Origin of the sequence: Peptoniphilus phoceensis (assembly GCF_001517665.2) — a bacterium.
Classification (GTDB): domain Bacteria; phylum Bacillota; class Clostridia; order Tissierellales; family Peptoniphilaceae; genus Peptoniphilus_A; species Peptoniphilus_A timonensis.
In genome coordinates, this window is the sequence record NZ_LN999806.1 from 1 (window position 1) to 55,450 (window position 55,450).

At 32.1% G+C, this 55,450-nt stretch carries 68 protein-coding genes (1 of these 68 cut by a window edge); 7 read left to right on the forward strand and 61 right to left on the reverse strand.

Features of this window, described 5'->3' with window-relative positions; all coding sequences use genetic code 11:
* Positions 1 to 245: 245 nt before the first annotated feature.
* The 15 genes from BN3657_RS00100 to BN3657_RS00180 all read right to left on the reverse strand — a co-directional run bounded on the left by BN3657_RS00100 (position 246) and on the right by BN3657_RS00180 (position 18,883).
* Positions 246 to 521 carry a hypothetical protein gene (locus BN3657_RS00100; protein WP_062551286.1) on the reverse strand — a complete coding sequence of 92 codons (276 nt, stop codon included), beginning with the start codon at positions 519 to 521 and terminating at the stop codon, positions 246 to 248.
* Positions 522 to 539: 18 nt separating this feature from the next.
* The gene (locus BN3657_RS00105; protein WP_062551287.1) at positions 540 to 2,336 is read right to left on the reverse strand and encodes a VirD4-like conjugal transfer protein, CD1115 family; all 1,797 of its coding nucleotides are present in this window, start codon (positions 2,334 to 2,336) and stop codon (positions 540 to 542) included.
* Positions 2,329 to 3,063: a BRO family protein gene (locus BN3657_RS00110; RefSeq protein WP_062551288.1), complete on the reverse strand. Its 735-nt coding sequence runs from the start codon at positions 3,061 to 3,063 to the stop codon at positions 2,329 to 2,331. Before BN3657_RS00110 ends, BN3657_RS00105 begins: the two co-directional genes overlap by 8 nt.
* On the reverse strand, positions 3,060 to 3,545 hold the full coding sequence (locus BN3657_RS00115) for a PcfB family protein (RefSeq protein ID WP_062551289.1): 486 nt from the start codon (positions 3,543 to 3,545) through the stop codon (positions 3,060 to 3,062). Before BN3657_RS00115 ends, BN3657_RS00110 begins: the two co-directional genes overlap by 4 nt.
* Positions 3,538 to 4,365: an ATP-binding protein gene (locus BN3657_RS00120; RefSeq protein ID WP_062551290.1), complete on the reverse strand. Its 828-nt coding sequence runs from the start codon at positions 4,363 to 4,365 to the stop codon at positions 3,538 to 3,540. The genes BN3657_RS00115 and BN3657_RS00120 overlap by 8 nt, the downstream gene beginning before the upstream one ends.
* The gene (locus tag BN3657_RS00125) at positions 4,362 to 5,135 is read right to left on the reverse strand and encodes a replication initiator protein A (RefSeq protein WP_062551291.1); all 774 of its coding nucleotides are present in this window, start codon (positions 5,133 to 5,135) and stop codon (positions 4,362 to 4,364) included. Before BN3657_RS00125 ends, BN3657_RS00120 begins: the two co-directional genes overlap by 4 nt.
* A gap of 76 nt (positions 5,136 to 5,211) precedes the next feature.
* The gene (locus tag BN3657_RS00130) at positions 5,212 to 6,927 is read right to left on the reverse strand and encodes a DUF2326 domain-containing protein (RefSeq protein WP_062551292.1); all 1,716 of its coding nucleotides are present in this window, start codon (positions 6,925 to 6,927) and stop codon (positions 5,212 to 5,214) included.
* Entirely contained in the window at positions 6,918 to 7,145 is a 228-nt protein-coding gene (locus BN3657_RS00135; protein ID WP_017645359.1) for an ABC-three component system middle component 6, read from the reverse strand. The genes BN3657_RS00130 and BN3657_RS00135 overlap by 10 nt, the downstream gene beginning before the upstream one ends.
* Positions 7,132 to 8,106, reverse strand: a complete 975-nt coding sequence (locus BN3657_RS00140) for an ABC-three component system protein (protein ID WP_017645358.1) — start codon at positions 8,104 to 8,106, stop codon at positions 7,132 to 7,134. The genes BN3657_RS00135 and BN3657_RS00140 overlap by 14 nt, the downstream gene beginning before the upstream one ends.
* An 894-nt stretch (positions 8,107 to 9,000) precedes the next feature.
* A complete protein-coding gene (locus tag BN3657_RS00150) occupies positions 9,001 to 10,098 on the reverse strand; it encodes a hypothetical protein (protein ID WP_062551293.1) in 1,098 nt (365 codons plus the stop codon).
* Positions 10,073 to 11,548: a DUF5677 domain-containing protein gene (locus tag BN3657_RS00155; protein ID WP_062551294.1), complete on the reverse strand. Its 1,476-nt coding sequence runs from the start codon at positions 11,546 to 11,548 to the stop codon at positions 10,073 to 10,075. Before BN3657_RS00155 ends, BN3657_RS00150 begins: the two co-directional genes overlap by 26 nt.
* Before the next feature lie 235 nt (positions 11,549 to 11,783).
* Positions 11,784 to 12,629 (reverse strand): KilA-N domain-containing protein, encoded by an 846-nt coding sequence (locus BN3657_RS00160; protein ID WP_062551295.1) that lies wholly within the window; start codon positions 12,627 to 12,629, stop codon positions 11,784 to 11,786.
* 285 nt (positions 12,630 to 12,914) lie between these two features.
* Complete coding sequence (locus tag BN3657_RS00170; RefSeq protein ID WP_062551297.1) at positions 12,915 to 13,775, reverse strand: hypothetical protein; 861 nt, start codon at positions 13,773 to 13,775, stop codon at positions 12,915 to 12,917.
* Positions 13,776 to 14,172: 397 nt separating this feature from the next.
* Positions 14,173 to 18,174 (reverse strand): FtsX-like permease family protein, encoded by a 4,002-nt coding sequence (locus tag BN3657_RS00175; RefSeq protein WP_062551298.1) that lies wholly within the window; start codon positions 18,172 to 18,174, stop codon positions 14,173 to 14,175.
* A 7-nt stretch (positions 18,175 to 18,181) separates the two neighbouring features.
* Complete coding sequence (locus BN3657_RS00180) at positions 18,182 to 18,883, reverse strand: ABC transporter ATP-binding protein (RefSeq protein WP_019138750.1); 702 nt, start codon at positions 18,881 to 18,883, stop codon at positions 18,182 to 18,184.
* 201 nt (positions 18,884 to 19,084) lie between these two features.
* Here BN3657_RS00180 and BN3657_RS00185 point away from each other — a divergent pair, with 201 nt between their 5' ends.
* Positions 19,085 to 19,459, forward strand: coding sequence for a hypothetical protein (locus BN3657_RS00185; RefSeq protein ID WP_062551299.1), 375 nt, complete (start codon positions 19,085 to 19,087; stop codon positions 19,457 to 19,459).
* A 21-nt stretch (positions 19,460 to 19,480) separates the two neighbouring features.
* Here the strand turns inward: BN3657_RS00185 and smpB are convergent, their stop codons facing one another.
* Genes smpB through BN3657_RS00215 form a run of 6 tightly spaced genes read right to left on the reverse strand, consistent with a single transcriptional unit; the run spans position 19,481 to position 25,968 of the window.
* Complete coding sequence (gene smpB / locus BN3657_RS00190) at positions 19,481 to 19,936, reverse strand: SsrA-binding protein SmpB (RefSeq protein WP_062551300.1); 456 nt, start codon at positions 19,934 to 19,936, stop codon at positions 19,481 to 19,483.
* Entirely contained in the window at positions 19,929 to 22,031 is a 2,103-nt protein-coding gene (rnr, locus tag BN3657_RS00195) for a ribonuclease R (protein WP_062551301.1), read from the reverse strand. The genes smpB and rnr overlap by 8 nt, the downstream gene beginning before the upstream one ends.
* Positions 22,031 to 23,203 (reverse strand): D-alanine--D-alanine ligase family protein, encoded by a 1,173-nt coding sequence (locus BN3657_RS00200; RefSeq protein WP_062551302.1) that lies wholly within the window; start codon positions 23,201 to 23,203, stop codon positions 22,031 to 22,033. The genes rnr and BN3657_RS00200 overlap by 1 nt, the downstream gene beginning before the upstream one ends.
* 4 nt (positions 23,204 to 23,207) lie before the next feature.
* Positions 23,208 to 24,761 carry a UDP-N-acetylmuramoyl-tripeptide--D-alanyl-D-alanine ligase gene (locus tag BN3657_RS00205; protein ID WP_062551303.1) on the reverse strand — a complete coding sequence of 518 codons (1,554 nt, stop codon included), beginning with the start codon at positions 24,759 to 24,761 and terminating at the stop codon, positions 23,208 to 23,210.
* Between the two features lie 9 nt (positions 24,762 to 24,770).
* Positions 24,771 to 25,541, reverse strand: coding sequence for an alpha/beta fold hydrolase (locus tag BN3657_RS00210; RefSeq protein WP_062551304.1), 771 nt, complete (start codon positions 25,539 to 25,541; stop codon positions 24,771 to 24,773).
* Entirely contained in the window at positions 25,531 to 25,968 is a 438-nt protein-coding gene (locus BN3657_RS00215) for a hypothetical protein (protein ID WP_019138756.1), read from the reverse strand. The genes BN3657_RS00210 and BN3657_RS00215 overlap by 11 nt, the downstream gene beginning before the upstream one ends.
* A gap of 106 nt (positions 25,969 to 26,074) precedes the next feature.
* Between BN3657_RS00215 and BN3657_RS00220 the strand changes: the two genes are divergently transcribed.
* Complete coding sequence (locus BN3657_RS00220) at positions 26,075 to 26,314, forward strand: glutaredoxin family protein (RefSeq protein WP_062551305.1); 240 nt, start codon at positions 26,075 to 26,077, stop codon at positions 26,312 to 26,314.
* A gap of 37 nt (positions 26,315 to 26,351) precedes the next feature.
* On the opposite strand, the gene BN3657_RS00225 is transcribed toward BN3657_RS00220, so the two are convergent.
* The 7 genes from BN3657_RS00225 to BN3657_RS00255 form a co-directional block, all read right to left on the reverse strand.
* Positions 26,352 to 27,245, reverse strand: a complete 894-nt coding sequence (locus tag BN3657_RS00225; RefSeq protein ID WP_062551306.1) for a hypothetical protein — start codon at positions 27,243 to 27,245, stop codon at positions 26,352 to 26,354.
* Between the two features lie 192 nt (positions 27,246 to 27,437).
* Positions 27,438 to 28,424 carry a 3D domain-containing protein gene (locus tag BN3657_RS00230; RefSeq protein ID WP_062551307.1) on the reverse strand — a complete coding sequence of 329 codons (987 nt, stop codon included), beginning with the start codon at positions 28,422 to 28,424 and terminating at the stop codon, positions 27,438 to 27,440.
* 319 nt (positions 28,425 to 28,743) lie between these two features.
* Positions 28,744 to 29,373 carry an NUDIX hydrolase gene (locus tag BN3657_RS00235; protein WP_062551308.1) on the reverse strand — a complete coding sequence of 210 codons (630 nt, stop codon included), beginning with the start codon at positions 29,371 to 29,373 and terminating at the stop codon, positions 28,744 to 28,746.
* Positions 29,363 to 30,397 carry a patatin-like phospholipase family protein gene (locus BN3657_RS00240; RefSeq protein WP_062551309.1) on the reverse strand — a complete coding sequence of 345 codons (1,035 nt, stop codon included), beginning with the start codon at positions 30,395 to 30,397 and terminating at the stop codon, positions 29,363 to 29,365. The genes BN3657_RS00235 and BN3657_RS00240 overlap by 11 nt, the downstream gene beginning before the upstream one ends.
* A complete protein-coding gene (gene mscL / locus BN3657_RS00245; protein ID WP_062551310.1) occupies positions 30,394 to 30,813 on the reverse strand; it encodes a large conductance mechanosensitive channel protein MscL in 420 nt (139 codons plus the stop codon). The genes BN3657_RS00240 and mscL overlap by 4 nt, the downstream gene beginning before the upstream one ends.
* A 242-nt stretch (positions 30,814 to 31,055) precedes the next feature.
* Positions 31,056 to 31,475 (reverse strand): deoxycytidylate deaminase, encoded by a 420-nt coding sequence (locus BN3657_RS00250; RefSeq protein WP_062551311.1) that lies wholly within the window; start codon positions 31,473 to 31,475, stop codon positions 31,056 to 31,058.
* On the reverse strand, positions 31,472 to 32,050 hold the full coding sequence (locus tag BN3657_RS00255; RefSeq protein WP_062551312.1) for a ribonuclease H1 domain-containing protein: 579 nt from the start codon (positions 32,048 to 32,050) through the stop codon (positions 31,472 to 31,474). Before BN3657_RS00255 ends, BN3657_RS00250 begins: the two co-directional genes overlap by 4 nt.
* Positions 32,051 to 32,138: 88 nt before the next feature.
* Between BN3657_RS00255 and BN3657_RS00260 the strand changes: the two genes are divergently transcribed.
* The 4 genes from BN3657_RS00260 to BN3657_RS00275 all read left to right on the forward strand — a co-directional run bounded on the left by BN3657_RS00260 (position 32,139) and on the right by BN3657_RS00275 (position 37,135).
* On the forward strand, positions 32,139 to 33,029 hold the full coding sequence (locus BN3657_RS00260) for a fructose bisphosphate aldolase (RefSeq protein WP_062551313.1): 891 nt from the start codon (positions 32,139 to 32,141) through the stop codon (positions 33,027 to 33,029).
* Positions 33,030 to 33,331: 302 nt separating this feature from the next.
* Positions 33,332 to 34,975 (forward strand): tryptophanase, encoded by a 1,644-nt coding sequence (locus tag BN3657_RS00265; protein ID WP_062551314.1) that lies wholly within the window; start codon positions 33,332 to 33,334, stop codon positions 34,973 to 34,975.
* Between the two features lie 77 nt (positions 34,976 to 35,052).
* The gene (locus BN3657_RS00270) at positions 35,053 to 36,393 is read left to right on the forward strand and encodes a sodium-dependent transporter (RefSeq protein WP_062551315.1); all 1,341 of its coding nucleotides are present in this window, start codon (positions 35,053 to 35,055) and stop codon (positions 36,391 to 36,393) included.
* 181 nt (positions 36,394 to 36,574) lie between these two features.
* Entirely contained in the window at positions 36,575 to 37,135 is a 561-nt protein-coding gene (locus BN3657_RS00275; protein WP_062551316.1) for a hypothetical protein, read from the forward strand.
* Between the two features lie 42 nt (positions 37,136 to 37,177).
* On the opposite strand, the gene gloB is transcribed toward BN3657_RS00275, so the two are convergent.
* Positions 37,178 to 37,867, reverse strand: coding sequence for a hydroxyacylglutathione hydrolase (gene gloB / locus BN3657_RS00280; RefSeq protein ID WP_062551317.1), 690 nt, complete (start codon positions 37,865 to 37,867; stop codon positions 37,178 to 37,180).
* Between the two features lie 121 nt (positions 37,868 to 37,988).
* On the opposite strand from gloB, the gene BN3657_RS00285 reads away from it, so the two are divergent.
* Positions 37,989 to 38,522: a hypothetical protein gene (locus BN3657_RS00285; RefSeq protein WP_062551318.1), complete on the forward strand. Its 534-nt coding sequence runs from the start codon at positions 37,989 to 37,991 to the stop codon at positions 38,520 to 38,522.
* Positions 38,523 to 39,096: 574 nt separating this feature from the next.
* On the opposite strand, the gene groL is transcribed toward BN3657_RS00285, so the two are convergent.
* From groL to rplC, 32 genes are all read right to left on the reverse strand, one after another.
* On the reverse strand, positions 39,097 to 40,719 hold the full coding sequence (gene groL, locus BN3657_RS00290) for a chaperonin GroEL (RefSeq protein ID WP_062551319.1): 1,623 nt from the start codon (positions 40,717 to 40,719) through the stop codon (positions 39,097 to 39,099).
* 26 nt (positions 40,720 to 40,745) lie between these two features.
* The gene (locus tag BN3657_RS00295; protein WP_019138771.1) at positions 40,746 to 41,027 is read right to left on the reverse strand and encodes a co-chaperone GroES; all 282 of its coding nucleotides are present in this window, start codon (positions 41,025 to 41,027) and stop codon (positions 40,746 to 40,748) included.
* Positions 41,028 to 42,035: 1,008 nt separating this feature from the next.
* Positions 42,036 to 42,563, reverse strand: a complete 528-nt coding sequence (locus BN3657_RS00300) for a methylated-DNA--[protein]-cysteine S-methyltransferase (protein WP_062551320.1) — start codon at positions 42,561 to 42,563, stop codon at positions 42,036 to 42,038.
* 48 nt (positions 42,564 to 42,611) lie between these two features.
* On the reverse strand, positions 42,612 to 42,953 hold the full coding sequence (rplQ, locus tag BN3657_RS00305; RefSeq protein ID WP_019138773.1) for a 50S ribosomal protein L17: 342 nt from the start codon (positions 42,951 to 42,953) through the stop codon (positions 42,612 to 42,614).
* Positions 42,954 to 42,963: 10 nt separating this feature from the next.
* Positions 42,964 to 43,911 carry a DNA-directed RNA polymerase subunit alpha gene (locus BN3657_RS00310; RefSeq protein ID WP_062551321.1) on the reverse strand — a complete coding sequence of 316 codons (948 nt, stop codon included), beginning with the start codon at positions 43,909 to 43,911 and terminating at the stop codon, positions 42,964 to 42,966.
* Between the two features lie 26 nt (positions 43,912 to 43,937).
* Positions 43,938 to 44,333: a 30S ribosomal protein S11 gene (gene rpsK, locus BN3657_RS00315; protein ID WP_005957371.1), complete on the reverse strand. Its 396-nt coding sequence runs from the start codon at positions 44,331 to 44,333 to the stop codon at positions 43,938 to 43,940.
* Between the two features lie 12 nt (positions 44,334 to 44,345).
* Positions 44,346 to 44,708, reverse strand: coding sequence for a 30S ribosomal protein S13 (rpsM, locus tag BN3657_RS00320; RefSeq protein WP_019138775.1), 363 nt, complete (start codon positions 44,706 to 44,708; stop codon positions 44,346 to 44,348).
* An 11-nt stretch (positions 44,709 to 44,719) separates the two neighbouring features.
* Positions 44,720 to 44,833 (reverse strand): 50S ribosomal protein L36, encoded by a 114-nt coding sequence (gene rpmJ / locus BN3657_RS00325; protein WP_010244353.1) that lies wholly within the window; start codon positions 44,831 to 44,833, stop codon positions 44,720 to 44,722.
* A 23-nt stretch (positions 44,834 to 44,856) separates the two neighbouring features.
* On the reverse strand, positions 44,857 to 45,075 hold the full coding sequence (infA, locus tag BN3657_RS00330; RefSeq protein WP_005957367.1) for a translation initiation factor IF-1: 219 nt from the start codon (positions 45,073 to 45,075) through the stop codon (positions 44,857 to 44,859).
* Between the two features lie 18 nt (positions 45,076 to 45,093).
* The gene (locus BN3657_RS00335) at positions 45,094 to 45,348 is read right to left on the reverse strand and encodes a KOW domain-containing RNA-binding protein (protein WP_062551322.1); all 255 of its coding nucleotides are present in this window, start codon (positions 45,346 to 45,348) and stop codon (positions 45,094 to 45,096) included.
* Positions 45,349 to 45,351: 3 nt separating this feature from the next.
* The gene (locus tag BN3657_RS00340; RefSeq protein ID WP_019138777.1) at positions 45,352 to 45,993 is read right to left on the reverse strand and encodes an adenylate kinase; all 642 of its coding nucleotides are present in this window, start codon (positions 45,991 to 45,993) and stop codon (positions 45,352 to 45,354) included.
* 9 nt (positions 45,994 to 46,002) lie between these two features.
* Entirely contained in the window at positions 46,003 to 47,283 is a 1,281-nt protein-coding gene (gene secY / locus BN3657_RS00345; RefSeq protein ID WP_062551323.1) for a preprotein translocase subunit SecY, read from the reverse strand.
* Positions 47,283 to 47,732, reverse strand: coding sequence for a 50S ribosomal protein L15 (gene rplO, locus BN3657_RS00350; RefSeq protein ID WP_019138779.1), 450 nt, complete (start codon positions 47,730 to 47,732; stop codon positions 47,283 to 47,285). The genes secY and rplO overlap by 1 nt, the downstream gene beginning before the upstream one ends.
* A 13-nt stretch (positions 47,733 to 47,745) precedes the next feature.
* A complete protein-coding gene (gene rpmD / locus BN3657_RS00355) occupies positions 47,746 to 47,922 on the reverse strand; it encodes a 50S ribosomal protein L30 (RefSeq protein ID WP_019138780.1) in 177 nt (58 codons plus the stop codon).
* 10 nt (positions 47,923 to 47,932) lie between these two features.
* Entirely contained in the window at positions 47,933 to 48,439 is a 507-nt protein-coding gene (gene rpsE, locus BN3657_RS00360; RefSeq protein ID WP_019138781.1) for a 30S ribosomal protein S5, read from the reverse strand.
* 13 nt (positions 48,440 to 48,452) lie between these two features.
* Positions 48,453 to 48,815, reverse strand: a complete 363-nt coding sequence (rplR, locus tag BN3657_RS00365) for a 50S ribosomal protein L18 (protein WP_062551324.1) — start codon at positions 48,813 to 48,815, stop codon at positions 48,453 to 48,455.
* A gap of 15 nt (positions 48,816 to 48,830) precedes the next feature.
* Positions 48,831 to 49,367, reverse strand: a complete 537-nt coding sequence (gene rplF, locus BN3657_RS00370; protein WP_019138783.1) for a 50S ribosomal protein L6 — start codon at positions 49,365 to 49,367, stop codon at positions 48,831 to 48,833.
* Between the two features lie 14 nt (positions 49,368 to 49,381).
* Complete coding sequence (gene rpsH / locus BN3657_RS00375; protein ID WP_019138784.1) at positions 49,382 to 49,777, reverse strand: 30S ribosomal protein S8; 396 nt, start codon at positions 49,775 to 49,777, stop codon at positions 49,382 to 49,384.
* 30 nt (positions 49,778 to 49,807) lie between these two features.
* A complete protein-coding gene (locus tag BN3657_RS00380; protein ID WP_005957510.1) occupies positions 49,808 to 49,993 on the reverse strand; it encodes a type Z 30S ribosomal protein S14 in 186 nt (61 codons plus the stop codon).
* A gap of 11 nt (positions 49,994 to 50,004) precedes the next feature.
* A complete protein-coding gene (gene rplE, locus BN3657_RS00385; protein WP_019138785.1) occupies positions 50,005 to 50,550 on the reverse strand; it encodes a 50S ribosomal protein L5 in 546 nt (181 codons plus the stop codon).
* Between the two features lie 11 nt (positions 50,551 to 50,561).
* Positions 50,562 to 50,870, reverse strand: a complete 309-nt coding sequence (gene rplX / locus BN3657_RS00390; RefSeq protein ID WP_062551325.1) for a 50S ribosomal protein L24 — start codon at positions 50,868 to 50,870, stop codon at positions 50,562 to 50,564.
* Positions 50,871 to 50,884: 14 nt separating this feature from the next.
* Positions 50,885 to 51,253 carry a 50S ribosomal protein L14 gene (gene rplN, locus BN3657_RS00395; RefSeq protein WP_019138787.1) on the reverse strand — a complete coding sequence of 123 codons (369 nt, stop codon included), beginning with the start codon at positions 51,251 to 51,253 and terminating at the stop codon, positions 50,885 to 50,887.
* Positions 51,254 to 51,276: 23 nt separating this feature from the next.
* Positions 51,277 to 51,531, reverse strand: coding sequence for a 30S ribosomal protein S17 (rpsQ, locus tag BN3657_RS00400; protein ID WP_062551326.1), 255 nt, complete (start codon positions 51,529 to 51,531; stop codon positions 51,277 to 51,279).
* Positions 51,532 to 51,535: 4 nt separating this feature from the next.
* A complete protein-coding gene (gene rpmC / locus BN3657_RS00405) occupies positions 51,536 to 51,742 on the reverse strand; it encodes a 50S ribosomal protein L29 (protein WP_019138789.1) in 207 nt (68 codons plus the stop codon).
* Positions 51,732 to 52,163 carry a 50S ribosomal protein L16 gene (gene rplP / locus BN3657_RS00410; RefSeq protein ID WP_010244405.1) on the reverse strand — a complete coding sequence of 144 codons (432 nt, stop codon included), beginning with the start codon at positions 52,161 to 52,163 and terminating at the stop codon, positions 51,732 to 51,734. Before rplP ends, rpmC begins: the two co-directional genes overlap by 11 nt.
* 17 nt (positions 52,164 to 52,180) lie before the next feature.
* Positions 52,181 to 52,936 carry a 30S ribosomal protein S3 gene (gene rpsC / locus BN3657_RS00415; RefSeq protein ID WP_062551327.1) on the reverse strand — a complete coding sequence of 252 codons (756 nt, stop codon included), beginning with the start codon at positions 52,934 to 52,936 and terminating at the stop codon, positions 52,181 to 52,183.
* Positions 52,937 to 52,947: 11 nt separating this feature from the next.
* Positions 52,948 to 53,283: a 50S ribosomal protein L22 gene (gene rplV / locus BN3657_RS00420; protein ID WP_019138791.1), complete on the reverse strand. Its 336-nt coding sequence runs from the start codon at positions 53,281 to 53,283 to the stop codon at positions 52,948 to 52,950.
* An 11-nt stretch (positions 53,284 to 53,294) separates the two neighbouring features.
* Positions 53,295 to 53,579 (reverse strand): 30S ribosomal protein S19, encoded by a 285-nt coding sequence (rpsS, locus tag BN3657_RS00425; protein WP_019138792.1) that lies wholly within the window; start codon positions 53,577 to 53,579, stop codon positions 53,295 to 53,297.
* Positions 53,580 to 53,592: 13 nt separating this feature from the next.
* The gene (gene rplB / locus BN3657_RS00430) at positions 53,593 to 54,423 is read right to left on the reverse strand and encodes a 50S ribosomal protein L2 (RefSeq protein WP_062551328.1); all 831 of its coding nucleotides are present in this window, start codon (positions 54,421 to 54,423) and stop codon (positions 53,593 to 53,595) included.
* Between the two features lie 18 nt (positions 54,424 to 54,441).
* Positions 54,442 to 54,729 carry a 50S ribosomal protein L23 gene (gene rplW, locus BN3657_RS00435; RefSeq protein ID WP_019138794.1) on the reverse strand — a complete coding sequence of 96 codons (288 nt, stop codon included), beginning with the start codon at positions 54,727 to 54,729 and terminating at the stop codon, positions 54,442 to 54,444.
* Complete coding sequence (gene rplD, locus BN3657_RS00440) at positions 54,729 to 55,352, reverse strand: 50S ribosomal protein L4 (RefSeq protein ID WP_019138795.1); 624 nt, start codon at positions 55,350 to 55,352, stop codon at positions 54,729 to 54,731. Before rplD ends, rplW begins: the two co-directional genes overlap by 1 nt.
* Before the next feature lie 17 nt (positions 55,353 to 55,369).
* Positions 55,370 to 55,450 carry the final stretch of a 50S ribosomal protein L3 gene (rplC, locus tag BN3657_RS00445; protein ID WP_019138796.1) on the reverse strand. The gene runs 552 nt beyond the window's last position, so only the last 81 of its 633 coding nucleotides appear in the window; its start codon lies off the right edge, out of view; it ends in the stop codon at positions 55,370 to 55,372.

A 55,450-nucleotide genomic window follows, 5' to 3' on the forward strand; every position in this document is an offset into this window, starting at 1 on the left:
AAAATTCAGCTTCCTTAACTAAATTTGCATTAATATTTATCATTTCTCTATCCATTAATTTCTTCTCCTTAATCTAAAAATTTCAATTAAAAAAGCGACTGAACTTATATTTCAATCGCTAAATGTCTTATATATTAAATTGTTTAAGTGGGACTTCTTATCCTTACCATTTTTACCTCCTGATTTTGAGTATAAAAAAAAGACGATAGTGATTTTAATTTCTATCGTCTGTTAATACCTTATTTCTAGTCTTCTAAAATCGATACTTCAAGGTCTATCGCTTTAAATGTAACAATTATTCCTACTTCTTCTTTTACTGTTTTTTCAAATAGCTCAGCTATATCATATGGGGACATATCGTATATATCTTCGTACCATTCATTACTTTCATCGTACATTGCCTCACATATTGCTTCAATATAATTTTTCTTATTCATAGTGAGTTCTGTATCACTTTCTAAAATAAACTGCTCTCCATTTATATTTAATATAATTAAAGATGATTTTCTATTTTCACACATTTTGCTTTCTCCATAAACTCAAATATTTAACCTATTTATTTTATAACTTGATTTTAACTTTACCTTATCTCTATTTGTTAAATACTCTTCCACATCAAATAAATTCTTCTTATCATAATCTTCCAATAACTTGTAATTCTTATGCTTTGTAATATCGAATTTATCTGACAAGAAAGGTCTTACTCCTCTTAGTTGGTATATACACTTACCGCCATCCATTACAGTTATTTCATCTTGGCTCATAAGTTCCTTGCCAGTCTTTTGATAATTTAGTCCAAAAGATTTTTGGTTGGATCTTGTTTCTGATGTGTTATATAGGTCTATGGTTTCTTTTCCTAAGGTTTCTGATAATTCTTTTACTGTTGTTTTTTCTTTTCCTCCTAGAAAAAGTGTAGAGTCGCAGTTACCAACTATTGTATCTGCATGATCTTTATAGATTGCTTTTAATTGAGATTGTGCTTGCAATATTATGCTTGCTGATATTTCTCTTGAACGAATTGTCGCTATTAGTTTCTCAAATTTAGGAATTAAGCCTATATTTGCAAACTCATCAAGTAGACACCTAACATGAACTGGAAGTCTTCCACCATACACATCATCTGCCTTATCACATAGTAGATTAAATAATTGAGAATACATTATTGAAACTACAAAGTTAAAGGTATCATCTGTATCTGATATTATTACAAATAATGCAGTTTTTCTATCTCCAATTTTATCGAGTTCTAGTTCATCTTCACTCATTAGTTCTCTAAGCTCTCTTATATCAAAGGGTGCTAGTCTTGCTCCACATGATATTAGAATTGACTTGGCAGTTTTTCCTGCTGCCAGCTTATATTTCTTGTATTGCTTAACTGCAAAATGAGTAGGGTCTTTCTTTTCAAGAGCTTCAAAGAGCCTATCAATTGGGTTCATGTAGGTTTCGTCATCTTCCCTGACTTCGCTTGCATCAATCATATCCAAAAGTGTCTTAAAATTCTTTTCTTCTTCTGGTGCTTCATAATAGATATAACCGATAAGGGCAGTGTAATATAACTTCTCAGCCTTTACCCAGAAATCTTCTCCTGCCTTTTCTCCATCTCCCTTGGTGTTGGCAATTATGGTTTGAACAAGCTTTAAAATATCTTTTTCACTTCTCAAATAGGCAAATGGATTGTATTTCATAGATTTTTTAAAGTTTATTGTGTTTAAAATCTTTATGTCATATCCATTTTCATAAAGCATTTTTCCACACTCTAACACAAGCGTGCCTTTAGGGTCTGTTACTACATAGGAAGAGTGCATTTGCATTAGGTTTGGCTTTACATAAAATCTTGTCTTTCCTGATCCAGAACCACCTATTACTAATACATTTTTATTTCTGGAATATTTAGGATTTTTAGGTCTTGAGTTCATTGTTAGTCTTTCAGTATTAGTTATTAGTACATTATTTTCAAACTTCGGATCAATGTATGGAGCAATATCCTTGCTTTCTCCCCATCTTGCAGATCCATATTCTTTGCCTTGCCTATATTTCTTTTTATTTTTTCCTTTGCTATAAACGATTAGCTTAACAAGAGCAGCAACTAAAACACCTACTAATAAGTCCCTTGGATTAAGGCTTGGTATATAAGATAAAGTTCCTATATCAGAAATTCCCACCATTATTCTATCAATAATATCTCCTCCTACATAAGAATTGATGTGCTTAGAAAAAATATTGCCAATATAGAAGAATGCTAAATAGGGAATGTTTGCTAATATAAATTTCTTTGGGTTGTCTATTTTAATTAGGTTTTTAATATCAGAAAGAATGGCTTCTAATATCTTATTCATCGTAGAAACCTTCACTATCTAATAAAATTAGTAGGTAGTGTCTTCCTTTTGGTGTTATAAATGTTTGTATTCCTACAAGTGTGCCTAGTGGACCAACCCATTCTTTTACTTCAAAATATCCCTTGTTCTTATCTGCATAAGGTAAGAGTTTCTTTTTTTTATCTCTGTAAATTAATCCCTTATCCATTAGAAAACTTATAAACTGATTTTGTGGTATTCCTAACTCTTTAGCAGTATTTCTAAAGTTTGTAAGTAGATTATAATCTACTAATTTGTCATAATAGTCTGCCTTTGGTCTTAATTCTTCAATCTCTTCTTCTCTTTCGGCAATAATTCTATTGGCTACCAGAATTGCATCTGCAAGTAGCTCTTCGTTAGTTTTCTTTTCTTGCCCCGCTATATATCCTCCATTTTTTCTAATACTTGGTAAGACTTCTCTAGTTACCCAAGCTTTGAATATTTTTGCTTGTGGTAGTTTTGATGAAAGGATAAGTGAATACAATCCTGATTCGTTAATTATTGAAATATTCTGTATTCCTCCGGGGGTGTTCCATTTCGTTACACCCTTATCTTCCTCATCTACATGGTCATAAATAGCTTTTCTTGGATTAACATAACCTAACATAGTTGCTACTTCATTTGCTATAAAGAAAAACTCACCGTCTTTTTCTATAACAGTGAGTTTCCCAAAATTCTTATTTTCAAATGTTTTTAAATTACTTATCATAAGCTTTGCTCCTTATGTTTATTTTTAACTTTATCTTTACTGATGGTGTCCTTAGCCATATCTTTAAACTTATTTATAGTCTTCGTTATTGAATCTTTTCTATCGGCCTTTCTTTCAGAAGTCTTAACTGCTTTTTTAAAGGCGTGTTCCATTACTTTTATATCCTTAGATTGAAAAAACACAGAGTGGTTGCCAGTTTCCTTATCTTTCATAACAGAAAACTTCACTCCGTGTTTGTTTAAAATTTTCTTTAGTTCTTTTAACTCAGGATCTTTTAGATTAATTTCTTCTAACTGTCCCTTTTTAACCATATCTTTTAGTTTTACTTCTTCTCCATTATTTTTTATTACATTTTTCAAACCTCCTTGTTCTTCTATTTGCTTGTGAACTTTCTTTAAGGCATCAAGAATTGCTTTACTTGTTGCTTTTGCAAGCCTTACTTCAAGATTAAGGCTCGACCTAGATACTTCTTCATTAATCATCTATTCCACCTCCATATAAAAGTAACTCTTTGTATTTTCTTAACTTCTCTTGTTGAATTTTTCTTCTAAAATCTTCTCCTGTAACTTTAACTGGTATTGTCATTTCAAGTATTCTTGAATATATCCTCTGATACTCAAGTTCAATATTAGGATTTTGAATAATTTCCAATGATAAGTTTGTAGTAAAAATTGTCGGCCTACCCTTTAAGTATCTTGAGTTTATAATGTTATATACCTGTTCTCTTGCATAAGATGTATCCCTTTCAATTCCAAGGTCATCTAAAATTAACAATGGAATATTAGAGAGGTTACTTATAATTTCATTTGAATCTAACTTAAATGCTGATTTTTGTATTTGGTTTATAATCTCAGATAAATTCATAATCTTAACTTTAACTTGTTTTCTTTCAATTAATTCATTTGCAATAGAACAAGCAAGATAAGTCTTTCCACTGCCAACATCTCCATAAAATAAAAGTCCAACATTATCTTCCTTCATTTGTTCAAAGCTTTTGGCGTAATTATAGGCAACCTTATAAGCTTGACCTTTTTCATTTAAGAATTTCTCAAAAGTATATTGGTGCTGGAGTGGCGATGAAAAGCAATCTCTTTTTAGCGATGATATTCTCGTTAATATTTCTCTTTCTGCATTTTCCTTATCTCTTTTTATTTCACACTCACATTTAATTCTTGGAATAAACTTTGTAAATCCAAGGTCAACTAATTCTCCATCTACTCTTTTACCACAGACCTTGCAATAAATATGTCCATTTCTTTCAATATCATTTTCTCTTAATACAAAATCTTTTAAGTTCTTCATAAACTCTCTCCTATATCGTAATTCATTTTCCTTGTTGTATTATCATTAATGTTTTTTGCCTGATCATTAAGATACCAATTGATTATCGTTGCCTTGTGGTCTTGATACTCTCTGTTATTTGCTTTCATATATGACGACAATCTATCAATGTATTCATTAATTCTACTTCCTAACTCATTTGTTAAGTCCTTGTATTCTTCATCAGTCAAAAATATATTTTTATATATTCCATAAGGCTTTTGCCCTTTACTAAAATCATTATTTCTTAACTTATTATTACTAATATTGTTATAGTTACCTTCCGATTTTCGAAAATCTTGACTTTCGATATTCGAATCTCTTGAATTTCGATTATCGAACTTCTGGAATTTTGTTTTTCGAACTTCTTGATTTTTTAATTCCATATTATTAAATATGCTCATAAAGTCTTTAACATAAATTCTGTTAGGCTTTCCAAGTCCTTGTCTTTTCTTTTCAATCAGTCCTATACCTGATTTAATATCAAGTTCAGCTATTAATTTATTTGCTTTTTCACTGGCACAATTAAATTGATCTTTTATACTTTCAATTGTGTAGTAAATAAAGACTTTTCCGTCTTCATCTATCCAGCCATTTTTATATGAAAGACCCATTCGATTAAGCATATATGAATACAAAACTTTTGCTTCAATAGAAATACTCTCAAAAACTTCATCTTCCATTAATACCATAGGTAACCTAATGAAGTTATACATCTCAGATTGCCTATTATAAAAATAATCAAAATTCATCCCTACCTCCTTTCTTTAAAATAAAAAAAGACGATAGATTTTTATTTTCTATCGCCTGATATTTCTATTACATTTACTAGATATTGAAAAGTTTACTATTTTGAGATAACTCCACAACTATGTTTGAATTTTCAAGTAACTCTGTAGGTAATTTATCCTTAAGCATAGATACTACTAATTGTATATTATTACTTTGAATAAATTCTGCAACTTTTATTAGTTGATTATCATGCATAAGTTCTTTCTTGTCATTCAACAAGAAATGTAGAGTTGGAATTCCTTCACTATCTGCAAATAAAATATATGCTAAATCAAAGCATAAAATTTCCCCTTGTTTTTTTCCAGAGCTCATATTTAAATTAAAAGAGCTGAATTTATACACTGGTTTACTTGTTTTTCTATTTATTTCTTTCTCAAACTTTAAAGCATATTTCTCTCCATATAGTTCGTTTGAAATTTCGGAAAAATACTTATTAAACTTACTCAATTGTTTTTTTAAATTTTCTTCAAACTCATTCGAATAAAGAATATTATCTATTTCACTTAATTTTGTTTCTAATTTATATATATTATCAGATACTTCATTAATTTGTGAAATAATGCTCTCATATTCACCCTTTTGTCTATATTTTTCAGTTAAAATAGAAATTACTTTGTTCAATTCATTAAAAGAATCGCTTTTTGATACCCTTTTTATCAATTCTTTTTCAATCTTTAAATTATTATTTAGGATTTCTTCTGTCTTACATATTTGACTTTCAATATCTGGCAATTCTTTCGTTATAAACTTTATTTTTTCTATTATCATCTTATTATGGTATTGAACTAATTCATCAAAAGTTTTTGTAATTTCTTCTAAATTATGCTTAGCCTCACTATACAGAATTTTAATTTGTTTTATATCCATATTAGTGATACTTTGTTCCATTTCTTTTTTAGCCTCTAAAATTATATCTCTACGGATAGTCAACTTACTTATAAAAGAACTGTTTTTAGTTATTTCATACCTTACTCTATTTAATTTATTTAAATCAGATTCGAAATTTTTATTTATATTGAAAGAAGCTTTTGTTCTATTCAATTCATCTATTTCATTTTCAATTAAATCCAATGCAATCTCATAAGAGTTTTTAGTTTGTTTACTTTCTAATCTATCTTTATAATTTTTTTCTTGAGAAAGTTTAGCACTAATAGATTGTTTTTCATCTGCATCTTTAAAAGTACATCCTAATAAATATAAATATAAAGTTTCATATTCCACATCTTTAGTATATCTATTTAAAGTTTTTAAAGTATTGTTAATGCTTTCATCTTTATATCTAATATTATGAGAAATCAGTTGTCTTAATGAAGGCTTATCATTTTCTAAATTAGGAAACAGCATTTTTTTTAATTCTTGTTCAAATTCTTTTTGTAATACCTGCTCTCCATTTATTCTTCTTATAGAGTTTTTACCAGCCAAAAAATCTCTTTCAATAACAATTGTTTTTGAATTTCTTTTATTTAAATCCTCTACAAGTGTCAATGTTATAAGAACTTCTTCATTAATAAGAAAATCTTTTACTTCTCTATATACATCTTTTTTATTTTCTGAATCTGTATATATTTCTTTTCCATCTCCTCCTAAACAATAACTTATAAGTTTTAGTACTGTTGTCTTTCCCACATTATTTCCTGTTTGCTTTTGATCATCTGTAGGAGTATCATCAATAATTAAATTTAAACCAGTCTGAAAATTCATGTTTCTAATTATTTTACTATTTGTAGAAACTTTTAAGTTTTTTATAAACATTTTCTAATGACCCCCTCTCCATCTATTTCAGCATAATCAATAATATATAGCCAGTCTATACTTAATACAAACATCGAAAATGACATATCATACAATTCTTTTATATTTGTATATAACTCTAAGATCTTTTGATTGGGGTTCCTATTTATTTCATTTATAATAATTGAACCATTGTAATATATACTCAATTCAGGATGTACATTATCAGGTAATAACATAATTATATCCTCCTGGATTTTTAAATATTTTACATCTTACAAAAGCATCTACCACAATAATGTCTATACAAAAATGTAATTCTTCAAAAGGTAATTCTTCATAATTACTACTTTTTCTAACTAATGAAATAAGTTCATCTATAATTGAATAAAATATTTCATCAGAAGATAATCCTTTATCTTTAAGCCTAATATAGCATCTCTTGATTTCCTGAAATACTGAAAAACTCTTATTTTGTCCCTGCTTGTCAAACTCACTATATATAGTATCTAACTTTTTATAAAAAATCTTATATTCATCAATAATATCCTTTGAATTTACTAATTTATTGAATTTTATTTTATCCTCTATAGCAAAGTCATTAATCTCTGGACAATCTAAATTAATATCAAGATTTTCTTCTGAAAGTATTTTAACTATTTTAGCAAGATTAGTATCAATTTTTAAAATATCAACATCTTGACCAAGTTCGTTTTTTATAAACTCATAAAATTCTCTTAATTCTTCGATATCCATAGCTTGAATATGTTTTAATAAACTTATAGGATCCCATATGTCATTTTGAGGATCAAATACTAGAGAATTGGGGTTCTTATACGTTTGTTTTTTAATACTGGTAGTAGCTTCTTTCGCAATTGATATAAACTTATAACTATAACCACAATAATCTCTATAATCACTTTTATTCAAAGAATTCTGTATTTTTTTCTTAGTACAAGTTGAAGATACCTGTGCAAGGACATGATTTGAGTCATCTATCAAGTCAATTCCTTCGATATTTTGTTTTATAGTATTTGCATTAACAAAATTTAAACTAAATATCCTATTACATAATTCAGCAAAAAAGTTTTCAGAATGTATGTTTAAATCTAATATATTAATTTTGCTTCTTCTCTGTATTCTTGTTGATAATATATTTATTTTTTCTTCTATATAATTAAAATATATCGAGCGATTCAAATATGACACTCCCCTCATAGTACTATTTTATAAAATTCAATTTTTTTCTGTTTTTTACAACTACTTATATTATAGTTCACTTTAAGCAGCACACAAACTATTTATTTTTTGAGTTTTAAACTTTGATAGAAGGCTTGAACTCCTTATATTTACATAACTATTTGCCTCTATCACTATTATGACACGAAACCCGGGTTTTAAGTCTTATAGCAATATCAACACTTACAGATAGTAAATTTTCTATATATTCAGGTGGACTATTAGTCTTTCTCCATAAGAATATGCCATAAAACTTTATCTTCGAAGCCACAACTTTCATATAGTTTTTCTGGCTTTGTTTTATTATTTATCCTTCCTGAAACTGTTACAAAGCTCGTCTTCTCTTTAAGTCTTCTCAACAGTTAATAAACAATAGCCTTGCCCAGACATTGCCTTCTATATTGTTCAGATACTTGAATCCAATCTAGGTAACCTTCTTTAATCTCATCATCAAATTCAGCAATACCTGTAGCAACTATAGCATCATTTTTCTTATCATATAAACAGATCCGTAGCTCTTCATCATAAACTGGTTTCTTTTTATAGAATTCTAATTCACTAACTGTTAATACCTCGTCCTCATGGCATGAATTTATGTGATTTACAAAATCCTCAGTGCTAGATTTTGCAAATATAAATTTATCAGAAATAATCTGTTTTTCTACATCATCTAGATAATGAACTAACTTAAAATATACTTCATCAGTATATGTTTCAACTAAAATCTGATTAAACTCATTTTCATTAAGAACTTTTATATGAGTAGGAGTTTTAAAGTTACATGTTTTCCAAAATTATAAAGCAAAAGCATCTGTTGGATTCTCTAAATATTCTTTTTTCTCCATTTTCACCTCACTAATTGATTTCTCCGGATAAAAAATTATAAAACGCATCTAATTCATCAGTAGCCAACTGAGTAATTTTGTGCTTAAAGAAGTTTTTCTCATTAATTTTATACTTAGCGAGAGCATTAAACAGCTTATCGTTAAAATTATATATCTTATTTTTTTCAAGAAAATCCTCCAAACAAACACTAGAAAGTTTACTCTTATCACAAAGTTTATAAACAACAAAACCAACATTCATCCTAAAGCGAAGCATTATGACATGTTCAATGTCAAGCATACTCTGAGACAGCATGGATATATAATGCAAAGAAACAGGATATCTAATATATGGGATACATTCGTATTCCACACATGATACAATGATATCTAGTGCTTGTTGTATAAATCCAAATACAAGCATAAAAAAGTTATATGAGTCTGGCCTATTAGGATCTACCATATATTTTGTATCTCTCAAAGCAATCCTAAATCTTTCTTTAAAATCTAGCATTACATCATCATCCTCAGAAAACATTACTAATCTTTCAATATCGTCACGAGCGAAATGAATAATATCATCAATACTCTTACATTTTTCAAAATATTCATTCAAACTATAAATGCCATTAAAAAGACTAACAAATGCTTGTTCTCCAGCTTTCTCAAAAACTTTTTGGTCATTCGATTGATTAAAAAGTCTCAATGGCAATATAAGAATTTCATTATGAATATTTTCTAGCACCTTTAGATTATCTTCTGCAGTCACACTTATTTGTTTGTATAAGAAATCAGCATCCTTCCCTTCTGACATTTCGCTTCGTATTAATGAATATTTGCTCAGTGGATCATCTAGAATATGCTTATTCCCCATCAGAAGAAATGGTAAGTGCTCATTATCATCAAAATCCATGAACGTAGCAGCTGTGAAGACATAACTGTTTTTACCTGGGAACCAATTCTTTAGATACAGCTTTACCTCCTCTATACGTCGTAGCCAAAACAAATTTATTTCATCTAGTGCTTCTGGAGCATAGCCACTTTTAAATTTTGGTAAAAGTGATACAAGTAATTTCTTATATTCTATTTGAATTAAATGAATTTTATTTAATAATAGGTTTGAGTTCATAGTTTATAACCTCATTTAGTAGCTGTTCTGGTATACCATAAAGTTCATTTAGAAATAATATCGTTTTATTCATAATCATCACGCAATCTGGTAAAACAGTCTTTAGCACTATCTCATCTTCAATATCTGGAACACAATGATATTTATGAGCAGGATTATTACACTTTAAAAGCGATGATTCACGAATTGCTCCCCATAAGCCATGTTCAAAAGAAGAGTCATAATCATAATATAGACCAAAAAGGCTCTTCTCATTAACACTTTCAGCCTTAGACCTTATATTTTGTTTATCAAAGTATCTTGTATCCATATTAATAAATTCCTCTCCCTTAAATTCATTAACTAGTGCCTCAATATATTTTTCATCAAAGTGAGATTCTTCCAAGCAGTCACTTTCTCTGTGTCTGGCCAAAACTAACTTGTACAATCCCATACCATATAACTGATAATCACGCCAGATATTTTCATGAAAGGCTTCATTTTTAATTAGATATTTCATCATAATATAATCTTCTATTAAAACACGTACACAACTTCTTCCAGAGATGGAATTAAATAATTTATGTCTATATATTTCTTTTAAACGCTTATAAGAATATGTTGCTAGTCCAAGCAAAACCTTCATTTTTTCATCAAGCATATTAGATGCAATAAGCAATTCTGAAAGATAAACAAATACTTCATGCAAACTCTCCATGTATGCTGTTATACTTCTATTTTCCTCTGGAAAATTAATAACAAATATATCACATTCTGTCATTTCACTTACACACCTCCAAAAACCTGTTAAATACTCAGAATCGGTATTTTCAAAAGTTAAAATCATCATTTCTAAAGAACGAACTGTTGGGCGAGCCATCCGCATTATTTCATCAATGTGCTTTGATGCTGGATATGATATCAGTAGATTTACTTGTTCTTTCAATAGATGCATTTTCCCCGAAAGTAGATTGAAATATAATGCTACAAATCTTATATCAGTTGCTTCATTAGACTGATGATTCATTATTTCACTCATAGTTTCAACTATTGCTTTACATCTGTCTCCAATACCTTGTTTAGAATTATAAAAGCATTTAGCAAAAACTGGGGCTTGACTATCTGTAAGAAAAATAGTTAACGGTGAAATTGCATCCTTAACTCCTAAAGAAATAATATATTCATAGATCTCCTCTTGTATATTCATATCTAGATTTAATATCTGTGACAATCTTACTGTGTATAAATCTGGAGCTACATTATGAATTTTAGAAATGATATAATATGATTTTTTCAACCCTTCTTCTCTACCAAAATATTTCAAAATCAGACCAATCCAAATATACTCAGGCATTCTACCATATGTCCATGATTTTTCATCCTCTAATTCTTGCATCATCGGCAAAGAATTTAATGGTGTTATAAATCTCCCCTTGCTAAAAGTATGTTCAGATAATTTACTATTTCTCATAAATATGCTCTCTCCCTCCTTTCCAAATTTTAAATACTTTAATCAAAGATTATATGCATAATTAACCTAAAAATACATCAATTCATGTTTTATTTCTCTAGTAGAGGGCTTAAAACCCCGTGTTCATTGCTACTATTTGCCACTGTCATAATTATTACACTAGACCCAGGTCGAAAGTCGTATAGCAATATCAACACTTATAAATCATAATTTATCTATTAATTACTTAAAATAATTATTTCTTTCCCTCTAATTTTTTAATACCACTATCACCAAGTTTTTCAAGTGATATCAATTGTGTTCTTGCAAGTTTTCTAAGTTCTATCATCCTTTCCTTTTGTTCCATACCTTTACCGATAAGAATTGCATTATAGCTTTCCATATTGGCAAGCACCAGTAACTCATTCAGACTTGCATAGTCCCTCATATTACCTTTCAAATCTGGATTTTCTTCACGCCACTGTTTTGCTCGCTTATTAAATAAGGCAACATTGAGCATATCTGCTTCACTTGCATATTTATAGGATAACTGTTCGTTGGTAAGATCTTTTAATAGATATTCTTTGATTGAATCTGTATGGATTTTATAGTTAATCTTAGAAATTTCTCTATTCAAATTCCAACCTAATGATAGCTTAGAATTTTCATCTGACTTAAGCCTTTTGTAGTCTTGGATTAAATAGAGCTTAAACTCTGCTGAAATCCATGAAGCAAATTCCATTGCTATATCAGGATGAGCGAACGTTCCTCCGCCTCTCCCAGATTTAGAAACAATACCAATCGCATTTGTATTTTCAATCCATCTTTGAGGTGATAATGTAAATGCATTTGTTCCTGCTTCCTTTCTAAAGGAGTCGAATTCGACCCCTTTAAAATTAGGATTGTGAATAGTCTCCCAGAGACCAAGGAATTCAATTGTATCTCTTACTCTTAGCCAGTTTTTAACAACATCTTTAGGTTCATGCACATTTTTGTATCTTGCAATATCCGTTAGACTTATATAGTCATTTTTAAAGTCTTCAGTATAAATTTGAATAGCAAAACCTTTTGCTTCGATCGTGTCTTTTTTCACCTTAGACATGTGAGTTCCTCCTTTATGCTGATGTACTGTTTACAACATTTATTTTCGTAATAACTGCTCTAAACAGCACACCAACAATTCATTTTTTTGATTTTAAGCTTTGGTAGAAGCTCTAAAACCCTTGTATTTACTTGACTATTTGCCTGTGTCATTATTATGACACGAAACCCACAGGTGCCATCGAAAACTCTTTTATTTCTATCAACTTCAGTCACCCTGCACATAAATTCAGTGATATGGTCTGGAGTAAAGGCTTGATTTCTATCAGCTTTTCCAGTGTATTTATTAAATGCAATAAAAAATAAATTTAATATGGCCTTGCCCCTCATCAGAATCTTCATCAATATAAGCGTAAATATTCTTTAGAATAAAAGATAAAATTTCGTCCCATTCTCTTATATTTAATGATTTTATTTTCTGATTATTTAGTACATTTTTTTGTAATAATTCTACTTTTTTTATTTTATTATCTGAACCATCTAATAACTCATCAAGAGTTGTTTTTATAGCTGTTATAATTGTAGCGAGTTTATTAGCAGACCAAAAACTTGAGAGTTCACCGACTGATTTATCATCAATTGTAATATATCCTCTTCTTTTTACCTCGTCTTTAATATAGAGTAAAGAAGTTCCTACGAATTGACTTCTAAGTTTCTCTGGAATATCTTTTTTATGTAGTAATTCATTGAGAGCATAAGTATTTTTCAATACTTTTTCTCTGTCATTTTGCTTACTAGCATTAAATAAGGAAGTGTAATACTCCATTGTGTCAATTACATTCTCATTTTGAAGTAGTGTTTCATCTGAAATTTTATTTTTCCATATTTTAAATTTATCGTTATTTGTATTTGCTAGTATAGCGATGATTTTTTTAGTTTTAAATAAGACTTTTTCCTCATCTACATATTGCCCCAATTGTTCTTTATCAACTTCAATAAAATTTTGTTTCGTTTCAACAAGTACTACAACATCTCTTTCTTTATTTTCAAACCTAATATCAACTTTAAAATGATCAGGATTGTAACCTAAAAGATTACCTAAATTTTCTTTAGAGTTTGCTGCTTGTACATAAGAAAATTCTCCTCCTTCGATATTAGAAGTCCTAAATTTATTTCCTATTCTGTTTACAATATCATCTCTTTGCATCACTTTTACTCCATCATATACTTCAATACTTTCGATATATCACTTTTAAAATAACTACAATTTCTATCAATTAATTCTAAGCTTACATTTTCGTTTTTTTTCATCTATTAGTTTTTTCCGCAATTTGTCGTAGCAGAATGTCTTAACCCACTTTAAATTAATCTTCTACTTTGTACAATTTATTTATCTTATTATAGCACATACTAGGAAGTGGACTTTATGATTTTACTCGCAGAAATTTAATTCATTTTTTTCTACACTTCCTATTTAAAAAATTTTTTTATCTCATAAGTCTCTTTCATCTCAAAAGTTCCCACTAAAAAAGCAAGTGCCATTTAACACTTGCTTTTTGTTTATCAGATTTTATTTTCAAATCTTAAATCTTAAATCATAAACTTTATTCGTTAGATTTTAGTGCATCTAGGGCATTTATTTTCTTTATTCTAAAGTGGAATATAATCATTATTATTGTGTTTACAAGGGCTGTTATTATTCCCGCCAAGATAAAAGGTCTTGGACTCAAGTCTTCTGGCAGCATAGCCATAAATGGAACGACTATCTGAAGGACGCTGTAGTGGAGGACTTTCCCCACAAAGAGTCCAATAAATATTCCAATTATTGCCAGAATATAGGTTTCTTTGTAGATATATGATGTTGTTTCTTTTGGATAAAAGCCAAGGACTTTTATCGTGGAAACTTCTCTTATTCTTTCTTCTATATTTATGTTTGTAAGGTTATAGAGGACTACAACTTCCAATATTGTTGTCACTATTAATATAATTAATTCTACTTGGGTTATTGAATATAAAAATTGGTTTAAGACATCTTTCATGTCATCGACATTTGCTATGTTAAAGACTGATTTATTTTCTATGCTTGTTTTTATGAATTTGTCTTTGTCAAAGTTTTTAGGCACTTTTATTAAATGGGTATTTGATTTAAAATCAGAGCCTGTCACTTTTTCAAAATAGTCTTTATCCATATAAATGTTGTGACCCAAATAAAACTCGCTAATCCCTGCTACTTCTACTTCAAATTCATTGCCATAGACATCTCTTATTTCTAGAGGATCTCCTACTTTTAGTTTTTTGAGTTTGGATAATTTTTCTGTTATTATCACTCCTCTTTGTGGAAGTTCTAATTCTTTTCCACTGTCTTTGTCAAATAGTGAAACATAATTTTTAAATTCTTTCTTGTCACTTGGGACTATTACATTAACTGACTGGTCGATTTCATCGTAATCAACTGTAAATAATTCTTCATAGGCTTCAGTGTAATTTATGTTCTTGTCTTTAAGAGAATTTTTATATTTTTCATAGGCTTCTTCGTCTAAGTCGCTGTCATATAAGACAGATAAGTCGTATTTTAAAATATTTTTAAATTGTAAGTTTTCTACATCTCTTACTGATTCTGATATTCCAAATCCTAAAACTAAAAGAGCTGCACAACCGAGAACTCCCACTACTGTCATGAACATTCTCTTTTTTGATAAGAAGAGATTTCTAGCTGTTACTTTAGATAAAAAGCTCATTTTATTCCAAATAAAAGGGATTTTTTCCAATAATATTCTATTTCCCTTAGCTGGAACTTTCCCCCTAAGCAGGTAAGCTGTTTTTTCTTTCAAGTTTTTATTCACAGTTATCATGGCTGCTACACTGGTGAATAAAAATCCTATTGCTATGGCGAAAATTATCCTAAGTGGAAAAATGTTTATTATTAATTTATCTTGGAATATTGTTTTAGTGGAGTAGGCATTTCCTATGATGTAGGTCAAGATATAGGAGCCTGATATTGCACCTATTAGTCCACCAATCAGTGATGCTAAAGATCCATAAAGGAAAAACTTTTTGCCTATTTCTCTATTTGTATAACCCAATGCCTTGTAAGCTCCTATGACAAGTCTATTTTCATCAACCATCCTAGTCATTGTTGTGAAGCAAACTAAAAGGGCTATGGCAAAGAAAAATATTGGAAATATAAAGGACAAGCCATCCACTCTTTTTGCATAATCCATATAGGTGTTTATGTCAGTGGATAAATGTCTAGGTGTAATTGTGTAACGAGGTTGTTTTATCAAGCTGAGGTATTTTCTTCCATCATCGATTTTGTCTTTTGCATCAGCAATTTTTTCGTCAGCTTCTTTGGATTTATCCTCGTACTCACTTTCGCCCTTGTTTAGGTCTTTTTCTGCCTTGTAGAGTTTTGACTTTGCATCATTTAACTCATCTTTACCAGATTTAAGTTCTTTATCTAGTCTCTCTTCTCCTCTTTTTAATTCCTCACTTCCAGATAAATATTTTTCTTTAGCTCTAGAAAGTTTTTCCCTGCCTTCAAAGTAATCATCGTATTTTTCATCATATTCTTTTTTCCCAGATTCATAATCGGCAGTTCCCTTATTTAATTTTTTTTCAGATTCATCTAGTTTATCTTTTGCATTAGCTAATTCTATTCTTGCATCTTCAAGTTTCTTTTTATTTTCTTCTATTTCTTCTTTGCTTTTTGCGTATTCTGCTTCTCCCTTTTCTGCCTCAGCAATTCCTTCTTCAAGTTGGGCTTTCCCTTCTTCTATTTGCTTTTTGCTGATATCAAGGCTTCCCCTAGCTTGTGCAAGTTTCTTTTCGTTTTCAGAAATATCTTGGATTCCCTTTTTAGCTTCACTTAATTTTGCACTTAAATCAGCTAAATTTCCTGTGACTCCATCAGGTATTTCCTTGTTTATTTCTTCTATTGCCTTGTCAATTTCTTTTTTAGATTTATTTAGAATTTCTAATTTTTTATTTAAGTCAGCCTCATTTTTTTGAAGGGCAGATTTTTTTTCTTCAAGCCCCGCAATTTGCCCTTCTATATTTTTCTTTTCTTCATCAGAAATATTGGGATCCTTTAAGGATGATCTTAAACTTCCAATTTCAGAATCTATTCCTGAAATTTCTCCCTCAAGATCTTTGATTTGTGCATTTGTCCTATTTATTTCTTCTTCAATAGTAGGAAGTTTCTTCACAACATCTCCTGCACTTGATAAAATTTTATCTAGGGCATAGACTTTTTCCACAGCATCTTCATAAGACTTGGCTCCCATATTACTTGTTAATTCTCTTTTTCCATCTTCAAGCTTTTCTTTTCCCTCTTCATATTGTCTTTCGCCGTCTTCATATTTTTTTATGCCATCAGATAGTTTTTTTCTAGAATCTTCAATTTTTTGCCAAGCGTCATCTAATTTTTTCCTGCCATCAGCTAATTGGTCTTCTCCTTGTCTTAATGCTTTTTCTGAAGCTTCAAATTCTCCAAGACCTTTTTGGTATTTTTCTTTCCCTTGGCTTAATTCTTTTCTTCCAGAATTTAATTTGGATTTTGCATCATCAAGTTTTTTCTTTCCATCGCTTAACTTTTCATATCCATCTAGGAGTTTTTTCTCTCCGTCGTCTATTTCTACAGATGCCTTATAAAGTTTATCCCTATTTTTTGATATTTCTCTTTCAGCCTTGTCTTTTTCCTTATTGTATTTATCAAGACCTTCCTTGTAATCAGTCTTTCCCTTATTTAAATCTTCACGACCCTTTAGAAGTTTTTCCTTTGCATCAGTGAGCTTGTCCTCTGCATCAGAAATTTTATTTTCCGCCTTATCTATTTCTCCAGAAATTTCTCCCTGAATAGATGCAAGTCTTTCCTTGGGTCTTGATTTTAGATCAATTTTTAAGGCTCTCATCTTCTTGTCCATGTAGTCAGTATATTCTTTGTCAGAAGTCACAAGCCCCTCTGTTCCCAAAAATTTTATCTTTGCAAGAGTTGGATCTCCAGAGAAATTCCCATCGTCAATGTAGGCAAAATATGAAATTTGTCCGTAACCTCTTTCAGAATAAGTGGAATTATTTTCTTGAATAAAATCCAAAGAATTTGCAAAGCCCACTACTTTAAAGGAAAGCCTCTTTAAATCATTGTCCTCATCATCGTCATTGTCTTCCTTAAAAGTTATTGTGTCGCCAATTTTCTTGCCATCTTTTTTCATCCTTGAATCCAAAATTATTTCATCAGGACTTTCTATATCCCTTCCTTCAACAATTTCTGGCTTTGAAATTTCATAGGGCATATTTAAAACTTTTATTACAGTTGGATCTCCTGCCAGAAAAACGTCCTTGTCATATCCATACTCAAGTTCCTTTATGTCCTCTTGACTTTCAATAATTTCACGATCTTTTTCTTCTAGTCCAATGGGCACAGAAACTTTTATATCTTCTTGATTTAGTTCTCCTATTTTATTATTTATTGTATTTCTCATGACCTTGCCTGTGGAAATCAAACCAATTAAGACAAAGACACCTAAAAATACAATTATCATAATTGAGATAAATCTTGGCAAAGTTTTTTTTATCTCCCTAAGATTATCTTTTTCGCGAGCTTTCACTCTCCACCTACCATTCTATTTCCATAATATCCCTTGGATTTTTATTTATAAAAACATCTTTTACTTTGGCATCAGAAATTTCAATAAGTCTATCTGCAGAATCTTTTATTGCAGAGTTGTGAGTAATTAAAACCACTGTAGTTTCTGTTGTTCTCGTTAAATCTTGAAGCAGTTTTAAGATTTGTTTACCTGTTTTATAGTCCAAAGCTCCTGTTGGTTCATCACAAAGAAGAAGTTTTGGATTTTTGGCAATGGCACGAGCTATTGAAACTCTCTGTTGTTCTCCACCTGATAGTTGTGATGGAAAATTGTCCATTCTCTCGCCCAAGCCCACAGATTTTAAAACTTCAACTGGATCTTTTGCATTTTTAACAATTTGACTTGCAAGCTCAACATTTTCAAGAGCTGTTAAGTTGGGAATTAAATTATAAAATTGAAAGACAAAACCCATGTCGTATCTTCTGTAAGTCGTGAGTTCTCTTTCACTGTATTTTGCAATATCTTTCCCATCAACTAAAAGTTCACCACTTGATGGAGTGTCAAGTCCTCCTAAGATATTTAAAAAAGTGGACTTGCCTGCGCCTGATGCTCCAAGGATTATTGCAAATTCATTTTTTTCTATTTCAAAATTTAATTTATCATTTGCCATTACTGATCTTTCGCCAATTCTATACTCTTTTGAAAGATTCTTAACTTCGATAAAAGACATATAATCACCTTTAGCTTATTATACCAAAAATTAAAATTTCTTTTAATCAATTACTAGTAGATTTAAAGTTTTTTAGATGAATCTAATTTTCCCTTTCCTTTATAAATTTTCTCTCTTTTATTGCAAGAAATTATTTTATTTTGTATGATTATATTATAAATAGAAGATGTCAAATGTAGTTTAAGGTTAGAAGGGATTTATATGAATGACAAAAGCAAAAAAATTTTAAAATATTTATCTATTTATTTAATAATCTATCTACTTTATAAAGTATCTTATTCAAGCATAATTCACATAGCTTTTAATGAATTTGACGGAAAAAATCATACTCTTAATTATTTCATAAGCTTACTTGCATTTAACATACTGGGAATATTTTTAATAAAAAAGTCTATAATAGGACATGATTTCTATATCATCTTAATTTCATTTAATGTCATAGATGCAATAGCAACATCATCTGATATCGCTTATTCTTACATTGACAATTATTTATTTTTTATAATTCCATGTGTATTTATCATCTTAGATTGTTTTCTATATTATAAAGAAAACAAAAAATTAAAATCAAAATAAATTTTTATAAAAAACAAGCACTCAGTATTTGAGTGCTTGTCTTAGTTTCTTATCAACTTCTCTTTTTTTCATTGTCTCTCTCTTGTCCCAAAGCTTTTTACCCTTTGCCTTGGCGATTAAGACTTTTACTATCCCCTTTTTAAGATAAACTTTTAGGGGAATAATTGTATATCCATCTTGAGTTTTAACTTTTTCAAGTCTTAGGATTTCATTTTTGTGCATCAAAAGTTTTCTCTTTCTCATGGGATCCACATTGTAAATATTTCCCTGTTCGTAAGGACTTATGTGCATTCCAGATACAAAAATTTCTCCCTTATTTATGTCACAATAAGCATCTTTTATATTAACATGACCTGCTCTTATGGACTTTACTTCAGTCCCAACAAGTTCAATTCCCGCTTCATAAGTGTCTTCAATAAAATAAAGATGGCTGGCTTTTTTATTATTTGCTATTGCATTGTTTTTTTCCTTACTCATCTTTATCACCTGCCATTTTAAAATCAATATTGCCCATATTTAAGTCGACATTAGTAACTTTTATTGTTACATCGTCCCCAATATGGAATTCTTTTTTTGTATTATAGTCAATTGCCCTATAATGATCTTGGTCAAATTCATAGTAACCATCCATAGTCCTGTAAGCTACAAGACCTTCGATTAAGTTATCAAGTTCAACAAACATTCCAAAGTTTGTGATAGAAGATACTTTACCTTCATAAACTTCGCCAATTCGCTCTGACATGTATTCTGCCATCTTAATGTCTTCAACTTGTCTTTCAGCTTCTTGGGCAACTTTTTCTGTTTTTGAAACTTGTTCTGCTATTTCAGGTAAAGTTACCTTTAGATTTTTTATATCTCCCTTAGATAAATTTCCTTCAATGTGTTTTTTTATTATTCTATGAATTGTAAGGTCTGCATATCTTCTTATTGGAGAAGTGAAGTGAGAATAATAGTCAAATGCCAAACCAAAGTGAATGTCATTTATTTCTGAATATCTAGCTTTTGCCATTGACCTTAGAGTCATAGTTGAAACAAACATCTCTTCCTTACTTCCCTTTGCTTTTTCAAGAACTTTTTGAACATCTCTTGGTTCAACTTTTTCATCAAAGTTTATCATATAACCAAGAGGTCTCAAGTAAGAGTTGAGTTCAGAAATTTTTTCATCCTTTGGTCTTTCGTGAATTCTATATAAAAATGGAATTTTATTAAAATAATATTCTTTTGCAACGCAGACATTTGCCATTAACATAAAGTCTTCGATGAGTTTGTTGGCTGTTCTCCTATCTCTTTTGTGAATATTTTCTGGCCAACCTCTTTCGTCAACTTCTATTATAACTTCAGGAATATCAAAGTCTATTGCACCTTCTCTTTCCCTCTTATCTTGCAAAATCTTTGAAAGCTCATACATCTTGTCTAAGGTTTTTTCTAGACCCTTTAAAGATTCGTGAACAATATTTTTTTCCAAATAATCTGACACATTTTCATAAACCAATCTTTTATTTGACCTGATTACAGATTCTACAATGTCATATTTTATTACTTCGCCATCTTTATTTATCTCTGCAATAACTGATAGAGTTAATCTGTCTACTCCCTCATTTAAAGAACAAATGCCATTGGAAAGTTCAAAGGGAAGCATTGGTATAACTTTATTTAATAGATAAACTGAATTGCCTCTTTCAAAAGCTTCTTCATCAAGGGGACTATATTCTTCTACATAGTGAGAAACATCTGCAATGTGAACACCTAAAATATAATTTCCATTTTTTGCCATTTCTAGTGAAATTGCATCATCAAAATCCTTTGAATCTGCTCCATCAATGGTAAAGGTCACAAGATTTCTTAAATCTCTTCTGTTTTTTATTTCTTCTTTAGTAACTTCTTGTGGAATATTTTTAGCTTGTGATAAAGAAGCCTTAGAAAATTCCATGGGAAGTTCAAGTCCAGCAGCCACAGAAAGAATGTCAACATGAGGATCATCAGGATAGCCCAAAATTTCTATTATTCTTCCTTCTGGTTTTTTGTTTGCTTCTGGCCACTTTTCAATTTTTACAAGAACCTTTTGTCCATTTTTTGCTCCATTTATTTTTTTCTTTGGAACGTAAATGTCCATTGCCATTTTTGCTTCATCAGAAATTACAAAGCCAAAATCCCTCTTATTTTGAAAGACTCCAACAAATTTTGTATTCCCTCTTTTTACAATGGAAAGCACCTTTCCTTCAGGTTTGTCGCCAGAAGTTTCTCTATATCTTCTGACAATAACTTCATCTCCATTTAGGGCTGAGTTTAGGTTGTTTTTTGATATATAAATATCTTCGTCAAGATTTTCAGTTATCAAAAACCCAAATCCCTTGGCATTTGTTTGAAGTTTTCCAAAAAAGAATTTTTCATTATCCACAAGTCTGTATTTATTCCTGTGGTCCAAGAAAATAAGCCCTTCTCCCTCGAGTTCCTCGAGAATTTTTATAAATTCTTTTTTCTCTTTATTTTTAATTTTAAATGACCTGATAAGTTCATCTTTAGTCCTTGGCTTTGAGTTTTCGATAAGCTTTAAAATCTTTTCTTTAATCATTAAATCTTTGCTCCATAACTTGTCATATTAAATAAATTGGAATCAATAGAATAGTTATTTTCTGATCTTTCATTAAATCTTTCATGACCAAGTTCAATTAATCTTGTGATTAAATCCTTAATCATAAGTCCATCTACCTCATAAAGATAAAAGGCAATAGAACCTGGAAGAGTGTTGATTTCGTTGACAAAAGATTTGTCGCCATCAACTAAAAAGTCAATTCTTGCAACTCCAGCACCATCAATTGCCCTAAAAGCTTTTTTTGCAAGCTCCTTTATTTCTTTTTCAAGACTTGGACTTAGTTCTGCAGGCAACTTTTTATTTTGATGTTTTTGTGATGATTTAGCTCCCTTTGAACCAGCGACATACTTGTCTTCATATTTTAAAAGATCTTTAAATCCAAGAGGTTCTTCTGCTGCAGAAACTCTAAGGTCATTTTCATAACCTAGAACCGCAACATTAATTTCTCTAGGATTTACAACTGCTTCTTCCACAATAATTTTTCTATCGTAGTGAGCAGCAAGTTCAAGTGCCTTTGATAAATCAAGGGCATTTTCTACTCTTGAAATACCAATTGATGAACCCAAGTTAGCAGGTTTTACAAAAAGTGGGAAATTTAAGTCCTTGCACTTTTCAATAATACCCTTTAAGTTTTTAAGTTCATCTCTATAGAAGTACTTGTATTTTGTCATTGGGATTTCTTCTGATTCGAAGACTTTTCTCATCACAACCTTGTCCATGCCAACAGCTGCAGACATAACTCCACAACCTGTGTATGGCATTCCCATTAGTTCAAATAAACCTTGTGTACATCCATCTTCTCCAAAAGTACCGTGAAGAGCAAAAAATATTGCATCAATTTTTTCATAAACTTCTACTGAATCGTATTCTTGCTTAAATAATTTTTTTGGATTGTGTTTTACATAGTATAAATTTTTATTTCCAAACTCTGGCTTAAAAAATACTTCAACTCCATCGTGAAAGTCTTGATCCTTGTATGCCTTAAAGTTTTTTAAGCTTTCACCTGACAAAAATTTGCCCTCTTTTGTAATATAAATAGGAATTGGATTGTATTTAGTCTTATCCATATTTTCAATAATTTGCATTCCTGTAATTACAGAAACTTCGTGTTCAACGGATCTTCCTCCGAAGATTACACCAATATTTTCCATTTTTTCACTCCTCATTGTAATTGTCAGGTAGGTCATTTTCAAAGAGAACGACATCTCCTGGCATAGAAATCTTTGCTAAAACTTCAGTTGCCTCATTTAGTGAAGAAACTCTATAAATTTTTTCTTCGTCAAAGTTTTTATCTTTTAAGCCTTCATAAATTGGAAGAGTTCTCTTTTTGCCAACTAAAATTGCAAAATCAAGAACATCTGCCATTACTTGACCTATTTTTCTATTTTCATCCTCTTCCATATCACCAAGTTCTACCATACCAGGTGTTATGATTATTTTTCTGTGGTCCTTAAATTCTCTCAACACATCAAGTGCAGCCCTAAAGCCCACTGGATTTGAGTTAAAAGCATCGTCAATAACTATGGTGTTATTAGATGATGGTATAAGTGAAAGTCTGTGTTCCACTGGCTCAACTTTTGAAATTCCTCTTTGAATTTCTTCTAAAGTAAGTCCCAAGACGTGAGCAGCTGTCGCAGATGCAAGTAAATTTGAAATGTTGTGGATACCTAAAAGTTTAGTCGAGCATTTTATTTCTCCTGCTCCTTTTATGTGGAGGATAAATTCAGAACCTCGTTCATTTACCTTTATGCCATCGGCATAGACATCTAATTTTTCAAAATCTTTAGTACCATACCTATAAGTTTTCTTTTTTGTCTTGTCTGCAAGTGGCTTGACATAGTCATTGTCATAGTTAAAAATTGCAATCCCATCTTCTGGCAAGTCTTCGATTAATTCATACTTTGTCTTTTGAATATTTTCAATTGTCTTAAAAAGATGCATGTGAGTTGGTCCAATGGCTGTTATTATTCCAATATCAGGTTGGACAAGTTCTGCAACTTCGTGAATTTCTCCAGGAACTTTGGCACCAAGTTCTGCAATGAAAACTTCTCTATCTCTTTCAAGTTCGTTGTTGATTATCTTTGAAAGTCCCATTGGAGTGTTAAAGGAAGATGGAGTATTCTTAACTCTAAGTCCTTCAGATAAAATTGTATCAGATATAAATTTTACAGAAGTCTTTCCAAAAGATCCTGTGATTCCAAGAACTTTTAAGCCTTCTTCTTTTTTATACTTTCTAATTTTTTCTTGAGCTGAAGTATAAAAACCCATATTAATTTTATCTTCAGTTGGCTTTGCCCACTTGTTTGATAATATCAAAAGTTTATATTGGTAAAAGTAAACTAAAAATGATAAAACTAAAGTTGCTAGAATTGAAGCTACATAAGAGCCACTGCCATCGAATATAGCAATAGAAATTATCACTATAATTATAAAAGAAATATCATTTACAAGTTTGTGCTTTTTCAAAAGTCTCTTTGCCCTGTCAGTCCAAACCAAAGGAGTCTTTTGATTTTTCTCAATCTTGTAAACTAGTTTATTCATCTTGTCCTTATTGTTTTTTAAAAAAGTCTTGTACTCATCATTGTCATAACCCTCTAATTGAAGCATGTGAATTGGATAGTTACATCTAATTAGAGAATAATAAAGAGCTAAGACTATTACTATAAAATTTATTATATAAATTGGTAGTCTTGCTAAAAAATATTCCATTAAAATCTCCTAACCTAAAAACGAATTAATAACTGCACTAAATTGATTAAACTTATCTAAGTAAGAATAGTGACCTGCATCTTCTAAGACAACAAGTCCAGAATTCTTTATTTCTTCTTCAAAAATCTTACCCATATAAAGAGGAGTTGCATCATCTTTATCTCCCCAAATGAGAAGAGTTTCTGCATCAATATTTTTAAATTCTTCTCTAGTGGATTCATTGACCACTTTTACAAAGCATTTTCTCATAATTCCATCAGCAGCCTGATAATCATCTGACCCATGTTTTTTATAAAACTTTTCCAAGGCTTTTTCATCATTTCCATGACTTAATAGATACATCTTTTTTGCTGCCTTGAAAGAATAAACCTTAGTGTAATAAGATAATTTTCTCTTTGGAAGAACTCCTGATGCATCAATTATAACTAACTTGTCGATTAAGTCCTTATTTCTTGATCCCAAAATTGTTAGAGTTTTTCCCCCAAAGGAATGGCCAATAAAAGTTGCCTTTTTAATTTCAAATTTATCCAAAAACTTTAGGAGAAATTCATAATAATCGTAAGTTCCCATAACTTCTTTTGGCTCTTCACTATCTCCAAAACCTGGTGCATCATAAGCATAGACTGTGTAATCTTTAGGTATGGCATTAAAAATCGGCATAATTGATTCAATATATGCACCCCAACCGTGGAGGATTACTACAATCTTTTCGCCGCCATCTCTTTTTATATATGCAGTTTTTATTCCATCTATTTCAACAAATTCTTTATTAACTTTCATCTTCATCTTCTTTTATAAAAATTATTGAGTCCTTGTCATCTTCTCTTTCTAAATCGTCTTTTATAAAAATAGAAGTGGACTCACTTTTCCCTGAATTTTCTTTGCTATCAGTGAAATTTATATAAGACCTATTATCACTTAAATCAAGACCCATTTTTAGCGAAGAAATTCTTGACTTGTGCTTATCTATTTCTGATAAAGTTTTATCAATATCAAGCTGAGAATCTTCTCCTCTTATGAGTTTATATTGATGACGACCAAGGGCTTCAAAGAGTTCTGATATTTTTCTCTCTTCATTTAAAATTTCATATTTAAGTCTTGCCGTCTTTTTTATTTCTTGTGATTCACTAACAAGTTTTTTCTTGAGATAATTTAAATTTCCAGCAAGGTCATTTAAATTGCCATCGAGACTGTCTAAAAATCCCACATAATCACCTCGAATCTATGTTATTATACCAAAAAAGCTCTATTTTTTAAATACTAGCAGTGTTTTCTTTATTATAATTTGGGTAATAAAAGATTGGAGGGATAATATGGATAAATTAACATTATATGTAGGAACAACTTGCCCATTTTGTAAAAAAGTAGAAAGCTTTATGGAAGAAAAGGGCATTGATTCTGTAGAAATAAAAAATATAGACGAAGACAAAGAAGCTCGTGAATACCTAATAGAAAAGGGCGGCAAAAAACAAGTGCCTTGCCTATTCATTGGAGAAAAACCTCTTTATGAATCACTAGATATTATAAAATATTTAAATGACAATGTAGCTTAATAGACAATATAAAAAAGACAGGGATTACTCAGTGAGTTTAATCTCTGTCTTTTTTGTTTTTTCTTCTGTTTTTTCTTCTCTTTTTTCTCGACAACAATATATTTTTTGATTTGGAAATAGTATAAGTATTTAAAATCAAATTAATTATATTACATAGAATTATAAATTTAATGGCAAAGACTCTTGGCATAAAATAGCTTGTCATGATAATAAGACTGAGTATGCTGAAAATATCTACAAAATATTCAACATACAATGTCCTTGATAGGATTGTATTTTCTGAAAATTTTAGATTTGCAGAAAGCACATTTATAAAAAATAAAATCATGACAAAAGTGTAGGTAACTATTGAGATATTTATACTAGCTGTAAGTATATAAATTTGCAAAATAAAGTACATGGAAAATTTTACAATTAGAAGACCAATTTCATAGTTTTCTAACTTTAACTTTTTGGACTCATAGAGATTTTCTATGTCCCAATCCTCCATCAAAGCATTTAAAATCTTTGTGGTTTTTATTTTTTCACATATCCATGAAGGCAACACGCTAAGTACAAAAATACTTATTACAAGACTTTTTAATACGTCAAATAAACTAGTCCCATGAAATCTACTAAAATAATTAAAGGTAAATAAAATTATTCCAATAAGAGCTGAAAGAGATAAAATCTTTAAAAAGGCTTGAAAAATTTCATAATTTTTCCCACTTAATAAAAAATTACCAGCTTCACTATAAGCTCCTGCAAATTCGTAGGGATTGCCCATCCTATTTAATTCTTTTTTTATATCTTCTTCCGTATAAATTTCTGGAAGTCTATCTCCCAATATAGCTAAAACATCGTCCTTGGCATCCTTTTGCTTGTCATAAGGGATGTATCTTTGCAAATAATAAATATATCTATCGACGAGTTCATGTTCAATTAATTTCATAAAACCATCCTCATATATATTATAAGTTAAATGTAGGTTCTTTTAAATGAGTACTTGTTAATTTTAAAAATAATTTTGACATTATATTTACAAAATCTTTTCATTTTTTATAAATATAAAGACTTTTCTAAACTATTTTAATATAAGTCCTTCAAAAAAACCATAAAAAAAAGTCCTGTTTCCAGGACTCTATTAATCAAGTACATAAACTTTTACATTTCTTCTTCCGAAATTATTTGCCTCGGCATTAGTGCTGTAGAATAAATCTATTCTGTTGCCCTTAATTGCTCCACCAGTATCTTCTGCTGTAGCATATCCATAACTTGCAAAGCCATCCATTGATTCGATATATAGTTTTGAACCTAGTGGAATAACTCTTGGGTCAACTGCAACTGCACCAACTCTTGCTCTAGTTCCCATAGCAGTTTTTGAACCTGCACTTGGATCATAAGCAGTAGCTTGCATAACAATTACCTTTTTAGCTGATTTTCCATTAGGAGCAGCACTTCCTTTTTTTGTGCCAACTTCTACAACTTCTTTTACAGCTTCCTTAGTAATTTCACTTTTAATAACTTCAGTTGATTCTAGATTTCCATTTACATAAGTGTTTTTTAAACTTTCAACTTTTTGTCCAACTTGACCTTTAGTGATTACCTTTTTGTCACCCTTAAACATTTCATTGTTTTCACGAGTTTCTGTTTCAAAAGGAATTTCAGTTTTGTTTTCTACAGTTTCTTGAGTTACTCTATCGATTTTAATTTCCATACCTTGTTTTGCGATTTCATCAAGTGGTAGAGAAACTCTATCAAGTTTATTTAACTTAATGTTTAAATTTTCAAGTACATCAGAAACAGTGTATCCATTAGCTTCAACTATTAGAGTTTTGTTGCCATCTTTTATATGGTAAGACTTTGGTGAAGTAATGACAATTTTTGTGTCCTTTGTAATTTCTTCATCTAAACTTGGACTAACAAGATCCTTGTTCTTTAGTACTACGCCTTCTTTATCTAAGAAGTCCTTTACTGTCTTTTCATATGTAAAAACTGTTTTAGTCTTTCCATTGATATTTAATTCTACATCATTGCCAAGAGCTGTACTAAAACCCATTGTTAAGACAGATACCAAGGCAAGTGCGATTAATATAAATTTCGCATTCCTAAAAATGTTCTTATTATTCAAAAATATAACCTCCAATAACGTTACAAGTTTGTAAATATTGTTACTCTTTTGTAACTTCTTCTAACCTCATAAAAGTATATTAAAAAAAACTAAATTTGTCAATTTTTTTGTAACTTTTTTGTAAATAACATTGCGAAAGGCTAATTTTAGCCATTTTAAATTTTTAAAAAAATTAATTTATTTTTCACAAAAAATAAAAAAGCCCCTAAAGCTTGAAATTTAGGGCTTTTTATTTAAATATTACATTTATATTACAAATTTTTAAATATTCTTGAATAAATTATTAAAATATAAAATTTTCATAAGGAGATAAAATAAATTAGGATCTTAAATTTTCAACAAACCTTCTAGCCATCTTTGCCGTAAAACCCCAAATTATTTCTCCATTATATTCATAAAAAAGAACTTCTTCCTTACCTCTTTTGAATTTATAATTAACTCCATTAGGTATAAGGTGATAAGGAAATTCCTTATTTCTTTCCACTTTAAGATTTATCTTGTAAGACTTTGGATCAGTTTCCAAAAAGTAAGACAAGGGAATAGTAAAAACCTTCTCAACTTCATCTATTGATGGAGAAATTTCATCAAAATCTCTTTTTATCTCACCAATAAAAGTATGAATAATTGCAGCATAGGGATTGACCACAAAGTCACTTTCAGAATATATTTCTATCTCATCTTCTGAAATCAAAAGTTCCTCTGAAGTTTCCCTTATTGCTGCTTCTAGTGGGCTTTCCTTACCCTCAATTCGTCCTCCTGGAAAGGAAATTTCACCTGGTTGATTTCTAAGAGTGAAGGCTCTCTTTTCAAAAAGAAGATGAATCTCGCCATCTTTTTTTATAAGTGGCAGCATCACTGAAAACCTATTTTTTACATCAACGGGCATGGGCTTTTTATTCTGAAACTTAGATTTTATCTTTTCTAAAGAGTTATCAGCTTCAAAATCCATTTTCAATCTCCCTCATAAATCCTTCTACTGTATAAATCCTAAATCTATCAATTTTCTTTCTATTACCTTCTCTTTCAAGAAGCTTGTACAAGAGCTCATCATATTCAAAATTTTCTGACATTTCAAATTCTTCTGCCAACTTAGGTGCATAATCTTCAAAAATTATCCTGGCAAGCTTTTTATCAGACCTTTCAACCTTATTTTTCAAAAGTCTGTAAATATACTTGAAACTCTCTTCTTCATCAACAGGCATTATATAAAAATCTTCTCCCTTTAAGCCTTTAACTTCTCTAAAAGCATCAAAGTATCCCATTTTTATAAGTTCATCGGCCTTTTCCTTGTTAAAATCCATGCTTGATCCTAAGCTTTTATTTGGCTTTATTATATATTTAGCTTTAATTTCACTCCTAGGTGGATCCTTGTGAAGTCTTACTACAACAGCATCCATCTTGCCACTATCAATCATGTCTATAGGAGCAGGTGAAGCAAAACCTCCATCTATATAATACTTGCCATGAAGAGGTTTTAACTTAAAAACTGGCAGATAACAAGAAGCAATAATATAATCCTTTAAAAGTCCCTTTTCAATATCATTCTTACAAAGTTTTTCAACTTTAAGGTCTGATACATTTACTGTGCACAAACCAAAATCCACATCAGACTCTCTAAGCTTATCTTCATCTATAAATTGATCAACTAACCTATAAAGAGGATTAGGCGATCTAGTAAATTCAGGAATTTTAATATCGTGCTGACGAAGTTTTTCTACAACTTTTGTCAAGAGATTCTCATCTTCTTGAACAATTTTTACTTCATTATCAAAGGCTGAAAAATCTAAACTCTTCCAAGCCTTAAAACATTCATAGGCATCCCCTTGGGCAAACATGGCCCCATTAAAGGCACCAATGCTAGTTCCGACTATTTTCGAAAAATCAAATCCCATTTCCATTAAGGCGAAGTAGGCTCCTACTTGGTAGGCGCCCTTAGCTCCTCCACCTTCGAGGACTAATGCCCACTTTTTCATTTTGCACTTCCTAATTCAGATGTACAGTGTGGACATCTTGTTGCATTAATATCAATTGTAGATTTACAGAAAGGACAAACTTTTTCAGTTGGTGCTGGTTCTTCCTCTTCTTTTTTGAATTTTTCAGAAACCTTAGCAATTTGCTTAATAATAATGAAAATAACTAAAGCAATAATCAAGAAATCAAAGACAGATTGTAAGAAAATACCATATTTAACTTCTGCACTACCTACAGTTACAGCTAGGTCTGAGAAATTTACTCCACCAAGTAAAATACCTATAAGCGGCATTAAAATATTTTCCACAAGGCTTGAAACGATTTTACCAAAGGCACCACCTATGATAACACCTACAGCCATGTCCATTACATTTCCTCTAGCAATAAATTCCTTAAACTCTTCTAAAAAATTTTTCATTTTTCCTCCTTTTATTAAAAATTTATCCATAAATAAAATTAATATTGCTTACTAATATTAAATACCCACTATTTAAATAAAGTAACTTTATATAAAACAAGTATTAAAAATTTTTATTAAAAATTCACTTAATAAAAAAACTCAAGCTATTAGATTTTTCAATTTATAATCTAGCTTGAGTTTTTCTTCTGTATATTTTTCTTCTATATAATAGATTTAATTTTAAAATATTATATTTACTTTTAAATTTGTTTTAATAAAATCTTATTCTTTTTAAGTAACTCTAATGCGTAGTCATCTATCCTATAAGCCTCGTGATAATTTATCTCACGAATGCCTGCTTGTATAAGTGCCTTTGTACAGTTAAGGCATGGAAAATGTGTAACATAGGCCTTTGCTCCCTTTACAGAAATTCCTTCTTTTGCACAATATAAAAGTGCATTCATCTCTGCATGGATTGTAGCTATACAGTGCCCATCACGCATAGTGTGACCAACTTCGTCACAATGAGGATTTCCTGTAACTGATCCATTGTAACCTGTTGATATTATTCTATTGTCAGAATTAACGAGAACACAACCCACAAAAGCTCTGTCGCAAGTGGATCTTGTAGCCACCATTTCTGTTATCTCCATAAAATATTCATCCCAAGATTTTCTCATTTTGCCTCCTTTGCAAGTTTATCCACTAATTCATTGTACTCAACACCAGTGTGAGCCTCTACTTTTATAAATTTTACTTCCAATTTGTCTTTTATGGAATCATAAAATTTTTTATAATTAATAGTTCCTTCTTTATTTGTCTTCCAAAATCCAAGAGCCCAAGATCTTATGCCTTCGTAGTCATAGTGAAGATATATTTTTTTCTTGCCAAGTTTTGCTGCCTCTTCCATGGCACGCATGGCACCCTTGATTTCTCCAGACACATTTCTCATTTCTGAATCTTTAAAAAATCTCTTTGAATAAGTGTACTCTTCTTCATCATTGAACATATAAACTCCATAAGAGTGAGATTTATCTTTATTCCTATAAGATCCATCAACATAGACAAGAAGTTCATCTTTTTCTGCTGATTCTTTCTTTTTTTCTTCTTTTTCATTTATAAAAGCCTTGGCATCTTCTAATGTAGAAAACTTTTTAAAGCTTGCTCCCTTAAAGCCCACAGTTTCTCTCTTGCACTCATCCCAAGTGTGATAGATGCCAGGTTTTCTTCCAACTCTTACTGCGTAATACTTCATATTCACCTCAAAATTTTGTCATTTGTCAACTTTGTCTACTTATTATATAATTAGAAGTAATTAGAAGTCTAGACTTTTGGAGGTAAAAATGAACAAAGAACAATTTGAAAGAATGAAAAATGGCAAAGGCTTTATTGCCGCTCTTGACCAATCTGGTGGATCCACACCTAAAGCCCTATTAAATTATGGTGTAACTGAAGATGCTTATTCAAACGAAGAAGAAATGTTTGATAAAGTCCACGAAATGAGAAAGAGAATTATAAAGGACAAAGCTTTTACATCTGATAGAATTTTAGCTGCAATTTTATTTAAGGTTACTATGAATTCCAAAATTGATGGCAAATACACTGGAGATTATCTTTGGGAAGAAAAGGGCATAGTTCCAATCTTAAAAGTTGATGAAGGTCTTGATGTAGAAAAAGACGGTGCTAAACTTATGAAGCCTTTCAAGCATATTGACGAACTTCTTGAAAATGCTAAAGAAAGAAATATTTTTGGAACTAAGATGCGTTCTGTTGTAAAGGAACTTAATGAAGAGTCAATTAAAAAAGTTGTTGAACAACAATTTGACTACGCAAAGAAAATTTCTAAGGCAGGCTTTGTTCCTATTATCGAACCAGAAGTTGACATCCACGCTAAGGACAAGGCTGAAATCGAAGAAGTCCTTAAAAAATATCTTGTGGAAGAACTTAAAAAATTAGATAAGGAAACTTATGTAATGTTTAAGTTAACTCTTCCAGAAAAGGAAAATCTTTACGAAGATCTTTATGACTTTGATCAAACTGTTAGGGTTGTTGCTCTTTCTGGTGGTTATTCAAGAGATGATGCCAACGAAAAACTTAGAAAAAATAAAGGCGTAATTGCTTCTTACTCAAGAGCCTTAACTGAAGGACTTAATGTAAATCAAACAGACGAAGAATTTACAAAGATGCTTGACGACTCTATCGAAAAGAATTATTCAGCTTCAGTTGAAAAATAAATATTTTAAATTTTTTTAAATCTCCATTTTTTGGGGATTTTTTATTTTCTACTGTAAAACGATTTCATTATTATTTTTTATTTTACTTCCTGCTTTTACAAGTTTATTGACTTCTTTCTGCTAGTAATGTAAACTATTTCATAGATAATACATATTATCTTGGAGTTCTGACCGCTCATCAAGAAAGAAATTTTTAAAATTTTGATAACCGGGGTTCTCTATAGGATACTGTCCGCTAGTCGACTTTTGTCGATGACCGGGGTTCCTCTATAACTTTTTTTATTTTTATATGGAGGTTTTTTATGAAAAAGTATCAATTAGACGTACCTATACCACATTCCTACACTTATGTTACAAAGAATATTCCAAATGTAACTGTGGAACAAAGAGAAAGAGCCCTAAAGGCTACTCACTACAATGAATTTGCTTTCCCTGCAGGAATGTTAACTATCGATATGTTATCTGACTCAGGAACTACTGCCATGACAGATGTTCAATGGTCTGCAATGTTTTTGGGTGATGAATCTTATGGAAGAAACAAGGGCTACTATGTTCTCTTAGATACCTTTAGAGATGTCTTTGAAAGAGGCGACGATCAAAAGAGAATTATTGACCTAGTTAGAACTGACTGCGACGATGTTGAAAAAATGATGAACGAAGTTTACCTTTGCGAATATGAAGGTGGACTATTTAACGGTGGCTCTGCACAAATGGAAAGACCTAATACTTTTATCATCCAACAAGGTCGTGCAGCAGAATCAGTTTTATTTGAACTTGTAAGAAATATTTTAAATGCAAGAGAACCAGGAAAGACTTATACTATTCCTTCAAATGGACACTTTGACACAACTGAAGGAAATATTAAACAAATGGGATCTATCCCAAGAAACTTATACAATAAAGAACTTTTGTGGGAAGTTCCTGAAAATGGTCACTATGAAAAGAATCCATTTAAGGGCAACATGGACACAAAGAAATTGGAAGAATTAATTGAAAAATTAGGACCAGAAAATGTTCCTCTAATTTATACAACTATTACAAACAACACAGTTTGTGGTCAACCAGTTTCTATGGCAAACATGAGAGAATGTTCAAGAATTGCTCACAAATATGAAATACCTTATATGTTTGATGCTGCAAGATGGGCAGAAAATGCTTACTTCATAAAAGTTAATGAAGAAGGCTACGCTGACAAATCAATCCCAGAAATTGCAAAGGAAATGTTCTCTTATTGTGACGGTTTTACTGCTTCTCTTAAAAAAGATGGACACGCAAACATGGGTGGCGTTCTTGCCTTTAGAGATAAGGGATTATTCTGGAAGAAGTTCTCTGACTTTAACGAAGACGGATCAGTTAAAACTGATGTAGGTATTTTATTAAAGGTTAAACAAATTTCTTCTTACGGAAATGACTCCTATGGTGGAATGAGTGGTAGAGATATTATGGCACTTGCTGCTGGTCTTTATGAAGCAGCTAAGTTTGATTATCTTGATGCCCGTGTTAAACAATGTGAATACCTTGCACAAGGATTTTACAAAGCTGGCGTAAAAGGCGTTGTACTTCCTGCTGGTGGCCACGGTGTTTACATCAACATGGACGAATTCTTCGACAATAAGAGAGCACCAGAAACTTTTGCTGGTCAAGGTTTCTCTGTTGAATTAATTAGACGTTATGGAATTAGAACTGCAGAACTAGGCAACTATTCAATGGAATATGATTTAAAAACTCCAGAACAACAAGCTGAAGTGGCAAACGTAGTTCGTTTTGCAGTAAACAGAAGTCAACTTTCTAAGGAACACATGGATTATGTAATTGCAGCTGTAAAGGCTCTTTATGAAGATCGTGCTACTATTCCTAATATTAGAATAGTAAAGGGTAAAAACCTTCCAATGCGTCACTTCCACGCTTTCCTAGAAACTTATGAACCTTCTGAAGATGAAAAATAATTTAGAGTAAAAGAAAAAACAAAATTCAATTAGCCCCTTGAAATACAGGGGCAATTACCCTATTAAGGAGAATAATTATGGATAACAACTTGAAAACTCGTGATGGTTTTAAAAGCAAATGGGGCTTTATACTTGCTTGTATAGGCTCTGCAGTTGGAATGGGTAATATTTGGAGATTTCCTATAATGGTTTCTACCTATGGTGGCATGACTTTTTTGATCCCTTACATAATATTTGTAACTCTTATAGGATCTACTGGAGTAATTTCTGAAATGGCACTTGGTAGATCAGCTGATGCTGGACCTGTTGGTGCCTTTGGAAAATGTACAGAACTAAGATGGAAAAATAGAAAACTTGGAGAAATAATTGGACTTATTCCAGTCCTTGGTTCCCTTGCCCTAGCAATAGGTTACACTTGTGTAATGGGATGGATTTTTAAATACACTTTCCTATCCCTATCAGGTGGACTTTATGCAATGGGTCAAGATATGGATGTAATTGGTGGAACTTTTGGACAAACAGCATCTGCCTTTGGTGCAAATATCTGGATAATTATAGCTGTCCTTGCAAGTTTTGCTATTATGGTCATGGGAGTATCTGGTGGAATTGAAAAGGCAAATAAAATTATGATGCCTATCCTCTTTATTTTATTTGTTGGACTTGGAATTTACATCTTTACTCTTCCTGGTGCAGCTAATGGATATAAATACATCTTTACAGTAAACCCAGAAGGATTAAAGGATCCAAAAGTTTGGATTTTTGCCTTTGGACAAGCCTTTTTCTCCTTATCAGTTGCAGGAAATGGAACAGTAATTTATGGATCTTATCTACCAAAAAACGAAAGCATTCCATCATCTGCGAGAAATGTAGCAGTTTTTGACACAATAGCAGCTCTACTTGCTGCCTTTGTTATTATCCCAGCAATGGCAACAGCAAATGCACCACTTGATACTGGTGGTCCAGGACTTATGTTTATCTTCCTAGTAAATGTATTTAACGGAATGGCTGTTGGAAGAATCGTAGGAATTATTTTCTACGTCTGTGTACTTTTCGCAGGTGTATCTTCAATAATAAATCTTTACGAAACACCAGTAGCTTACTTGCAAGAAAAATTTAATTTCTCAAGACCTATTGCAACAACAACTATTCATATAATTGGTTGTATAGTGGCAATATTTATCCAAGCAATAGTAAGTGGTTGGATGGATGTAGTTTCAATTTACATTTGCCCACTAGGAGCAGCACTTGCTGGTATAATGTTCCTTTGGGTTGCAGGAAAGGATTATGCCCTTTCTGCAGTTAACCAAGGTGCATTAAAACCAATTGGATCTTGGTATTATCCACTTGCAAAATATGTATATGTGACAGCTGCCATAGTTGCCCTAATAGCAGGTGCAATGCTTGGTGGTATTGGTTGATAAAATTTAAAATAAAAATAGAAAAAGTGTTGGTTTTTACATTTGCCAATACTTTTTTTATCCTACAATTTATTTTATAATCTCTAAAATTTTTAAATTTTAAAAAATATCCTCCTGTTTTTTTTGTATGATATTATGTTATTAAGATAAAGTATATTTTGTGAGACTAGGAGGCAAAATTATGAAAAAGAAATATCTCATTATTTTATTGACACTTCCCTTAATTTTTAGTGCTTGTAAAAAAACAAATAGCGAAAGTGTAAATTCTAACCAAGAAGCACAGAAAAATTCTATTCAAAGTGAAAAAGTTGAAACAGAAGAAAAACAAGATAATCAAATCGAAGAAAAATATAATATTGTGGCACTAACTAAAAATATTTCTATTATTTTAAAAGAAATTGGCTATGAAAATGTTGGTGGAACAGTAGAAGAAGCAAAAGATCTTTATCCCCAAGCAAAAATTATTGGAAGCGAAAAAAATCCAGATTCAGATTTAGTTTTTGAAGTCTATCCAGACTTAATTATTACAGATTCCAATAACCACAGTGATTTTCTTTCAAAAATGGATGATTATAATTTTAAGAAACAACGTCGCTCTATGACTAACCCTCTTTCCTCTGCACCTACTTTAGAAGAATATATTTACATTTTCTGCAAGGAAATAGATTATCCTAAGTATAGTGAAGAAAATCCTATACCAGAAGATTTGTTAAATAAAATAGAAAAAGAATTAAATCAATAAAAAATTAAGCTCTGGATCAGCTTATGACCCAGAGCTTTCTCTTTAAAAATTATCCTTTTTATTCCTGTATTGGATAAATTCATCTAAATCCCTAGCCAAAAAGAAGGGATTTATTTTTTTCTCTTTTTCTATTGTAGATGGAAGTGTTATTTTATCTTCTTCTCTAAGTTTTTTTACCCTCTCATATTCTCTGTCTAAGTCCTCATTAGAAATGACAGACTCTGCAAACTCTAAGTTGGCAAGAGAATATTCATGTGCAGGATAAACTACTGTATCTTCAGCTAAATTTTTCAACTTATTTAAACCATCATAGGCTTTTTTGTAGTCATTAGTGAAGACCCTGCCACAGCCTGCAAGGAAAAGTGCATCTCCACAGAACAATTTATCGCCCATTAAATAAGAAATATGTTCTTCTGTGTGTCCTCCAGTTAAAATAACTTTAAAGTTTTCTCCAAAGATTTCAAATTCGTCTCCGTCTTTTAAAGTTATGTCGTTATATTCATTTGTTTCAAGAGGACCAAAAACTTTTGCTCCGTATCTATCTTTAAGTTCCTCAACGCCGCCCACATGGTCCATGTGCTTGTGAGTTAAAAGAATGTAGTCAAGATTTTTATTTTTTAAATAATCAATGACAGGACTAGCATCGCCAGGATCAACAACAAGAGTCTTGCCATCCTTTTCAATAGTCCAAATATAATTGTCATTAAAAGCTTTTATATAGTTAATATTCATAAAACACCTCTTAATATTATTACTCTTATTGCTGGTATTTAAACAAGTATAGGTTTAAAAAGAAATGTTTCGTGATTTAATAATGTGCTATAATAAAATTATAAAATATTAGGAGGTCCATATGAAAAGATTTTTACTTGTTCTTGCTACAATATTTTTAATTGGTGGCCTAATGTATTTTTCACAAGATCACAATTTAAAAGATAATTCAACAAGTCCGAGAAAACTAAGTTCCGACACGAGAATATATAAAAGAGATAACAAGGGCGACTTTAAAATATACAAGGAAAAAAATTACCAAGATGGTCACTACTTATTGAAAAAAAGAATATTTTCTGAGAGTAAGTCTAATGATTTTGATTTGTGTCTAATTTTTGGTATAAAAAGCCAGAAAATAATTTCTGTGAAAGATGTCTCCTTAGAAACTGAAGGCAAGGGCTTCCAAGGAACTGTTCATGTAAAAATCGAAAGTGATGGAAAAAGTTTGTTCTACGATATTTATGGAGACTTAAATCAGGGGTCTTTGGAAAGACCAATCTTAGATATAAAGGATATGGGAAGAAAGATTTATGCATCTTTTTCCTCTTTAAGTAAATCTAAATTCCTTGATCATGTGGACGAGACTGGTGCTATATTTTTACCTTGGATGTTTTAAAATTTATATGAAAGATAAAGAAAGTAGTCTTGTGCTTTTAAGACTACTTTCTTTTTTTATTTAATTTGTTTTAAGATATCCGACTAGCTTGATTTCAGTGTGAAATCATTTAAAAAGACAGCCGTTTTATGGCTGTCTTTGTTTAGGTTTTTTCTTGATTTACAAGTCCGACTCGCTTAAAAATGCTCATTATTCATTCGCATTTTTTTCGCTCGCTGGATAAGCTTCAGTGTGAAGATAAAAAAAGACAGTCACTTTATGACTGCCTTTGCTAAAGTTTTCTCTATATATCCAAGTCCGACTCACTCGACAATGCTCCCTATTCGGTCGCATCGTCTTCGTTCGCTGGATAAGCTTCAGTGTGAAGATAAAATAAAAGACAGCCTTTTTTTTAGCTGTCTTTGATAAGGTTGTTTTTAGATTTACTAGTCCGACTCGCTTAAAAATGCTCATTATTCATTCGCATTTTTTTCGCTCGCTGGATAAGGTTCTTCATAGCTTCAGGCTCCTTTCAGTCGCCTTCAGCTTGAAGACCGTCTCAATCGTGATTCGTCACGATTGAGACTACCATTAATTACATCATACCCATGCCTGGATTCATTGCTGGCATTTCTGCTGCGTCTTCTTTAATGTTTGCTACTGCTGCTTCTGTTGTCAAAATCATTGATGCTACGCTTGATGCGTTTTGAAGTGCTGATCTTGTTACTTTTGTTGGGTCAACTATTCCAGCTTCCTTCATGTCTACATATTCTGATTTATAAGCGTCAAAGCCAATTCCAGCTTCTTTTGTCTTAACTTGTTCTACGATTACTGAACCTTCTAGTCCTGCGTTTTCTGCTATTTGTTTTAGTGGTTCTTCTAAAGCTCTTAGGATAATATTTGCTCCAGTTTTTTCGTCGCCTTCTAATTCGTCAACTACTTTTGAAACTGCTCCTATTGAGTCGATTAATACTGTTCCACCACCTGCAACTATACCTTCTTCTACTGCTGCTCTTGTTGCTGCAAGGGCATCTTCGATTCTTAATTTTCTTTCTTTAAGTTCAACTTCTGTTGCTGCTCCAACTTGGATTACTGCAACTCCACCAGAAAGTTTTGCAAGTCTTTCTTGTAATTTTTCTTTATCAAATTCTGAATCTGTTTCTTCAATTTGATTTTTAATGTGGCTAATTCTGTTGTCAAGTTCAGATTTTTCTCCAGCTCCATTTACTATTACTGTAAGTTCTTTTTCAACTCTTACTTTTGAAGCTGAGCCAAGCATTTCAATTGTTGCGTCTTTAAGGTCTTGACCTAAATCAGATGAGATAACTTGTCCACCTGTTAAGATTGCAATGTCTTGTAGCATATCTTTTCTTCTGTCGCCATAGCCAGGTGCCTTTACTCCAACTACATTAAGTGTTCCTCTTAGTGAGTTTACAACAAGAGTTGCAAGAGCTTCTCCATCAATGTCATCAGCGATAATAAGAAGTGGTTTTGATTCTTGTAGAACTTGTTCTAGTAATGGTAAAATTTCTTGAATATTTGAAATCTTTTTATCTGTGATTAAAATATATGGGTCTTCTAATTCTGCAACCATTTTGTCAGAATCTGTCACCATGTATGGAGAAAGATATCCTCTGTCAAATTGCATACCTTCAACAACATCAAGGCTTGTTCCCATTGATTTTGATTCTTCAACAGTGATTACACCGTCGTTGCCAACTTTTTCCATTGCTTCAGAAATAAGTTTTCCAACTTGTTCGTTAGCAGCAGAAATAGAAGCAACTTGTTCAATAGCTTCTTTTGAAGAAACTTCAGTAGAGAAATTTTTGATTTCTTCAACTGCAGCTTCAACTGCTTTAGAAATACCTTTTTGTAAAATCATTGGGTTTGCACCTGCTGCAAGGTTTCTCATGCCTTCTCTTATAATTGCTTGTGCAAGAAGAGTAGCTGTTGTAGTACCATCACCTGCAACGTCATTGGTCTTTGTAGCAACTTCTTTTAAAAGTTGTGCTCCCATATTTTCAAACTTATCTTCACATTCAATTTCTCTTGCAATAGTTACACCGTCGTTAGTAATAAGAGGTGTGCCATATTCTTTATCTAAGATTACATTTCTACCCTTAGGTCCAAGAGTTACTTTTACTGTATCTGCAAGAGTGTTAATTCCTTTTATTAATCCTTTTCTAGCATCTTCTGAAAATTTAATTTCTTTTGCCATTTTATCTCTCCTTATTCAATAAATTATTATTCAATAACTGCCAAGATGTCTTGGAACTTAATTATAGTGTACTTTTCATCGTCAAGTTCAATATCATTTCCTGCATATTTTGAGAAAATAACTTTGTCTCCGACTTTTACAAGTCCCTTCATTTCTTCGTCTGTATCTAATTTATTACCTGTTGCAACAACTTCTGCAATATTAGATTCTTCCTTTGCTGATGATGGAAGAACAATACCTGAAGCAGTTGTTTCTTCTTTTTCAATTTTTTTGATGACAATTTTGTCGTCAAGTGGTCTTAATTTCATCTATATAAACCTCCTAAAATTTATCTATGTTTTTAGCACTCACTCATCTCTTCTGCTAATATGTATATGATAACTCAAAAGAAAAATTTTTTCAAGTCTTCTTTAAAGAGAAATCTTTAAAAAATTTTTTAAAAGCTGATGCTTTTATAATTGCTCTTGGAGTGGCTTATACCCATTCGGGTATGCAGGAGACATCGTGAAGTATTTTTTTAAAACTTCGTCTTTATGATTCTTTCTAAAGCCTAAGGCTTTAACTTTTCTTATGGAGGGGACTTAGGGCGTTTCGATTCGCCCTTATCCCCTCCATACCTCCCCTTAACACCCCCAACGACCTGGCAGGGCCTTTGCCAACAACCCCGAGCGGCAAACAGCCTAAAATTCAAAACTCGTTAAGCTTAGGCATTAAAAAAATAAAAACTTCTCAGTCAAATAGGATTTAATAATAACCACTTCCAAATTCAATCGCTTAACTCAAACAGTTGAATTTTTTAACGGCTGTCTTGCCTTACGGGGTTTTACTAAGTTAGGCTACGGTTTTACCATTACATAATTTCAAACTTATGTGAAATTACTTAACAAAACCTAACAACAAAAATAAACTTTTTCATTAAAATAAGATTAATCTTTTGTTGATTAAGCTTATTTTTTTATTACTTTATCTTCTATTGTCACCTTGGCAATTATGCTCCAGCTTGTTGAAGTCTTATGAGTTTTTAAATTTTGCCAATAAACCGCAAACTAATGAGTTAGTAAGCAAAAAGTTCGGAGACGTTAAAAAAATTTCACTGTTTGAGCGAAGCGAGTTTGAAATTTTTAGTCGGAGAGCTTTTTGCGTATTAAAGGGTCGGGCCCCTGCCAGGGCGATGGGGTTTGGGGGGAGGTTTAAGGAGGGGGTCAGGGGCCTCGCCCGCCCCTAGCTCCCCCTCCTTATAAAGGATATAAAAGCGTCAGCTTTTAATAAAACTTTTAAAAATAAAATTTTTTAATACAATTTTAAAAATCCTTTTTTTACTTTTTCCCTTCTAACTCCAATAACTTCCTCTTAACTTCAATTCCCCCAGCATATCCTCTTAAACTCCCATCACTTCCTATTACTCTGTGGCAAGGTATTATTAAGGAGATTGGATTGTGGCCTATTGCTCCTCCAACTTCCTGGTTGGATACTCTTTCATATTTTCCACCTGCAAGTAAACTCTCTCCAACTTCTTTATAGGTCCAAGTCTTCCCATAGGGAATTTTTAATAAGATATCCCAGACATCTTTTCTAAATTCACTTCCATAAACTTTTATTGCTGGAATAAATTCTGGGTCTTTACCAGAAAAATATATTTCAAGCCACTTTTCTATATCTTTTAAAATCTTATATTCTCCAGAAGAAATCTCTAAGTTTTCTCCATCAATAAATTTTATATCTTCATCTTTTAATTTATCTTCAAATTCTTTTTGATTCTCCAGATATAGTCCTAGTAAATAATTTTTATCAAATATAAGTAATATTTTCCCAAAAGGGGAATGATATATTTTTTTGTAAGTCATAAAAGCTCCAAATTTTTATAAAAAAAAAGGAAACCCCATTGGATTTCCTTATACTAATTCTATAATTGAAATTTCTGCGCCATCTCCACGTCTTGGACCTTTTTTAAGAACTCTAGTGTATCCACCGTTTCTATCAGCATATTTTTCTGCATATTCAGTAAATAGTTTTGTAACTACATCTTCTGAATAAATATATGCTAGAGCTTGTCTTCTTGCGTGAAGATCGCCTCTTTTTCCAAGTGTAATCATACGATCAGCAATTCTTTGAACTTCTTTCGCTCTTGTGTGAGTAGTTTCAATTCTACCTTCTTTTAAGAGAGAAGTAACAAGGTTTCTAAGCATTGCACGTCTATGGCTTGAATTACGGCCAAGTTTTCTTTGTTTTGCCATAATATCCTCCTTATTCTTCTTCAGCTTTGAGTCCTAAACCTAACTCTTCAAGTTTTTCAGTTACTTCTTGTAGAGATTTTCTACCAAGATTTCTAACTTTCATCATTTCACTTTCAGTTTTATTAGTTAGTTCCTCAACGCTATTTATGCCCGCTCTCTTTAGGCAGTTAAAAGATCTTACAGATAAGTCTAATTCTTCAACTGTCATTTCGAGAACTTTTTCTTTTTGATCCTCTTCTTTTTCAACCATCAAATTAATTTCACTGACATGTTCTTTTAGGCCAATGAAGAGTTCAAGATGTTCTGTCAATATTTTTGCTGCAAGTGAAGTTGCTTCGTCAGCCTTCATTGAACCATCTGTAGTAACTTCAAGAATTAATCTATCATAATCTGTTCTTTGTCCAACTCTTGTATTTTCAACTTTCCAGTTTACTTTTTCTACAGGAGTGAAGTTAGAATCCATAGGTATAATTCCAATTTCAGTTATTTCATCTTTTTTAAGTTCAGAAGGTTCATAGCCTCTTCCCTTTTCCACCATCATTTCAAGATAAAATTCAGCATCATCATTTAGAGTTGCTATATGTTGATCTGGATTTATAACACTTACATGTGGTGCAAGCTCGATGTCAGAGGCCTTAATTTCTCCCTTGCCTTTTTTGTCTATTACTAGCTTAACAGGCTCATCTTCAGTCATCTTTAAAACTATAGATTTAATATTTAAAACTATTTCAGGTACATCTTCCAATACCCCTGGAATTGTATCAAATTCATGTTCAACGCCACGTATATTGATAAATGATACTGCAGCGCCAGGTAGAGAGGAAAGTAACACTCTTCTTAAGGAATTTCCAATAGTGATACCAAATCCAGCTTCTAAAGGTTCAACGACAAATTTACCATATAAACCTGACTCATCTAATTCTTCAATACTAATTCTAGGTTTTTCAATTTCAATCATGGGTACCCTCCTTCTCAATCAATAGTTTAGACTCTTCTACGTTTTGGTGGTCTACATCCATTGTGAGGAATTGGAGTAACATCTTTAATCATAGTTACTTCAAGACCTGATGCTTGAAGAGATCTAATAGCAGCTTCTCTTCCAGAACCTGGACCCTTAACATATACATCAACGCTCTTTAGTCCGTGTTCTTTAGCTTTTTCAGCTGCTTCTTGTGCAGCTTCTTGTGCTGCAAAAGGAGTTGACTTTCTTGAACCTCTAAATCCAAGTTGTCCAGCACTAGCCCAAGATATAACATTTCCGTTAATATCAGTAAGAGTAACCATAGTGTTGTTAAATGTTGAAGCTATATGTGCTTCTCCCTTTTCAATGTTTTTACGTACACGTCTTCTAGCACGTGTAGCTTTTTGTTTTTTAGCCATCTAAGTCCCCCCTTACTTACTCTTAGAAACAAGTTTCTTAGGACCTTTTCTTGTCCTAGCATTTGTCTTAGTTTTTTGTCCTCTTACAGGAAGACCTGCTTTATGTCTTCTTCCACGATAACAGTTGATTTCACGAAGTCTTTTAATGTTCATTGCAACATCACGACGTAAATCACCTTCAACGTGGTATTTATCAATTTCTTCTCTAATTTTAGCAAGTTCTGCTTCTGTTAAGTCTTTAACACGTGTGTCAAAGTCAATGCCAGCTGCAGTTAAAATTTCTTGAGATCTGGGTTTTCCAATACCGTAAATATAAGTGAGTCCTATTTCAACTCTCTTTTCTCTAGGTAAATCAACACCGGAAATTCTAGCCATAATTACCTCCCTTATCCCTGTCTTTGTTTATGTTTCGGATTTTCGCAAATTACCATTACTTTTCCGTTTCTTTTAATTATTTTGCACTTTTCGCACATCTTTTTTACAGATGGTCTTACTTTCATTTAAATGCCTCCTGACTCTAGGATTATTTCTTTCTCCAAGTTATTCTACCTCGTGTAAGATCATAAGGTGAAAGCTCAACTGTCACCTTATCACCAGGAAGAATTCTAATATAATTCATTCTCAATTTACCTGAAATATGAGCAAGTATGATATGTCCATTTTCAAGTTCAACCTTGAAATGAGTGTTAGGAAGAGCGTCTACAACAACGCCTTCAACTTCAATTACATCTTCTTTAGCCATATTATTAAGGATCCTCCTTTAGCTATAAGGTAATAGTTTCTTTCTAATATAGGTGTCATTAAATTCACTAACATTAGTATCGATGACATCCTTATATATATAAAGATGTTTTACCTTTTTTTTCTTTGGTCGATCTAGCTTTCTTAGTTTTCCATCAACGACGAAGAGAAAGTCATCATCAATAATATCAATTATGAGGTATACTTTTCCCTCATCCCTACCTTTTTTGGATCTTACAACTTGTCCTTTCAAAAGACTAAATGTATTATCCATGAACTATTCGAGACCAATAACTATATCGTCAAATACCTTGTCAATATCTTTAGCACCGTCAATATCTATTAGAAGATTTTGTGCTCTATAATAATCTATAAGAGGTGCTGTTTGATCAAAGTAAACAGAAATTCTAGTCTTTACAGTTTCTTCAGTATCGTCATCTCTTTGAATAAGCTTAGTACCATCCTTATCACAAATTCCTTCTTCCTTTGGAGGATTGAATTTTACATGATAAGTCATTCCACAAGTTTTACAAACACGTCTTCCAACAGCTCTTTCGATTAAAATTTCTGGATCAACAGAAATATTAATAACCTTAGTTAACTTGTCATCATTCTTGTCTAAGATTGAGTCAAGACTAACAGCTTGAGCTACAGTTCTTGGAAAACCATCTAGTAAAAATCCTTCTTTAGCATCGTCCTTGTTAAGTCTATCTTCAACAAGTGCAATTACTAAATCATCTGGAACTAAAAGTCCCTTGTCCATATAAGACTTTGCTTCTTTACCAAGTTCTGTATTGTTTTTAATATTTTCTCTAAAGATATCTCCAGTTGAAATGTGTGGAATATTGTATTTTTCAACAATATATTCAGCTTGTGTGCCTTTTCCGGCCCCTGGAGGTCCCAATATAACTAATTTCATAATTACCTCCTACTTATTCTTTAAGAATCCACGATAGTTTCTCATGATTAATTGTTGTTCTAATACTCTATGAATTTCAAGTACAACTCCAACAACGATGATAATTGATGTACCACCATAGTTAAATTGAAGTCCTGAAATTAGAGTTAGAATAGTTGGAAGAACTGCAAGTATAGAAAGTGCAATTGCTCCTGGCATTACTAATCTATTTAAAGTTCTACCTAAATAATCACTTGTAGGTTTACCTGCTCTAATACCACTAATAAAACCACCATTAGCTTGTAGGTTTTTAGAGTATTCAACAGTGTTAAATTGGATTGTTGTGTAGAAGAATGTGAAGAATACAATAAGAATAACAGTAAATATTATATAAATCACAGCTCCAGGTCCTCCAGCAGGAGTTAACCATTTTTGAATCCAATTTCTAGTTGATTCACTTGTGAACATAGCAATAGTTGCAGGAATAGCAAGTAGTGAGTTAGCGAAGATAATTGGCATAACACCAGTCATCAAAACCTTAATAGGAATGTGAGTGGATTGACCACCGTACATCTTTCTACCAACAACTCTCTTTGCATATTGTACAGGAATTCTTCTTTCACCTTCTGTAAGTGTTACTACAAATACAACAATTGCAATTGCAATTATTACAAATAGCACTAAGAAGATTGGGCTAGACTTACCTGCCTTAACAAGTGCAACTGATTGAGCTATATCAAGTGGAAATCTTGAAACGATACCTGCAAAAATTAATATTGAAATACCATTTCCAATTCCGTGTTCAGTTATTTGTTCTCCTATCCAAATTAGTATTGCTGTACCTGCAACTATTGATAGGATAATAGTTACATATTCAATAGCGCTTGTAGCGTTAATAGCTTGTCTAAATAGACCAAAAGTATAACCAATTGCTTGAACAAGAGCTATTACAATAGAAAGGTATCTTGTATATTTTGCAATTGCCTTTCTACCAGTTTCTCCTTCTTTTGCAAGAGATTCCAAAGATGGAATGGCAATTGTCAAAAGTTGAAGTATGATTGATGCTGTAACATATGGATAAATGTTAGCAGCAAATATAGTAAATCTTCTAAAGTTTCCTCCTGCCATTAAGTCAAGGAAGGAGAAAATTGATCCGCCTGCTCCACTCATAAGTTGTGAAATCACTTGTGAGTTCATATATGGAACAGCGATGTGTGATCCAAGTCTATATAATAGAAGCATGAAAAGAGTGAAAAGCATCTTCTTACGAAGAGATTCAACCTTCCACGCATTTCTAAAAGTGGAGAGCATTAAATCACCTCGGCCTTTCCTCCGCAAGCCTCAATTTTTTCTATAGCAGATTTTGAGAAATGCTGAGCTTTAACAGTTAATTTAACATTTAATTCACCATCTCCCAAGATTCTAATTCCGTCTTTAGCCTTAGCAGCTTTGATATATTTATTTTCTATCAAGAATTCAGGAGTGATTTCAGTTCCTTCTTCAAATACATTAAGATCGCCAACATTTAATACAGCGTATTCTTTCTTAAATATATTAGTAAATCCTCTCTTTGGAAGACGTCTAAATAGTGGCATTTGACCACCTTCAAATCCAGGTCTTACTCCACCGCCACTTCTAGCATTTTGTCCTTTGTGACCCTTGCCGGAAGTTTTACCAGTACCGGAACCAATTCCACGACCTACTCTTTTTCTAGCTTTAACTCCGCCACCTTCGTTAGGTCTTAAGTCATGTAACTTCATTAGGTACACCTCCTTATTCTACTACTTCGACCATGTAGTCGACTTGTTTTAACATTCCTCTAATTTGAGGAGTGTCATTTTTTTCAATAACTTGATAAGTCTTTTTGAAACCAAGTGCTTGAATTGTTTTTCTGTGTTTAGGTACTTTCCCGATAGGACTTTTTACAAGTTTAATTTTAATTGTAGACATGATTTTCCTCCTATCCTAAAATTTCTTCAACAGATTTATTTCTTAGTTTAGCAACAGATTCTGCAGTCTTTAGTGACTTTAGACCTTCCATTGTTGCATTAACAATATTTTTTGGGTTGTTTGTACCAATGTTTTTAGTACGAATATCAGAAATACCTGCAAGTTCACATACAGCACGTACTGCACCACCGGCAATAACTCCTGTACCTTCTCTTGCTGGTTTTAAGAAAACTCTACCTGCACCATAAATTCCAGTTACTTGATGAGGAATAGAAGTGTTTAGTAAGTTAATTCTTACAATATTCTTTCTAGCATCTTGTGTTGCTTTTCTTATAGCTTCAGGAACTTCAAGAGCTTTACCAGTACCTACACCAACATGTCCGTTTCTATCGCCAACAACTACTAGAGCAGAGAATCTAAAATTTCTACCACCCTTAACTACTTTGGCAACTCTGTTTATAGATACAACTCTTTCTTCAAGATCAAGTTCTGCCGCATTTATTAATGAACGCTCCATTACTTCCTCCTTCTTAGAATTTTAGACCAGCTTCTCTAGCTGCATCAGCAAGTGCTTTGATTTTACCGTGGTAAACATAACCACTTCTATCAAAGACAACTTCTTCAATTCCCTTTTCTTTTGCTTTTTTAGCAATAGATTCTCCAACAGATTTAGCTGCTTCAATATTTCCAGTGTTTTCTAAATTCAATCCCTTATCAAGTGTAGATGCACTTAGTAAAGTATTGCCAGCTTCATCATCAATTAGTTGAGCATAAATATGTTTAGATGATCTGTAAACTGAAAGTCTAGGCTTAATAGAAGTACCGGAGATGTGATTTCTAATTCTTTTGTGTCTTTTAATTCTGTTTTCGTTTTTATTAATCTTTTTTAACACTTAAATTCTCCTTTCTTACTTACCTGTCTTACCAACTTTACGTCTTACATGTTCATCAGTGTATCTAATTCCCTTACCTTTATATGGTTCAGGTTCTCTGAAGCTTCTAATGTAAGCAGCATAAGCGCCAACTTGTTGTTTATCGCTACCCTTAATAATAATTGAGTTTGGAGCTGGAACTTCAACTTCAATGCCTTCTGGATCTTCTAGATCAAGAGGGTGAGAGAAACCTAAGTTAAGAGAAAGAACTTTTCCCTTCTTTGCAGCTCTATATCCTGTACCGATTATTTCAAGAGATTTTGAATAACCTTCTGTAACGCCAATTATCATGTTATCAATTAGAGTTCTTGTTAAACCGTGAAGTGCCTTAATTTTTTTAATATCATTTGGTCTTTCTACAGTGAGAACTCCGTCATTTAATTCTATTTTTAAATCTTTATCGAAAGATTGTGTTAGTTCACCCTTAGCTCCCTTAACAGTAACTGTTTGACCGTCAACTTTAACATCAACGCCCTTTGGGATTTCAATAGGTTTTTTGCCAATTCTTGACATTTTTCACCTCCAAATTACCAAACGTAGCAGATTACCTCTCCGCCAACTTTTTCTTGTCTTGCCATTTTATCTGTAATTATTCCCTTAGATGTAGAGATAATTGCAATTCCTAGTCCGCCTAGAACTTTAGGAACATCGTCGCACTTAACATAAACTCTAAGTCCCGGTTTTGATATTCTCTTTAATCCAGAGATAACTCTTTCACCGTCCCCTGAATATTTAAGATCTATTTTAATAATTCCTTGTTTGTCATCTTCAACAACGTCATATCCTTTAATATAACCTTCATCAAGAAGAATTTTTGCAATTTCTTTTTTGATGTTTGAGCAAGGAATATCAACAGATTTATGTCTTGCATTATTTGCATTTCTAATTCTTGATAGCATATCTGCAATTGGGTCTGTCATCATATCAGTTTGCCTCCTTTCATCTAAGGCTTATTACCAGCTAGCTTTTCTTACGCCAGGGATTTGTCCTTTATACGCAAGTTCTCTAAAGCATATTCTACATATTCCATATTTTTGTAAAACTGAATGTGGTCTTCCACAAATTTTACATCTAGTATATTCACGAGAAGAATACTTTTGTTTCCTCTTTTGTTTAGCAATCATTGATTTTTTAGCCACTTTGTACCTCCTTAAGCCTTAGCAAAAGGCATTCCCATTTTGTCTAGGAATTCTTTAGCCTCTTCATCAGTATTAGCTGTAGTTACTATATTGATGTCCATTCCTCTAATTGTTTCAACTTTATCGTATTCAATTTCAGGGAAGATAAGTTGTTCTTTAAGACCAAGAGCATAATTTCCTCTACCATCAAATGCAGTAGGCTTAACACCTCTAAAGTCTCTTACTCTTGGAAGAGCAACGTTCATTAGCTTATCTAAGAAATCATACATTCTTTCGCCTCTAAGAGTAACCTTAACACCAACATTTTGACCTTCACGAAGTTTAAAGTTAGCTATAGATTTTCTAGCTCTTGTAACAATAGCCTTTTGACCAGAAATAAGAGTTAGCTCTTCAACAGCTGCTTCTAGAGCCTTGTGATTATCTTTAGCTTCGCCAAGACCAATATTAATAGTGATCTTTTCAAGTTTCGGTACTTCCATAACGCTTTTGTAATTGAAGCGTTCCATTAGGTGGCCCACAACTTCTGTCTTATATTTTTCTTGTAATCTTGAAGTCATTATTCTACCCCCTACTTAATTGTCTTTCCGCTAGATTTAGCAAATCTAACTTTTTTTCCATCTTCAAATTTATAACCAATTCTTGTAGCCTTTCCTGCTGCACTGTCAAAGTACATAACATTTGATACGTGAATTGGTGCTTCCATTTTTTCTATTCCACCTGGGTTTTGAGGTCCTCTTGGTTTAATGTGCTTAGTAACAACATTAACTTTTTCAACAACAACTAAGTCTTTCTTAGGAATTGTTCTTAGGACTTTACCAGTCTTGCCTTTATCTTTTCCGGCTATAACTTTTACGATGTCATCTCTTTTAATTTTCATATTACACCTCCAAATTATAGTACTTCCGGAGCTAGAGATATAATCTTCATAAAGTTTCCAGCTCTAAGTTCTCTAGTTACAGGTCCAAAAATACGAGTTCCAACTGGGCTTCTATCGTCTTTTATTACAACAGCTGCATTATCATCGAAACTAATGTAAGATCCGTCTTTTCTGCTGATACCCTTGTTTGTTCTAACAATAACTGCTTTAACAACGGCACCCTTTTTAACAACGCCACCGGGTGTTGCATGTTTTACAGAACACACTACAATATCGCCAATGTTAGCTGTTTTTCTATTAGTACCACCAAGGACTTTAACAACAGATAGTTCTCTTGCACCTGAATTGTCAGCAACACGTAATCTTGTTTCTTGTTGAATCATGTTATTCTCCTTTCAAGCCAAAATTATTGAGCTTTTTCAATAATTTCTACAAGTCTCCATCTTTTATCTTTACTTAGTGGTCTAGTTTCCATAAGTCTTACGCGATCACCAATACCACATTCATTATTTTCATCATGAGCCTTGAATTTAGTAGTTTTCTTAAATCTCTTCTTATAAATTGGATGAGTCTTTAAAGTCTCAATTTGAACTACAATAGTCTTATCCATCTTGTCGCTTACAACAATACCTGTTAAAGTTTTTCTTGAATTTCTTTCCATGAGATTAAGCCTCCTTTCCAACTTCAAGTTCACGTTCTCTAATGATCGTTTTTACTCTTGCTATATCTCTTTTAACATTTTTAATACTTGATGGATTATCAAGTTGGCCAGTTGCCAATCTGAATCTCAAATTAAAAAGTTCATTTTTAAGTTCATTAACTTTATTATTTAAATCTTCGCTAGACATATTGCGGATTTCATTAGCCTTCATTTGAGTCACCATCCTTATCTTTCATAACGAATTTTGTTCTTACAGGGAGTTTCATGGATGCAAGTCTCATAGCTTCTCTTGCAACTTCTTCTGAAACACCACCCATTTCAAATAAAACTCTACCTGGTTTAACAACTGCTACCCAGTATTCTGGTGCACCTTTACCGGAACCCATACGAGTTTCAGCAGGTTTTTCTGTAACAGGTTTGTCTGGGAAAATCTTAATCCAGATATTTCCACCTCTACGAATATATCTTGTCATAGCACGACGTGCCGCTTCTATTTGATTTGAAGTTATCCAACAAGGTTCTAAAGCTTTTATACCATATTCGCCGTATGCAAGCTCATTACCACGCATAGCCTTGCCCTTCATTCTGCCTCTGTGAACTTTACGATATTTTACTCTCTTAGGCATCAACATGACTATTCCCCCCTTCTTTAAGACTCTTTATTTTTATTGTCTCTTCTATTATTTCTATTAAAATTATTATTTCTGTTATCGCGTCTCTTGCGATTTCTGTTATCTCTATTATCTCTTGATCTTCTTCCCTTTTCTTCAGTTAATTCAGGAAGAACTTCACCTTTGTATAACCAAACCTTAACACCGATTTTACCATAAGTTGTATCAGCTTCAGCAAAACCATAGTCAATGTCAGCTCTTAAAGTTTGAAGAGGAATAGTTCCTTCAGAGTATCCTTCAGTTCTTGCCATATCAGCACCACCAAGACGGCCAGAAACAGAAGTCTTAATACCAAGTGCTCCTTGACGCATAGTTCTTTGGATTGCTTGTTTCATAGCACGTCTAAATGCAACTCTTCTTTCAAGTGCTTCAGCAATACCTTCAGCAACGATTTGTGCATCTAGGTCTTGGTTTTTGATTTCTTCTACATTTATAACAACAGATTTATCTGTAAGTTTTTCAATTTCAGTTCTTAGTTCTTCAACGCCAGCACCACCACGGCCAATTACCATACCTGGTTTTGCTGTATGAATAGAAATTTTAACTCTATTAGCAGCTCTTTCGATTTCGATCTTAGCAATACCTGCTGCATAAAGTTTTTTCTTAACATAATTTCTAATATTGTTGTCTTCAACTAAAAGATCGGCAAAATTTTTCTTATCAGCGTACCATTTTGAATCCCAATCTTTGATTACTCCAACACGAAGTCCATGTGGGTTTACTTTTTGACCCATTCTCTACCTCCTTACTCTCTTTCTGCTACTACAACGCCAATATGACTTGATCTTTTAAGAATTGGATAAGCCATACCCTTAGCCTTAGGATGGAATCTCTTCATAGTTGGGCCTTCATTAGCATAGGCCTTTTTAACATAAAGATCTCCTCTATCTAAATTAAGGTTGTTTTCAGCGTTTGCTACAGCTGAATTTAGTACCTTATAAAGTTCATGAGCTCCCCTTTTATTAGTAAACTTTAAAATAGAGAGGGCCTCATCAACGCTTTTTCCGCGTATTTCTGCGCATATATAGTTCACCTTTAGAGGTGATATTCTTACATATTTAGCAATTGCTTGTGCTTGCATTATAACCCTCCTTATTTAAGTGTTGTGCTCTTTTCGCTCTTGGCACCATGGCCTCTATATGTTCTTGTTGGAACAAATTCACCTAATTTATGTCCTACCATGTCTTCAGTAATGTATACTGGCACATGTTTTCTGCCGTCGTGAACAGCAATTGTGTGTGAAACAAATTCAGGGAAAATAGTTGAGCGACGAGACCAAGTTTTAATTACTTTGTGTTCGTTCTTATCATTAAGCTCGTCAACCTTCTTTAGAAGGTGTTCATCAGCAAATGGTCCTTTTTTTATTGATCTACTCATTAATACCCTCCGATTACTTAGTTCTTCTTCTTACAATATACATGTTAGATTTTTTAGATTTCTTTCTAGTCTTAAGTCCTAGAGCTTTCTTGCCCCAAGGAGTCATTGGTGAAGGTCTACCAACTGGAGTTCTACCTTCCCCACCACCATGAGGGTGATCAACAGGGTTCATTGCAGATCCTCTTACGTGAGGTCTATTTCCAAGATATCTGCTCTTACCTGCCTTACCTAGTGTGATAAGTTCATGAGAAATATTTCCAACTTGTCCAATTGTTGCCTTACATCTTTGGTTGATTAATCTAAATTCACCTGATGGAAGTCTAAGTTGAGCGTACTTGCCTTCTTTAGCCATAAGTTGTGCAGATGAACCAGCAGATCTTGCGATTTGACCACCTTTACCAGGAGTCATTTCAATGTTGTGAACAGTTGTACCAACAGGAATATCTGCTAGCATAAGTGCGTTACCAACTTTGATATCTGCGTCTGTTCCTGATTCAATTACATCTCCTACTTTTAAACCATTTGGTTGAATGATGTATCTCTTTTCACCATCAGCATAGTTTAGAAGAGCAATGTAAGCTGTTCTATATGGATCATATTCAATAGCTGCTACTCTTGCAGGAATATTGTCTTTATCTCTCTTTAAATCTATAATTCTATATTTTCTTTTAACTCCGCCGCCTCTGTGTCTACTAGTAATTCTACCATGAGCATTTCTACCGGCAGTCTTATTAACTGTTGCTAAAAGAGATCTTTCAGGTGTAGTCTTAGTAATCTCTTCGAAAGAAGCAACTGTCATTTTTCTACGAGCAGGAGTTGTAGGTTTAAATCCTTTAATCGCCATTATAATACCTCCCTACTATCAAATAGAATCAAAAAATTCTATCGGCTCTGAGTCATCAGTAAGCTTAACTATCGCCTTTTTCCATGAAGGACGTCTTCCTTGATGAACTCCTTGTCTTTTAAGTTTACCACGCATATTCATTGTATATACTTTTTCAACCTTAACGCCGAAGATTTCTTCAACAGCTTCTCTGATTTCAGGTTTTGTAGCAGTTTTAACAACTTCGAAAGCATATTTGTTATCTGCCATCATGTCCATACTTTGTTCAGTGATTAAAGGTCTTTTTATAACGTCAAATTTATTCATCAGTTAAAAACCTCCTCAACAACATCAAGTGCAGACTTAGTAATAACAAGATTGTCGTATTTTAGTAAGTCATATACATTTATATCAGTAGCTCTTGATGTTTTAACACCAGCGATGTTTCTTGCAGCTCTTTGAACATCTTTTTCGTCGTCATTAACAACAACAAGTGCTTTTTCACCAGCACCAATATTCTTTAAGATGTTAGCAAAAACTTTTGTCTTAACTTCTTCCATTTGGAAGTTATCTACAAGAATCATTTCGCCATCTTGTAACTTGCTAGTAAGAACTGACTTTAGAGCAACTCTTCTAGTCTTCTTAGGAGTTGTGTAAGAGTAATCTCTTGGTTTCTTAGCGAAAACAACTCCGCCGCCTCTCCATTGAGGTGATCTAATAGAACCTTGTCTTGCACGACCAGTTCCCTTTTGTCTCCAAGGCTTTCTTCCGCCTCCACGAACTTCAGCACGTGTCTTAGCAGAGTGAGTACCTTGTCTTTTGTTAGCCAAAATATTTTTAACAACTAAATAAACAGCATGAGTGCTAACAGGAGCAGCAAATAGCCCTTCACTTAGTTCGACTTCTTCAACAGGATTTCCCTTAATGTCAATCATTTGAATCTTAGGCATTTCTTAACCTCCCTATCTTATTTAGTCATTTTAACAGTGCTTTTAATTCTAACAGTTCCCTTCTTAGGTCCTGGAATAGCACCTTTTACTAAAATTAA

What these genes read in the sequence shown, in the direction of transcription:
- rplD (WP_019138795.1), bottom strand. Translation starts at nt 55,352, where the DNA reads ATGCCTAAGATTCAAATGATTGACATTAAGGGAAATCCTGTTGAAGAA.
- BN3657_RS00105 (WP_062551287.1), bottom strand. Translation starts at nt 2,336, where the DNA reads ATGAATAAGATATTAGAAGCCATTCTTTCTGATATTAAAAACCTAATT.
- BN3657_RS00235 (WP_062551308.1), bottom strand. Translation starts at nt 29,373, where the DNA reads ATGGATTTTGAAGCTGATAACTCTTTAGAAAAGATAAAATCTAAGTTT.
- BN3657_RS00220 (WP_062551305.1), top strand. Translation starts at nt 26,075, where the DNA reads ATGGATAAATTAACATTATATGTAGGAACAACTTGCCCATTTTGTAAA.
- rplF (WP_019138783.1), bottom strand. Translation starts at nt 49,367, where the DNA reads ATGTCAAGAATTGGCAAAAAACCTATTGAAATCCCAAAGGGCGTTGAT.
- BN3657_RS00250 (WP_062551311.1), bottom strand. Translation starts at nt 31,475, where the DNA reads ATGAGAAAATCTTGGGATGAATATTTTATGGAGATAACAGAAATGGTG.
- rpsQ (WP_062551326.1), bottom strand. Translation starts at nt 51,531, where the DNA reads ATGGAAAGAAATTCAAGAAAAACTTTAACAGGTATTGTTGTAAGCGAC.
- rpsK (WP_005957371.1), bottom strand. Translation starts at nt 44,333, where the DNA reads ATGGCTAAAAAACAAAAAGCTACACGTGCTAGAAGACGTGTACGTAAA.
- BN3657_RS00210 (WP_062551304.1), bottom strand. Translation starts at nt 25,541, where the DNA reads ATGAAAGTTAATAAAGAATTTGTTGAAATAGATGGAATAAAAACTGCA.
- BN3657_RS00185 (WP_062551299.1), top strand. Translation starts at nt 19,085, where the DNA reads ATGAATGACAAAAGCAAAAAAATTTTAAAATATTTATCTATTTATTTA.
- secY (WP_062551323.1), bottom strand. Translation starts at nt 47,283, where the DNA reads ATGCTCTCCACTTTTAGAAATGCGTGGAAGGTTGAATCTCTTCGTAAG.
- rplV (WP_019138791.1), bottom strand. Translation starts at nt 53,283, where the DNA reads ATGCAAGCACAAGCAATTGCTAAATATGTAAGAATATCACCTCTAAAG.
- rplB (WP_062551328.1), bottom strand. Translation starts at nt 54,423, where the DNA reads ATGGCGATTAAAGGATTTAAACCTACAACTCCTGCTCGTAGAAAAATG.
- BN3657_RS00300 (WP_062551320.1), bottom strand. Translation starts at nt 42,563, where the DNA reads ATGACTTACAAAAAAATATATCATTCCCCTTTTGGGAAAATATTACTT.
- rpmJ (WP_010244353.1), bottom strand. Translation starts at nt 44,833, where the DNA reads ATGAAAGTAAGACCATCTGTAAAAAAGATGTGCGAAAAGTGCAAAATA.
- BN3657_RS00310 (WP_062551321.1), bottom strand. Translation starts at nt 43,911, where the DNA reads ATGATTGAAATTGAAAAACCTAGAATTAGTATTGAAGAATTAGATGAG.
- BN3657_RS00180 (WP_019138750.1), bottom strand. Translation starts at nt 18,883, where the DNA reads ATGTCTTTTATCGAAGTTAAGAATCTTTCAAAAGAGTATAGAATTGGC.
- BN3657_RS00130 (WP_062551292.1), bottom strand. Translation starts at nt 6,927, where the DNA reads ATGTTTATAAAAAACTTAAAAGTTTCTACAAATAGTAAAATAATTAGA.
- rplP (WP_010244405.1), bottom strand. Translation starts at nt 52,163, where the DNA reads ATGTTGATGCCTAAGAGAGTAAAATATCGTAAAGTTCACAGAGGCAGA.
- BN3657_RS00265 (WP_062551314.1), top strand. Translation starts at nt 33,332, where the DNA reads ATGAAAAAGTATCAATTAGACGTACCTATACCACATTCCTACACTTAT.
- rpsC (WP_062551327.1), bottom strand. Translation starts at nt 52,936, where the DNA reads ATGGGTCAAAAAGTAAACCCACATGGACTTCGTGTTGGAGTAATCAAA.
- BN3657_RS00340 (WP_019138777.1), bottom strand. Translation starts at nt 45,993, where the DNA reads ATGAAATTAGTTATATTGGGACCTCCAGGGGCCGGAAAAGGCACACAA.
- groL (WP_062551319.1), bottom strand. Translation starts at nt 40,719, where the DNA reads ATGGCAAAAGAAATTAAATTTTCAGAAGATGCTAGAAAAGGATTAATA.
- rnr (WP_062551301.1), bottom strand. Translation starts at nt 22,031, where the DNA reads ATGATTAAAGAAAAGATTTTAAAGCTTATCGAAAACTCAAAGCCAAGG.
- mscL (WP_062551310.1), bottom strand. Translation starts at nt 30,813, where the DNA reads ATGAAAAATTTTTTAGAAGAGTTTAAGGAATTTATTGCTAGAGGAAAT.
- rpmC (WP_019138789.1), bottom strand. Translation starts at nt 51,742, where the DNA reads ATGAAGGCTAATGAAATCCGCAATATGTCTAGCGAAGATTTAAATAAT.
- BN3657_RS00255 (WP_062551312.1), bottom strand. Translation starts at nt 32,050, where the DNA reads ATGAAGTATTACGCAGTAAGAGTTGGAAGAAAACCTGGCATCTATCAC.
- BN3657_RS00135 (WP_017645359.1), bottom strand. Translation starts at nt 7,145, where the DNA reads ATGTTATTACCTGATAATGTACATCCTGAATTGAGTATATATTACAAT.
- BN3657_RS00260 (WP_062551313.1), top strand. Translation starts at nt 32,139, where the DNA reads ATGAACAAAGAACAATTTGAAAGAATGAAAAATGGCAAAGGCTTTATT.
- BN3657_RS00150 (WP_062551293.1), bottom strand. Translation starts at nt 10,098, where the DNA reads ATGAACTCAAACCTATTATTAAATAAAATTCATTTAATTCAAATAGAA.
- BN3657_RS00285 (WP_062551318.1), top strand. Translation starts at nt 37,989, where the DNA reads ATGAAAAGATTTTTACTTGTTCTTGCTACAATATTTTTAATTGGTGGC.
- smpB (WP_062551300.1), bottom strand. Translation starts at nt 19,936, where the DNA reads ATGAGTAAGGAAAAAAACAATGCAATAGCAAATAATAAAAAAGCCAGC.
- rpmD (WP_019138780.1), bottom strand. Translation starts at nt 47,922, where the DNA reads ATGTCTACAATTAAAATTAAACTTGTAAAAAGTCCTATCGGGAAAGTA.
- BN3657_RS00275 (WP_062551316.1), top strand. Translation starts at nt 36,575, where the DNA reads ATGAAAAAGAAATATCTCATTATTTTATTGACACTTCCCTTAATTTTT.
- rpsS (WP_019138792.1), bottom strand. Translation starts at nt 53,579, where the DNA reads ATGAGTAGATCAATAAAAAAAGGACCATTTGCTGATGAACACCTTCTA.
- infA (WP_005957367.1), bottom strand. Translation starts at nt 45,075, where the DNA reads ATGGCTAAAGAAGATGTAATTGAAGTTGAAGGCGTTGTTGTAGACGCT.
- gloB (WP_062551317.1), bottom strand. Translation starts at nt 37,867, where the DNA reads ATGAATATTAACTATATAAAAGCTTTTAATGACAATTATATTTGGACT.
- BN3657_RS00170 (WP_062551297.1), bottom strand. Translation starts at nt 13,775, where the DNA reads ATGCAAAGAGATGATATTGTAAACAGAATAGGAAATAAATTTAGGACT.
- BN3657_RS00270 (WP_062551315.1), top strand. Translation starts at nt 35,053, where the DNA reads ATGGATAACAACTTGAAAACTCGTGATGGTTTTAAAAGCAAATGGGGC.
- BN3657_RS00335 (WP_062551322.1), bottom strand. Translation starts at nt 45,348, where the DNA reads ATGGATAATACATTTAGTCTTTTGAAAGGACAAGTTGTAAGATCCAAA.
- BN3657_RS00100 (WP_062551286.1), bottom strand. Translation starts at nt 521, where the DNA reads ATGTGTGAAAATAGAAAATCATCTTTAATTATATTAAATATAAATGGA.
- rplQ (WP_019138773.1), bottom strand. Translation starts at nt 42,953, where the DNA reads ATGGCAAAACAAAGAAAACTTGGCCGTAATTCAAGCCATAGACGTGCA.
- BN3657_RS00240 (WP_062551309.1), bottom strand. Translation starts at nt 30,397, where the DNA reads ATGAAAAAGTGGGCATTAGTCCTCGAAGGTGGAGGAGCTAAGGGCGCC.
- rplX (WP_062551325.1), bottom strand. Translation starts at nt 50,870, where the DNA reads ATGAAAATTAAAAGAGATGACATCGTAAAAGTTATAGCCGGAAAAGAT.
- rpsH (WP_019138784.1), bottom strand. Translation starts at nt 49,777, where the DNA reads ATGATGACAGACCCAATTGCAGATATGCTATCAAGAATTAGAAATGCA.
- rplO (WP_019138779.1), bottom strand. Translation starts at nt 47,732, where the DNA reads ATGAAGTTACATGACTTAAGACCTAACGAAGGTGGCGGAGTTAAAGCT.
- BN3657_RS00110 (WP_062551288.1), bottom strand. Translation starts at nt 3,063, where the DNA reads ATGATAAGTAATTTAAAAACATTTGAAAATAAGAATTTTGGGAAACTC.
- rplW (WP_019138794.1), bottom strand. Translation starts at nt 54,729, where the DNA reads ATGAATAAATTTGACGTTATAAAAAGACCTTTAATCACTGAACAAAGT.
- BN3657_RS00205 (WP_062551303.1), bottom strand. Translation starts at nt 24,761, where the DNA reads ATGGAATATTTTTTAGCAAGACTACCAATTTATATAATAAATTTTATA.
- rpsE (WP_019138781.1), bottom strand. Translation starts at nt 48,439, where the DNA reads ATGGAGCGTTCATTAATAAATGCGGCAGAACTTGATCTTGAAGAAAGA.
- rpsM (WP_019138775.1), bottom strand. Translation starts at nt 44,708, where the DNA reads ATGGCTAGAATTTCCGGTGTTGATTTACCTAGAGAAAAGAGAGTTGAA.
- BN3657_RS00115 (WP_062551289.1), bottom strand. Translation starts at nt 3,545, where the DNA reads ATGATTAATGAAGAAGTATCTAGGTCGAGCCTTAATCTTGAAGTAAGG.
- rplN (WP_019138787.1), bottom strand. Translation starts at nt 51,253, where the DNA reads ATGATTCAACAAGAAACAAGATTACGTGTTGCTGACAATTCAGGTGCA.
- rplE (WP_019138785.1), bottom strand. Translation starts at nt 50,550, where the DNA reads ATGACTTCAAGATTACAAGAAAAATATAAGACAGAAGTTGTGGGCCAC.
- BN3657_RS00295 (WP_019138771.1), bottom strand. Translation starts at nt 41,027, where the DNA reads ATGAAATTAAGACCACTTGACGACAAAATTGTCATCAAAAAAATTGAA.
- BN3657_RS00160 (WP_062551295.1), bottom strand. Translation starts at nt 12,629, where the DNA reads ATGTCTAAGGTGAAAAAAGACACGATCGAAGCAAAAGGTTTTGCTATT.
- BN3657_RS00125 (WP_062551291.1), bottom strand. Translation starts at nt 5,135, where the DNA reads ATGAATTTTGATTATTTTTATAATAGGCAATCTGAGATGTATAACTTC.
- BN3657_RS00225 (WP_062551306.1), bottom strand. Translation starts at nt 27,245, where the DNA reads ATGAAATTAATTGAACATGAACTCGTCGATAGATATATTTATTATTTG.
- BN3657_RS00120 (WP_062551290.1), bottom strand. Translation starts at nt 4,365, where the DNA reads ATGAAGAACTTAAAAGATTTTGTATTAAGAGAAAATGATATTGAAAGA.
- BN3657_RS00155 (WP_062551294.1), bottom strand. Translation starts at nt 11,548, where the DNA reads ATGAGAAATAGTAAATTATCTGAACATACTTTTAGCAAGGGGAGATTT.
- BN3657_RS00200 (WP_062551302.1), bottom strand. Translation starts at nt 23,203, where the DNA reads ATGGAAAATATTGGTGTAATCTTCGGAGGAAGATCCGTTGAACACGAA.